We start from the raw sequence: 57,671 nt of genomic DNA, 5'->3' as shown, positions 1-57,671 counted from the left end.
CAGATAGGCGGCCTCAACCGGGTCACGCTCAATCTCACGACAGGCAGCGGCCACACCGGGGGAATAGGCCAGGCTGAGATCGCGCTGTGTCGCCAGCGGTTTGGTTGCGACAACCGCCAGTTTCCCGGCAGGTGACATACGATGATATGCCAACGCCTCCTGGTCGAAATTTTTCGCCATGAGTATCTATCCCCCTGAATTACGTGATTGAACCGTGCAACGCACAGTCCCAGACACCGGCCACCCCGCTATAAATGCGGTCATGCCAGCATCTTATCCAAAATTACAGCAGGGGAAAGGGGGCTGGTGGAAAATCTCTTTGAACAGAAATGTTCAGAAACCCCTAAATCAAGACATGGTGCGGTCGAGACGATTTGAAGATGCCAACCCTCCATGATGCTGTCTGTCAATGCATATCAATCACCTGACACCCTAGGCGTTTCCGCGAATACCAGATGGACTTTGTGCCCTTCCCGGATACACCTCTCCATAACTTGGTAGGCCGCCACGCGGTATGGGCCGAGATATGGTTTAGGCCATACACGAGCGACCGGAGAATGCCGTAGCTGATGAATAGTACGATAAATGTAAATGGTCGGTTCGCCAGCCACTACATCCTTATACATCGCTTCATGTATCATTGATGTGTATCGGTGTAACTCTTGAAGCTCACTCTGGACGCTCTCAGGGAATGGCTTACGGCCTGCCAGAAGATCGCGTGCGAACCTGTCTGAGAACTTGCCAATCTCAGCGAGATCGCGTGCGGATATTCCAAGGTATGAGCAAACGACTGCAAATTTGGCATCCATGATAATTCCCACTCCCGTTTTCTGTATCTAAGCGCGCCCTAAAAGATTTAGTTCCGTTATTGGAACTTAATAGTTCCATTTTCGGAACCTGTCAACGTCTTGATCTAGAGAAACTGAAATCTGAAGAGCAAAGCTGAAATTGATTATTCGTGCGAACAAAGGTGCTATATCGGCTACTAGGAGAAAAGGTAACCGTCCAATAGTTTGGGCCGTCTCTTGATTGAGATACTAACTGGCGGCGAATCAAGGGCTTTGCAACTAGGCCTAACCCATAGAACGATAGTGTATCACCGAAAGATAAAGGTGGAACAAGGGGTGGGCTAAAATGCGCCTCACACACCTAAGTTCCTGATATATCGACTAATCGAAAAGCAATGGTGCGGTCGAGAAGACTCGAACTTCCACCCGTGTTACCGGACAGCGACCTCAACGCTGCGCGTCTACCAATTCCGCCACGACCGCACACCATGCCATGCTCGGGGGCTTTTGCCCGCGAGTGCGCGATGGTATAGCCAATCACCGGCCCCCGATCAAGCGGGGCGATGGCTGTGTGCAAAGGAATTCGACCCGATATGGATTTAAGCGCCACCCCCGACAAATCCTGTTCCCCGGACCGCTGGTCCGAAACCGCACGACCGGATTGGCGCGTCAGTGCGGAACCCGTGGCCTATGACACCGCCGTGGCAGAGATGGAAGCCCGCGTTGCCGCCATTCATGCCGGTACCGCGCCAGAGCAGATCTGGTTGTTGGAGCATCCCCCGCTCTATACCGCTGGCACCAGCGCGAAGGTGCAAGACCTGCTGACGCCCGCGCGCTTTCCCGTGCATAAGACCGGGCGGGGCGGGCAATATACCTATCATGGGCCAGGCCAGCGCATCGCCTATGCTATGTTGAACCTGAAAGAGCGCGGCGCGGATGTGCGCTGTTACGTGCACGACCTGGAAGAATGGGTGATCCGCGCCCTGGCCCATTTCAATGTTGTGGGAGAGCGCCGTGAGGGCCGCGTCGGGATCTGGGTCGACCGAGGCAAGGGACGTGAGGACAAAATCGCCGCCATCGGTGTGCGGGTGCGCCATTGGGTCACCTTCCACGGGATATCGATCAATGTGGAGCCGGATCTCAGCCATTTCGACGGCATCGTGCCCTGCGGCATCGCAGACCAGAATCTGGGCGTCACGTCGCTGGTGGATTTAGGCCTGCCGGTAGGGTTGCCCGATTTGGATATCGCGCTGGAAACCGCCTTTGCGGAAGTCTTTGGACCGATTGGAACGCGGCTTTAAACGATCCAAACACAGTCAATCGGTCGGATGAGGCCCTTTACAGGGGTGATCCTGATTTTGCTTTGGTTCATCGCTCATTGTATCGACCTTCCCAATGATACCAGCCCCATTCGGGGTCATTTGGTTAATGGCCGTTCTGGGCGAAGACACTGCAATTGCGGATCGTCGCACAGGACTTACAGTAAAGCCTAAAGAAAAATCATGATAGAAATCGCCAATCTGCGACATATTTGCGACGCAAACCACCGAATTCTATATATCTCACATCGTGTATTGCGCTGCACACTAAAATTTACTGCACTGCCAAATAAATATTCCTGTTCATTCTGCCTATCCCAAAGCTCTTTTCTGGTGAATACTGTAAAATCGCGAATACAGGAAATTACCGCTATTCCATCATCACCCATCCCGACGGATCTGAAACCCATCCTGATCGGGTGCCTGGGCAGGATGCGGCGTGACCGATGTCACCTGCGCATTGGGGGGCCCGTCGTGACAGGCGGCCACCATTTGATCAACCGCCGCCGCGGGACCACTGAACAGCGCCTGAACACTGCCATCAGGGCAATTGCGCACCCAGCCCTTCAGCGCCAGAGCACGCGCCTGCTTTTCAGTCCAGGCGCGAAACCAGACACCTTGGACCTTGCCCTCAATCCGAACCTGAACTGATTTGGTCATAGAACACTATCCATCTTGCGCCAGAGACGACAATTCCCGGATCACGGTGACGAACCGATGCAGCGTGTCAGAGATCGCCCCACGCGGCAACATCACCTCAACCAGTTGAAATTGACTGTCATCAGCAAAAGCGGCTTCCAGCGCTGCAGCCAGTTCTGCGCGGGTACTAGCCCTATGGCCGCGCCCGCCCAACCCATCCGCCAGGGCCGCATAATGCCAATCGGGCAGATCGTGATAGGCCGGGCCGGGCTGAAACACGCGCAACATTTCCCAACTGGTATTGTTGAACAGCACAACAATCGGGTTCCAGCCATATTTGCGGCAATTCCCAATTTCCCAGCCGGTCATCTGAAATGCTCCGTCGCCTACCAGAATCAAAGGCCGACGTCCGGTTGCCGCCTGTACCCCCAAACCGCCCGGCACGCCAAATCCCATGCTGGCGTAATAGCCCGGTGCTGCCAGTTCCGTATTATCGATATCCATCGCGGTAAAAAGGCAGTCTCCCATATCGGACGTCATTGGCATCACCCCGTGACGGGCAAAAAGTTCATTGATGCCCCGGGCAATATCCATCGGGTGGATCGGCTCCCCATCGACCTGCAAGGGCCCAAGACTGGACGAATCCGCGCGATGTTCTGCCTGACCCAATGGTTTCGCCTCCGCAATCAACGCGTCCAGAAAATCTTCCAACAAGACGTCTGGATAGAAATGCAAGCCAACCCGGACCTGACCATCGAAGGCGTGGATGGCATTCCTCATATCGATCTTGCCACCCGACACACCGAAATTCGTATCGCTGACAATCACGCCCAGCATCAGCAAACAATCAGACCCTTCGACAAGATCACTGACTTCAGGTTTCCCGGCTGCGCCCAGATACGTGCCGACCAAAGGAACATCCTGTCCCGCCAACAATCCCCGGCTCATAAAACTGGTGGTGACAGGGATACGCAGCTTCTGCGCCAGCGTGGTAACCTGGGCTTCCAAGCCATAGCGTTTTGCCTCAACGCCCACCATCAGTACCGGATTGTCCGCCGCCGCCAATCGCATCAGCACTTCCCGGGCGGCTGATTGTGCGGCTTCCGGATTGCCCTGTGCCGGTGTGAAGACAGGAACCTCCCCAATCTCAGTCAGCACCATGTCACGAGGAATTTCCAAATAGACGGGACGAGAATCATGCAGGCAACGATCCAGGACACGGGCAATATCCTGTGCCGCTGTGGCGGGGTCATCCAATCGCGCCTGATCACAGGTCAGTTCCTTGAAAATCTGCCATTGGGAATCCAATCGCTTGACCTGATGATGCAGCAACAGGCCACGCTGCCCTTCAGCCTTACCGGGTGCGCCGGAAATGATTACCATCGGCGTCTTTTCTGCATAGGCCTGGGCAACCGGATTGATCATATTCAATGCCCCGGCCCCATAGGTCACACAAGCGACCGAAAGCCCGCTGGTGAACCGCGCGGCTCCATCGGCTGCAAAGCCAATCCCCGGCTCGTGGCTGAGTGTATAGAGCGGCAAAATATCACTGCTTTCAATGATCTTAAAAAAGGGCAACGCGAAATCGCCGGGTATACCGAAAACCTCCCCCGCCCCACGGTCCTTCAATGCCTGTAAAACGGATTCCGCCAAACCTGCCATGATGGTGTTCCCTGTTCTTTGAATGGTTGATTTCAACTATGGACAGGTGAAAATTTCTGCGCAATCCCGGCCCTGAAAAAAGAAACAATCGGTATGCATCGGCCGAATTTCGTGAAACCCTGATCGCGTATCGGCACCGCGCGCGTAACACAATTGCCGCGCTACAACACAAGGGAACAAGCATGAAAATTGGTTTTATCGGTCTGGGCAATGTCGGGGGTAAACTGGCCGGCAGCCTGTTGCGCAATGGCAAGGATGTGATGGTGCGCGATCTAAACGACGCGCTGGTCGCAACCTTTGTAGAAAAGGGGGCCAAGGCTGCCGCAAGCCCCAAGGCTATGGCAGAGGCGTGTGATATCACCATCACCTGCCTGCCCTCCCCTGCCGCCAGTGCGGCAGTGCTGGAGGCAGAAGACGGCGTCCTGGCAGGCCTGAGCGCAGGCAAGATCTGGGCGGAAATGAGCACGACAGACGAAGCCGAGGTCAAACGCCTGGGCGCGATGGTCAAGGCAAAGGGTGCAGAGCCGATTGATTGCCCAGTCAGCGGTGGATGCCATCGTGCCGCCACGGGCAATATCGCCATTCTGGCAGGCTGTGACCGCGCTGCCTTTGACCGCATGCTGCCGGTTCTGACCGTTCTGGGACGCCGTGTGCTGCATACCGGCCCTCTGGGCAGTGCATCCGTCCTGAAAGTCATCACCAATTATCTGGCCACCGCCAACCTGATCAGCCTGACAGAGGCCCTGACCACGGCGAAGGCAGCGGGCATGGATTTGGGCACCGCCTATGAGGCGATTAAGATTTCGTCGGGCAATTCCTTCGTCCATGAAACCGAAAGTCAGGTCATCCTGAATGGCAGCCGCGATATCAGCTTCACCATGGATCTGGTGCTGAAAGATATCGGCCTGTTCCAGACCATCGCGGATCGCGCCGGCGTGCCCCTGGAGTTGAACCCGAAGATGATTGAAATCTTTGAAGACGGCCAGCGCCGCTATGGCCCGCGGGAATGGTCACCCAATATCATCCGCCGGCTGGAAGATGCCTGTAACATCAAAGTCCTGGCACCCGGTTTCCCTGCGGAAATACTGGACGACGAGCCAGAGGAGCCAGGATATGAGGTGATCCCAAAGGGTCGGGTGACAAAGTAAGTGTGGCTTAGTGGCCCCCTCCCCCAATGCGGGGGAGGGGATCAAAACAGACTTAGGACTCGCGGCGGCGCTTGTCTTTCTTACGCTCGTTGGGATCCAGGATCGCTTTGCGCAGACGGATGGATTCCGGTGTGACTTCCACCCGTTCATCATCCTGGATATAAGCCAAAGCTTCTTCCAGCGTGCGACGGATCGGCGGGGTCAGTTTGACGGTATCTTCCTTGCCAGATGCGCGGAAGTTGGTCAGCTGCTTTGCCTTGATCGGGTTCACTTCAAGGTCATTGCCCTTGTTATGCTCCCCGATCAACATGCCGACATAGACAGGATCACCTGGATCAACGAACAAGGCACCACGGCCTTCCAGATTGGTCAGGGCATAGGGTGCTGCAGAGCCTTGTTCCGCAGAAATCAGCACCCCTTCGCGACGACCTGGGATCGGACCCTTATGGGGCGCAAAGCCCTTAAACAAGCGCGACAGAATGCCGGTGCCGCGCGTATCTGCCAGAAACTCGCCCTGATAGCCGATCAAACCGCGAGACGGGATGTCAAAGACGATCCGCGTCTTGCCGCCACCGGATGGGCGCATTTCGGTCATTTCACCTTTGCGCAGACCCATCTTTTCAACCACGACGCCGGAAAACTCTTCATCCACGTCGATCTGGGCTTCTTCCATCGGCTCCAGGCGCTTGCCGTTTTCGTCTTCACGATACAGCACGCGGGGCGGCCCGACGGTCATTTCAAAGCCTTCGCGGCGCAACTGCTCCAGCAGCACGCCTAACTGCAATTCACCGCGACCGGCAACTTCGAAGGCATCCTTCTCTGCGCTTTCCGTCAGTTTGATCGCGACATTGCCTTCAGCCTCACGGATCAGACGATCCCCGATCATGCGACCGGTCAGCTTGTCCCCTTCGCGACCTGCCAAGGGGCTGTCATTCACCGATACAGTCATCGCCATGGTTGGCGGTGAAATCGGGCGGGCGGGAATCGGTTCCTCCACAGCCGGATCGCAGATCGTATCGGCGACCGTGGTCTTACCCAAACCGGCGACGGCGACAATATCGCCCGCCATGGCGCTATCGACCGGTTCGCGCTTCAGGCCCCGGAAAGCCAGCAACTTGGTCAGACGCGCCTGTTCCACTGGCTTGCCGTTTCTGCCCAGCCCTTTAACCGTGCGGTTTACGGTAATGGTCCCAGACAGAATACGCCCGGTCAGAATACGCCCCAAATAGGGATCGCTTTCCAGGGTCGTCACCAGCATTTTGAAGGGACCATCCGGGTCTGCGACCGGTGGGGCAACATGGGCCAGCACACGGTTGAACAGCGGCGTCATATCTGTTCGGTCTTCTTCCAGTGTCTCAGCCGCCCAACCCTGCTTGGCAGAGGCGTAGAGAACCGGGAAATCCAATTGCTCGTCAGAGGCATCCAGGGCAACGAACAAGTCGAACACCTGATCGATCACCCAGTCCGGGCGGGCGTCAGGCTTGTCGACCTTGTTGATCAGCACGATCGGTTTCAGGCCCAGGTCCAACGCCTTGATCAGCACAAACTTGGTTTGCGGCATCGGCCCTTCGGCGGCATCAACCAATAGAACCACCCCGTCAACCATAGACAGGATACGCTCCACCTCGCCCCCGAAATCGGCGTGGCCGGGGGTGTCGACGATATTGATGCGCGTGCCCTGCCATTCGACAGAGGTACATTTCGCCAGGATCGTGATCCCGCGTTCCTTTTCCAATTCATTGGAATCCATGGCGCGATCTGTCAGCGCACTGTGCGTCTGTACCGCCCCGGATTGGGTCAACAACTTGTCCACCAGGGTGGTTTTCCCATGGTCAACGTGGGCGATAATCGCGATATTCCGCAGGTCCATTTTCAAATCTCAACTTTCAAGGGCTTGGGTCAAAAAGGCACCGATCCAGGTGGCAACGCGGTCGGCATCGGGTGCGAGGGAGGTCTTTGCAACAGTGGTTAATGCCGCATTGACTTTTTCCTCACCGATCCGCGCCCGGCGCACATCATAAAGGTCCCCAACATAGGCACTGGGCATTTCCGGATGGCTTTGCAGGGTCAAAATCTTGTCGCCAATCGCCAGCATGGCGTTGTTGCAGAAATCACTGCTGGCCAGAACTGTCGCGCCAGGTGGCACTGCCGTCACCTGATCCTGATGCGAGACATAGGTGTCAAAGTTATCATTCACAGAGGCATTCCCCATCCAGGACGGTGCCTGCCGGATGGTATAGCTGTGCGCGCCAACGCCCCAGCCTTTCTCTGACTTACCCGCCTGACCACCAAGGGCCTGGGCAATGATCTGGTGGCCAAAGCAAATGCCAACCATCGGCACACCGGCCTTATGGGCATCCTGAATGAAATCAATCAGCCGCCCAATAAAGGGGACATCATCATAAACGCCATAGGCGCTGCCGGTGATCAGCCAGGCATCACATTCGGTCACAGTTCGGGGAAAGCCGTCTTCTATGACCGGATAGCCAATGACTTCTGAGCCGTCCGGCAGATGCGAACGCAGCAAATCCTGAAACATGCCCGGATAGGTCCCATGTTTTTCATCAAGCGGCGCAGGCGGCCGCCCGGCTTCTAGAATGCCGAGTCGCATTGAAATCCTCTTTCAGGTATATACTTTGCGCGGCTTGTAGCCGAGCGCAGGCCATCCGTCCAGCAAGGTTTAGTGTGGTGCGCGGTTATTTGGGGTCAACCAGGACGTTGTTTGCTGCGCTCCGGTTAGGAGCGTTTCGCGAAGCGATGCGGGGCATCGCGAGAGGAAGGCGAGGCGGCCCGGAGCGCCGCAATAATCGCGCACCACACCAGTTGTCACCGCACTGCAGCATCCTATGTAAGGATTCAAGGCTGTTTTTCACCATAAGGAGCATCCCAATGACCAAGCCAAAAATCCTAGCCTTTGCCGGCAGTGCCAAAAAGGAATCCCTGAACAAGAAGATCCTTGCCGTTGCCGTACAAGGCGCCCAGGAGGCCGGGGCGGAGGTCACGGTGATAGATTTACGCGAATATCCGCTGCCGATCATGGACGAAGACCTGGAAGCGGCAGAAGGTATTCCGGCCAAGGCAAGGGGGCTTCGCGCCCTGTTTGCGGAGAATCATGGTCTGCTGCTGGCCTGTCCGGAATATAACAGTTCCATCACTCCCTTGCTGAAAAACACCATTGATTGGGTGTCACGCCCCGATCAGGACGGATCAGGATTGCGTTTCTTCAATGACAAGACAGCCTCCCTGATTTCCGCATCGGGCGGCGCTTTAGGGGGATTGCGTGGGCTGGTTCATGTGCGCGCCATTCTGGGCAATATCGGGGTCCATGTCCTGCCCAAGCAGTTGGCCGTATCGGGTGCTACGAAACTGTTTAATAACGACGGTTCGATCAACGATCCCGACCGCGAAAAGCAGTTGAAAGATATCGGGGCAAATCTGGCGCAAATGACCGATAAGATCATCGCGTAATAGACGCCAGAATGCCCCAATGTCCAGCGCCCTAACCCAGGATCGCCCGTGAAATTGCGTCCTGGTCCAGGCCTTTCAGGCCAATGATCACCAATTCTGACTGACGGGTTTCATCGGGTCGCCAGGCGCGATCAAAATAGCGGCGCAGGCGCGGTCCGACGGCCTGAACCACTTCGCGGCGGGCGACGCCGGGGCGATCCAGGAAGCCTTTTACGCGCAAGATATCATGATCGCCGACCGCTTTCAGGATGCGCGCTTCCAATGCGTCGGCATCCGCAACGCTGCTAAGGCGCAGGGTGAAGCTGTCAAAATCATCATGGTCGTGATCATCTTCGCCATCGCCATGATCATCATGATGGCTGGGACGATTGGCCAGATCATCCTCAGCCTTTGCATCCAGACCCAGCATCACGACAGGATCGACTGCGGCCTCTCTGGCATGAACAAACCGCACACCAGGGCGCATATGAGCCGCCAGTTCGACCTGAATGCGATCAGCGACCCCATCCTCAAGCAGATCAAGCTTGTTCAGAATAACCATATCGGCACACAGCAATTGATCTTCGAACACTTCCTCCAACGGATTATCGTGATCAAGCGATTCATCCGCCTCCCGCTGGGCCTGAACCGCAGCCTCATCATCGGCAAAACGACCTTCAGAAAACGCCTTACTGTCGACTACGGTGATAACGCCATCGACCGTGATCCGTGCCTTCACCTCAGGCCAGGAGAAAGCCTTTACCAGGGGTTTTGGCAGGGCCAGGCCTGACGTTTCAATAAGAATATGATCGGGCGGATTGGGCCGCGCCAGGATCGCCTCAATCGCGGGCAGGAAGTCATCGGCCACGGTACAGCAGATGCAGCCATTGGACAGTTCCACCACATCATCCTCGTCACAGCCTTCTATGCCACAGCCCAGCAGCAATTCGCGATCAATGCCCAAATCGCCAAATTCGTTTATCAGGAATGCTAGGCGCTTGCCGCGATTGTTTTCAATCATATGGCGGATCAGGCTGGTTTTGCCTGCACCCAGAAAGCCAGTGATAACCGTAGCGGGGATGCGTGTTGCCATGAGAAAGTTCTATCCTTTTAACGTCAGAGGAAGGCCAGCTGCGATAAATTCCACACGATCCGCGACCGCAGCGATGGATTGATTCAGTCGGCCCTGATCGTCGCGGAACCGACGGGCCAGCGCATTTTCTGGCACGATGCCCAGTCCCACTTCATTAGAGACGACAAGCACAGGTCCGGCTGCGTCCTGCAAGGCCTGAATCAGAATTTGCGTTTCCGCGCTTGTGTCCCGCTGTGCAAATGTCAGATTGCTGAGCCACAGGGTCAGACAATCGATCAACAGAATGGTCTTTGTGCTGGAACTGAAGGTGATCGCTGCGGCAAGGTCGATGGGGGCTTCTACCGTGCGCCAATGGGGGCCGCGCTCTGCCTTGTGCCGATCGATGCGATCCTGCATCTCGGCATCAAAGGCCTGACCTGTCGCGATATAGACCGGTGCTTTGCCGCTGGATTCCGCTAAAGAAAGCGCACGGCGCGTCTTGCCGGATCGGGCACCGCCCAGAATAAAACTGATTTTTGGGGGATCAGACTGTGTCATCGCAGTGGCTTTCCACCCGGCGGGCGCTCTCCCGGCAGCCGATTCACCAGGACGGTCCGCCAGCTTAACTGTCCCTTGCCCGGCTGTGGGTCTTCGGGTCCGGTTTCGATACGGTCAATGCGCGTCAGGGAACAATTATCAATGGTGAAAGACAGGGCGCGTTCTGGGTCCAGGCCCAAGGCAATGGCCAGGGCCGCACGGATCGTTCCCCCATGTGCAACCGCAACAACATCACGGCCTGGATTTTCATCAGAAATTGCCTCAATCGCACACGCCACCCGGGCGATCAGGTCAACAAAGCTCTCCCCACCCGGCGGGCGGCAATGGGCGGGGCATAACCAGAAATCATGCACGACACGGGGGTCGACCTTTTCCACATCGGCGTAATGCTGTCCCTGCCAGTCGCCAAAACTCTGCTCTGCCAGATCCGGATATTCCAATCGCTCTGGAAAGGTTAATCCCGCTGCCTTGATCGCATCTGCCGTCTGGTGCGTGCGCATCAGATTGCTGGTTACCAGCACCGCATCCTTGGGCAACAGCGCCGCAATCCCGGCATACAGATCTGGATCATCGGTTTCACAGGGCAGGTCCGCACCGCCATATATCCGTCCCTGATTGGCTGTCACCGGGGCGTGTCTGATCCACCACCATCGCGTTACTGTCGTCGCCATACCTATTGCCCCTTAGGTCCCTAAAATAATTGCCAGTACGATAAGGCACGTAATCTCGCTGATCTGTTCTGTCGCCCCCAAACTGTCCCCATTCACGCCCCCCAGCTTTGACCGTGCCAATCCCCCCATCAACATCGCGACACCACATAATATCGCCATCAGAACCGGCAGGATCCATAGCGGGATGAAGATCAGAACAAAACAGGCTAGAAACGTCGCCAGAATTAAGCCTGCAATGACTGTGGATCCATTCGGCGCGCCAACCTGTGCAGCCAGCCCGGTCTTTGCCGCCATGGGAAATTGCATCATTGCCAAAGGCAGGGCCGACCGCGCCATTGCGTGAACCGCAACCAACATAGACCAGACGGCATAAGGACCCCAACCAACAACAAGATCAGCAATCAGCATCGCCTTGATGCCTGTTGCCAGAATAAGGGTCAGCACGCCATAGGCACCGCTGCGGCTGTCGCGCATGATTTCCAGGCGCCGTTCTGGCGTGTGCCCACCCCAAAACCCATCGGCGCAATCAGCCAGGCCGTCTTCATGTAATGCACCGGTCACAAGGGCACTGGCTGCCAGGGCCGCAAAGGCCGCGACCAAAGGCGATAATCCAACCGCCAACATTCCCCACAGCACTGCCCCGGATAGAACACCAACCAACGCGCCGGCAAAAGGAAAGGCCCAGACAGTCCGCGCCACCGGGGCTGTCCGATACGGCACCGGCAGGCGCGTCATAAATCCAATCGCGACGCACAGCTGGTCCAGGCGCAACCGCACCTGATCCCCCAGCCCCACAGGCTTTCCATTTTCCGTCTTGCCGGTCATGGTGCGAAGGCTTAATGCCAAGGGCGAATACGCGCAAGCGCGGACTGATGCCAGCCAAGGAGATTTCTATGACCGATGACCCACAGCAACAGGCGGAACCCCAGACAGAACCAAGGGCAGACCTTAATGAAATCAGGTCGCTGATCGCTGCATTTCCCGGTCCGGATTTCGCCGCCAGGGACGCCGCCCGCGCCAGAGAAGCAACTCTGACCAAGCCTCCTGGATCTTTAGGCCGTCTGGAGACACTGGCAGAATGGGTCGCCGTCTGGCAGGCCCGCACCCCACCCCGGATCGACCGCCCCCGCGTGGCTGTTTTTGCCGGCAACCATGGGGTCACAGCAAAGGGCGTGTCTGCCTATCCGGCCGATGTCACAGCCCAGATGGTGGCAAATTTTCAAGGCGGCGGTGCGGCAGTCAATCAGTTATGCGCCGTCCATGATGCGGAATTGCGCGTCTATGAAATGGCGCTGGAGAACCCAACCCAGGATTTCACCCAGGGGCCCGCGATGACAGAGGAAGAATGCGCCACGGCCATGGCCTATGGCATGATGGCGGTGGATGAAGGCATTGACTGCCTGTGTCTGGGGGAAATGGGTATTGGCAATTCGACCGCAGCGGCCGCCGTCGCGCATGCGCTGTTTGGGGGCACCGCAACCGACTGGACCGGGCCCGGAACCGGCGTGACCGGCGATGCCATGGCACGCAAAATCGCCGCCGTGGATCAGGCCGTCACCCTGCATCTGCCCCAGACCACGGACCCGTTCGATGCGATGCGCCGCATGGGGGGATTTGAACTGGCCGCTATTACCGGCGCGATCATCGCCGCCCGCATTGGTCGTGTCCCGGTCATCCTGGATGGCTATGCCTGCACAGTCGCAGCGGCCGTCTTATTCCAAATGGATCATCACGCCCTGGATCATTGCATCGTCGGGCATCTATCCGCCGAACCCGCCCATACAAAGCTTTGCAAGGTTTTGGGAAAGCGTCCTGTGCTGGATTTCGGCATGCGACTGGGTGAAGGATCCGGGGCAGCCCTAGCGCTGGCCATCGTGAAATCTGCCGTTGCCTGCCACAGCGGCATGGCCAGCTTTGAAGAGGCCAGTGTCAGCAACAAAGAGGGTTGAGTAATGACCAGATCGGAAAAAACACAGGACCATATTATCGCCTTCCTGTCCGATCCGGCGACCCATGGCGGTGAAACACCCCAGCGGATAGAAACCCATGGGGCCATTGTATTTCTGCTGTCCGACCGCGCCTATAAGCTGAAGCGCGATGTCGAATATTTCTTCATGGATTTTTCCACAATAGAAAAGAGACGGGCGGCCTGTCGCAATGAAGTTCGGTTGAACCGGCGCACGGCCCCAGAGCTTTATCACGGCACCCGCGCCATCATTGATGGTCCGGATGGATTGGCCTTGTCTGATCTGGATACGAACCCGGCAGGTACCCTGGACACGGTCATAGAAATGGCCCGATTTGAAAATACCTTTGCCGACGTCCCGCCCAGCGATCCGGAATTGCGCCTGGTGGCGGAGACAATTGCAGATTTTCACGATGCCGAACCCGCCCTGAAAGGGGCTGGCGGCTCCATACCACTGGGCAAGACACTCTCTGGCAATCTGACCATGCTGGCGCAAGAACCGACCTGTGATCAAGACACTGTCCACCAGCTAAAATCGGCGGCTACAGACATGATAAAGCGGGTGTCCCCCCTGCTGGATCAACGGGCGGCAGACGGGTCCGTGCGCCATTGCCATGGTGATCTGCATCTGGCCAATATCTGTCGCTGGCAGGGTGCGCCTGCCTTGTTCGACTGTATCGAGTTCAACGACGCTTATGCCCATATTGATGTCCTGTATGATCTTGCCTTCCTGTTAATGGATCTGGGGGCGCATGATCGGCGGGACGGGGCAGCCATCGTGTTCAACCGATATCTGGAGCGGCGGCCCGCAGATATTGCGGGGCTGAGCCTGTTGCCGCTGTTCCTGTCCATGCGCGCGCAGGTTCGCGCCAAGGTTGGCTATGCCGCCGCAGCCTTTGACCCCGCTGAAAAGGCGGCAACACGTCGTGCCACGGCGCGTGATTACTTGAACCGGGCATTGGGCTATTTATCCACCAAACCGCCCGTTCTGATCGCTGTTGGCGGACCATCTGGCAGCGGGAAATCCACCATCGCCCGGTTGCTCAGTCCCCATATTGGGGCAGCCCCTGGTGCCCTGATCGCGCGCAGCGATGCGATCCGCAAGCGCCTATTCAATCTGAAAGACGAAACAGAACGATTGCCGCCTGGGGCGTATCGTGAACCCGCCAGCATCGCAACATATGCGGAGATGGAACGGCTTTGTGCGCTTGCCCTGTCCCAAGGACACAGCACAATCGCCGATGCCACCTTCACCCATCCAGACAGCCGCCTGCGGATTGAAGCCATTGCCCGAAAGGTGGGCGTGCCCTTTATTGGTATCTGGCTGGATCTGGATGAGGCCACCGCTACAGCCCGGGTCGCGGGCCGGACCGGCGATGTGTCCGATGCGACGATACAGGTCGTGGCCCAACAATTCCGAAATGGCTGGGGCGAAATGACCTGGCAAAAGATTGCGGCGACCGATCCCACAGAAGATCAGGTCGCCGCTATACTCAAAAGCCTTTAAGCTTAGATCTTAAAACAGGCCTTCGATCTGGCCTTCAGCATTCAACTTGATGACTTCTGATGACGGCTTGCGCGGCAGGCCCGGCATCGTCATCACTTCGCCACAGATAGCGACGATGAAGCCAGCACCCGCTGACAAGCGCACTTCCCGAACCGGCACGATATGGCCGGACGGCGCACCGCGTAGGGTCGCATCGGTGGAGAAGCTGTACTGCGTCTTGGCCATACAAACCGGCAGATTGCCATAGCCATCTTCTTCCCACTGTTTCAACTGATCCAGGACCTTCTTATCGGCAGTGGCTTCTGCAGCGCCATAGATTTCCTTGCAGATCGTGTTGATCTTATCGAACAGGGGCATTTCATCTGGATACAGCGGCGCAAAATTAGCCGTGCCACCATCGATCAGGCCAACCACATGCTTGGCCAGGTCTTCGGTGCCTTCTGAGCCTTTGCCCCAATGTTCGCACAGGATGGCTTCAACGCCGTTGGCTTTGGCAAATTCCTGAACCGCTGCGATTTCCGCCGGGGTGTCTTTGATGAATTTGTTGATCGCGACCACGGCAGGCACACCAAACTTTTTGATGTTGCTGATGTGGCGACCCAGATTGACCAAGCCCTTGTTTACAGCCGCGACATTCTCGTCGCCCAACCCATCTTTCGCCACACCGCCATGCATTTTCATCGCGCGGATGGTGCAAACAATGACAACAGCTTCGGGCTTCAAGCCCGCCTTGCGGCATTTGATGTCGAAGAATTTCTCAGCACCCAGATCGGCGCCAAACCCGGCTTCCGTCACCACATAATCGGCGACTTTCAGGGCGGACTTGGTCGCAGAGACGGAGTTACAGCCATGGGCGATATTGGCGAATGGGCCGCCATGGATGAAGGCCGCATTGTTTTCCAGGGTCTGTACCAGATTTGGCATCAGCGCGTCTTTCAACAGCACCGTCATCGGGCCTTCGGCCTTCAGATCACGGGCCAGGATCGGTGCGCGGTCGCGGGTATAGCCCACCACGATGCGGCCCAGGCGGTCTTCCAGATCTTTCAGACCATCGGCTAAGCAGAAAATTGCCATGACTTCGGACGCGACCGTGATGTCAAAACCGGTCTGGCGCGGGAACCCGTTGGCGACACCGCCCAGGGAGACGACGATATCCCGCAGGGCGCGGTCATTCATGTCCAGCACACGACGCCAGGCAACACGGCGCTCGTCAAAGCCCAGGGAGTTGCCCCAATAGATATGATTGTCGATCAAGGCCGACAACAGGTTATGGGCCGACGTGATAGCGTGGAAGTCACCGGTGAAATGCAGGTTGATGTCTTCCATCGGCACGACCTGGGCATAGCCACCACCAGCAGCACCGCCCTTAACCCCAAAGCATGGACCCAGCGAGGGTTCACGCAGGCAGATCATCGCCTTCTTGCCAATGCGGTTCAGGCCATCGCCCAGACCAACCGTGGTCGTCGTCTTACCTTCCCCAGCCGGGGTCGGGGAGATTGCGGTCACCAGGATCAACTTGCCATCGGGCTTACCTTTCAGGGAGTCCAGATAGTCAAAGCTCATCTTGGCCTTGTTCGGGCCATACTGCATCAATTGGTCGGCAGGAATGCCCAGTTTTGCGCCGATCTCTGTGATCGGTTTCATTTTGGCTTTCCGGGCGATTTCGATATCGGACATGCTCATTCCCACCTTTCAAAAGTTCTATTGCGCGTGAAGTCGCGCGAATTGCGGTGTCTCGCATTCCAGGATCGCCCATCGGCCCCCCTGTTACGGACAGACATAGTGCTACGGGGATTGAGGCGACAGCGAGCGCGCCCCCGCGACTTATTTTGCGGTTAAGACGACATCCGATGACGCAAAGGTCGCATCGAGACTAATTTATCCGGCAAACGCCTTTTCGATCACGAACTGGCCCGGCTTGGCGTTGGAGCCTTCTTCCAGCCCGGCGGCTTCCACCACGGCCTTGGTGTCGTTCAACATCGCCATGGAGCCACAGATCATCACCCGGTCATTGTCTGGATTGAAAGCAGGCAGGCCCAAATCGGTGAACAATTTACCGCTTTCAATCAGGTCGGTGATGCGACCGGTATGGGGATGATCTTCCCGGGTTGTGCTGGTGTAATGGATCAGGCGCCCATCCACCATTTCCCCGACCAGCGGATCGTTGATCGTATCGGCCACCAGTTTTTCGCCATAGGCCAATTCGGCCACGGTTCGGCAGGTATGGGTCAGGATCACACGCTCAAACCGCTCATAGGTGTCGGGGTCCCGTATCACACTTGCAAAGGGTGCAATGCCGGTCCCGGTCGACAGCAAATACAGCGTCTTGCCCGGCAACAGCGCATCCAGCACCAGCGTACCCGTCGGCTTCTTGCCCAACAGGATTTCGTCACCCACCTGGATTTTCTGTAAGCGGCTGGTCAGGGGGCCGTCCTGAACCTTGATCGAATAGAAGTCCAATTCATGGTCCCAGGCCGGGCTGGCCACCGAATAGGCGCGCAACAGCGGCTTGCCATTGACCATCAGGCCGATCATCACAAATTCACCGGAGCGGAAGCGAAAGCTGTCTGGCCGCGTCACCCGAAAGGAAAACAGCGTCTCGGTCCAATGATGGACATCCACCACGGTCACCAGATTGACCGATCCAGGAATTGTCTGCGGCTTCATTTCCATTCTACCCACTCCGTTCCAGCGCTCCGCCCAAGGACAGGATACAAGAATATCAATCCCCATCCACGAAGTCACCCATGCTGTCGATAGGCCCATATACAGACTGCATAGGAGAAATTGCAAGGGGCCGAGCCATTTTTCTCAAGAATTTGTGTTGTTAATTTTATTCTACAATAAAAAATAGTTAATATTTATATTTTCATGATTCTCTTTTCGCCCCGACGCACTCGGAAACCTGAACGAAAGCGCCAGAAGAGGTAATCAAAGAACTGTTTGATCAGGGGAAATTACAAGTTCAACCCTTTCGGGTCCGACCCCAGTAAACTGCTGAAAAGGCCAGCGAGAACCCGAGTCCAAAAAGAACAATAATATAAGGTGTTAAGTCCCAGAGCGTTTCAACAATTAGCTCCCTTGTCCGGGGGTACGAATATTCAATTAGGATTCCATCAATGCTGAGAGCCAACCCATATGTCAGTCCCGCCCCCAATATAAGACATAAACCAGAGAAGACGACACAGAGAGTTATCCCTAAACCGGTAAGTTTTCGGTTGGAATACAATGCTTTAATCATGAAACCAGGTTCCTCTCTCACACAATGATCATAGAACAACTGTAAAAGACACTCTTCAATAAGGCTTACTTTCATGATAAGAAAGTTAGAAATCAGAAAAAGATCAACCTTTAAGGGTGGCGTCGAAGGAAAGCCGCATGATTGCAATTGCCTCTTTACGAACCAATCGCTGGTTCATGTGCATATCACTAACTTTCGCTGTAGTCGCGCTGCTATGGCCAAGACCTGTTCATGGCCAAAGCGATGAAAACCCCTTCGCCGATATTCCGGAACTGCACATCAACTGGCGGTACGCTCATAATGTAGACTCATACATGAAATTTGAGTGGTATCCCCAATTCACGATCCGGCAATGCGTTTTTCAGATGAATTTGGCGCTTGCACCCGGCGTAACGAAAGAAAGTGGCATCAACGGCGACAATACGGATGAAATGATTTTCAATGGCATATTTTCCTTCTCGGAATATCGCGATCGTGAACTGGGGCTGTCTTATCTGGACGGGACCTTTGAAGAACGCCTCGTCGTCTTTGCCGGCAATTGTGAACGACGGGCGGAGATCGTCGCTGAACTGCAGACCTATCTCAACGACCTGCAGCCCCTTGTTGTGATCACTGCCTTTGTGCCGAACCAATCCGTTTTGGCCAACTACAGCGACACTGAATTAACCAACTATTTCTCTTACACAGAAAATATGATTGCAGCCAAAAAGGCCGCGGTTGAGGCCGAATGTGACCCGGCGCTGTGGCGGCGATTTGGAGCCATCATGGCAAAGGAGGGACCTGAGCCACGATTATCTGAAGCCATTTTGTCCCTTTACAATGCTTATGCAATGGCGATTGAAGGTCAGGATATCCAGCCCGCCATCTCGACGAAACTGCCAGAGGACGAACGGGATTACGTCATGAAGCTCGTCACCTATCAAATGGAACATGGTCCCTGCGGGGGGTAGGAATAGGCAACGATTTAACATCCATAATCAGGGTGAAAGAGTCTCGTGTGGAAAAATAGAATAAATCAGTCAAAAGTGTTCGAAACGATGACACAACACGGATTTCGCAAAACCATATTGGCCGTACTGGCGGTCATTATGCTGAATGGCGCTGGTGCAAAAGCTGAAACAGCGGACACGCCGTATTACCTCAGCATTCCAGAGTTTGCTGACGCGCGAAGAAACGACACCGCCTTGGGGGCGTTCCTCAGTTTTGAATGGTATCCCAAACATTCTGTAAAAGACTGCACCTTCATCGTTACGACAACTTTAAACCCTGGCACCAGAGCGGATCGAATGGAGGGTATGCTGCTGACGGGAATGATGTCGTTTATCGCCAATGAAGACCCCAAGGTCGGCCTTTTCTCCTCATCAGGTACGTTTTCCAGCAGCACATTTGTTATGACGGGAAGTTGCGACCGGCGGGAAGAGATCACACGCAATTTCATGAATTACATAAACTCGAAACAGGATTACGCAGTTTTCAAGGCCTTCGTGCCGGATGCAGCTTTTCTGGCCCAGTATGAGAATCAAGGCCTTGTTGCGGCAAGTGCCTATTCTAAGAGCAGGTTGGCCCTGGCCAAGGCGGCAATAGAAACGCAATGTGATCCAGAATTATGGCGCAAGGTTGGAGTATCCTATGCAAAAGAAGCGGCGACAGATGCTGTAGCAAAATCCTACCTAAAGGCTCTCTACAACGCCTACGCCAACGCAATCGAGGGCAAAGATATCGCGCGCAACATTCCAGCAGAAGTTTCAGATTTAGACCGCGCCTATATCCTAAAACTCGTCGCCTATCAGATGGAACACGGCCCCTGCGGGCGGTAGAGATGGGCACAGAGTCTTGGGAAAACCGAGCGGAAAGATCTCTCATGCGACCGAATAAAAGTGAAGTCCCAATATGCAGTCGTATCGCGTTCCGTGCTGTGGTGCGACACGTCCTGTTCGTCTGCTTTGTGATTGCCATCACAATATCTAATGCGCCAACCGTGCTGTCGGAAGATACCGAGCCATTTACGGGCATACCGGCCTTTAAAGAAGCGTGGACACGAACGGAGGGGCTGGAAGCCTTCATGCTCTTTGGCTGGTATCCAAAATACCCTATAAAAGACTGCGTATTGCAGGTCGATGCAGAACGCAGAACCGATGCAGAAGGCCCACACCCCACCGAGTTGCTGTTAGACGCATTTACAGCCTATATCGTGAATGTGGATTCCACTATCGGCGCAATCTCACTGGCTGGAACCGGTGAAACCCCACTGGTAATTCTGACGGGAAACTGTGATCGCCGCCAAGAGATCGCGGAATCCTTTAACGCTTACATAAATGCGGTCCAACACTACGGCCAGTTTCACGCATTTGTACCCAGGGCAGACGTTTTGGAGCCATTCGAAAGGCGAGGATTGTCTGGGGGAGAAGGTGTTTCAATTGCCGCCCTTAAGCCGAAAAAAGACGCTGTCGAAGCGCAATACGATGGCAGTCTATGGCGTCAATTGGGCCACTCAGAGGCGACAGAAGACAATGGCTCGCGCGGGCGCATTCTGCAGGCCCTCTATATTAGCTATGCCAACGCAATCGAGGGAACCGATCCCGCGCACAGTATTTCATCGGAAATCACACCAGAAGAACGCGCCTACATCCTAAAACTCATTGCCTATCAAATGGAGTATGGGCCCTGTGGGCGGTAGCAAAGATTACTCCGCTGTAAAGACCGGTTTGCGTTTTTCCAGCAGGGCGGTGACGGCCTCTGAATGGTCGGCGGTGCCGTGCAGCACTGCCTGATAGGAGGCGCAGAGCGACAGATGGTCTTCAAGCGTCTGATGCGGGGCCTTGCGCAGCAGACGTTTGGATAATTGCAGGGCCAGCGGCGCATTGGCGGCGATTTTTTCTGCCAGCGCGTGCGCCTCCCTCATCAGCGCGTCAGGATCAACCACGCGGGAGACGAGGCCCATTGCCTTGGCCGTATCGGCATCCACCGGGTCGCCCGTCAGGATCATTTCCGCCGCATGGGAGGGGCCGACGATCCGGCTTAGGAACCAGGCCGCGCCATCGCCCGGCGCGATGCCGATCTTAACAAAGGGCGCGCCGAATTTTGCTGCCGTGCTGGCAAGGCGGATGTCGCACATACAGACCAGATCCAGCGCCGCGCCATAGGCCGGACCATTGACGGCGGCGATCACGGGGATTTCCAGCCCCCACAGCTTTGGCGGCACCCGATGAATGCCCTGGGCATAGGCGCGTTCAATATCCGCCGCGCTGCCCGCAAACATATCGGTCTTGTCGCGCATATGTTTGACATTGCCACCGGCGGAAAAGGCACGCCCCGCGCCGGTCAGGATGACACAGCGCACATCCGGTTCCGCAGAAACCTGATCCAGGGCGGCCAGAAACGCCTCAATCATCGGGGCCTCTGAAAACGCGTTTAACTCATCCGGGCGATTGAGCGTCAGGGTGACAATGCCCTGTGACTTTTCAAATAGAACGCGGGGCTCTGTCATCTGTATTTATTCCTTACGCTTCTGGTGCGCGGTCGCGGCGGGGGGAGTGACCGAAAAATTCCCGGTAACATTTCGCAAAATGGCTGGCCGAGACGAAACCGCTGGCCAGTGCGACATCCAGGACAGACATGCTGGTCTGACGCAACAGGATGCGCGCACGCTGCATGCGCAATCCGAAGTAATATTTACGTGGTGTCGAATTCAGATATTTGCGGAACAACCGCTCCAACTGGCGGGTCGACAGGCCGACGACTTCTGCAATTTCCTCCCGTTCCAGCGGGGTTTCCAGATTCTCTTCCATGAACTGGATCGCACTCAATAGCTTGGGATGGCTGACCCCGACCCGGAAGCGCAAAGCCATGCGCTGATGTTCCGACTGTTCCCGGATCTGTTTGTGCAGGAACCATTCCGATACATGGGTCGCCAGATCATGCCCATGGGAATGGCTGATCAGATGCAACAGCAAATCGATCGACGCGGTTCCCCCAGAACAGGTGATAATCTGACCATCGATTTCAAACAGTTCTTCGGTAATATCCAAATGGGGAAAATCCTCCCGAAAGCTGTCCAGATACTCCCAATGGATGGTGCAGCGTCTGTTATCCAGCAGACCGGCATAGGCCAGCAGGTAGGGCGCAGTCGACACCGCCCCGATCACTGTTCCAACCCGTGTCAGCTTGCGCACAAAATTCAGAGCGCGCGGATCGCGGATTTTCTCTGCCCCTGTGCCGCCAACAACGAAGAGGTAATCAAAATGCTTCTCTGTCGCGACGGACGTATTGGGCATGATATCGATTGAATTGGACGCCGGCACGGCCTGGCCATCCATTGAAATCATCGTCCATTCATACAGCTTACGACCCGCAATCGTATTGGCCGCGCGCAGCGGTTCAACCGCTGAGGCAAACGCCATCATCGAGAAGCTGGGCAACAGCAAAAAGCCAAATTGTTCGGGATCACCCGTCGCGCGCATTTTCATGGCGTTAAAATACTGCCTTATACCAAAAGAAAAAGCGCGAGTTTCACAATAATATTCAATTAACGCCGCATGAGGCTAAAAAGCGACACCTGGCCCTATGGTTCGCCCGTACCAATGGATTCCTTGCGTTTGGCAATATAGGCATCGACCGATTCCAGACAGGCAGGATCAATCGTAGGCTCTTGATATTCCTCCAAAACCAATTGCCACATATCCGTAGCGCGATTGGTGGCTGTCTTCCCCCCTGCGATCTGCCAATTCTCGCTATTGGTCCAATCCGACAGGAAGGGTGCATAAAACGCAGTTTCATACCGCGCCATCGTGTGATCAGAGCCAAAGAAGTGACCCCCAGGAGCGACACCGCCAATCGCATCCACGCCCAATTCCTCAACGGAGGTATCAATGGGCGACAACATGCCCAGCATATGCTGAATAATCTCCACATCGACGATCAACTTCTCGAAGGAGGCGACCAGCCCCCCTTCCAGCCAACCGGCGGCGTGATAGATAAAGTTACCATGCCCCATGACGGCACCAAACATTGCCATCATGGTTTCATAGGTCGCCTGGGCATCCACCGCATTGGACGCGTTACAGGCGCTGGTACGATAGGGAACCTTGTACCGCCGGGCCAATTGTCCACCGGCCAGATTGGCCTTGGCATTTTCCGGTGTGCCAAAAGCAGGCGCGCCCGATTTCATGTCCACATTGGACGTGAACCCACCATAAACCACAGGTGATCCCGGCCGTACGATCTGGGTCAGGCACATGGCGAACAGGGCTTCCGCATTCTGTTGCACCAGGGCCGCGCCCATCGTGACCGGCGTCATCGCCCCCATCAGGGTGAAGGGCGTGACAATGGTCGCCTGGTTCAGCTTGGCCATCTGAATAAGGCCGGTTGCCATATGCTCATCCAGCTTACGGGGGCTGTTGACATTGATATTGCCGATACAGGCCGTCTGTTCTGCAATCTGATCCAGGGTCTTACCGCTGGCACGGGCAACAATTTCACAGGAATCCAATGCCCGTCCTGCCCCGATCAACAGATGATTAAACGCCTTGTCCGTATAGAAGATATTGGCGCGGGTTGAGTCCATGTGGCGGGTATTGGCAGGCAGATCAGTCGGCGCAACTGCCTGATTCCCCAAGAAGCGGATGCAATTAAAAAACTGCGCGAACTTTGCCAGTTTAATATAATCCGCATAATTCCCGGCGCGACGACCATTGATCGCGTCATGTACATTCGGCGGACCAGAGACCATGCCAAAGTTGATGTGATCCTGACCTACATAAATCCGGTGATCCGGATTGCGAGGAGTCAAAGTGAAAGTTTCTGGCGCAGTGCTCATCAACTGCATCACCAAATTGCGATCCATGCGCACCATTTCATTGGCGCGGTCCACCTCCGCCCCGGCCTTGGCATAGTAATCCAATGCTTCTGTGCCGTTTACTTCCAGACCATGCTGTTCAATGACATCCAGACTGGCCTCATGAATCGCTTCCAACTGATCGGCCGACAACGGGCACATCGGGGGATAAGGATTGATGACCGTTTTTGTCCAGGGAAGCTGCTTGATCCCGGCAGACTTGCCGCGCCGATCCCGCATTGCTTGACGGCTTGATATTCGGGTCATTGCACTTTATCTCCCCTAGCGGTTTACACTGCTCTTCTGGCGACAAGCATCCGCTATTGCGGGGAGATCAATGTGCTATCTACGACATAAATTGCTTATTTTTGCCATATAGTTTGGTTGGCTATGTGGGATTGCTGCGGGAAGTCGCAGGCAAAGGCTTGCTCAGTCGAGTCTCACGCAGCGCGATATAGGTTGCAGCCCCGAAGATCACCAAACCACCCAGTACCGTATAGAGGCCTGGCTGTTGCCCAAAGATGAAAAACCCTAGTAGGGCAGCCCACAACAATTTGAAGAAATCCATTGGCATGACGACGGCGGTCTCACCGCGGCGCAAGGCCTCTGTCAGGCCCAATTGTGCCAGGCCGCCTAAAATGCCAATCCCCACCAGCCAGACCCAATGATGCGGCTGTGGCCATATCCAGACCGCCAACGCGAAGGGCAAAGACAGGGGCGTCAACATGATCCCCATATAGAGAGTGATGGTCAGCGAACTGTCGGTTTTTGAAATCTGCTTGATCACCAGCATTGCGACCGCCCACAGCAAGGACGACACCAGGACCAGCCCGTGGCCCAAATCAATCTCGGAAAACCCTGGGCGGATAATGATCATCGCCCCCAGAAAGCCCACACCAATGGCTACGGTGCGCCGCCAACCGACCGTTTCCCCCAAGACCGGGATGGCCAGCGCCGTGGCAAAGATCGGTGCGGTAAAGCCCAAAGCCGCCACATCCGCCAATGGGGCCAAGGTTAATGCACTGAAAAAAGCCAGCATCGCCCCCAAATTCAAAACCGCCCGGATCGACAATAATCCGGGACGCGTCGCCTTCAACGGCGCAAATCCATAGCGCAGGAACAACGGGGACAAGGCCAAAAGGCCAAACAAATTGCGGAAAAACGCAATCTCGAATGGATGCAAATCCTGCCCCACATAGCGGATCGACGCATGCATACCAGAAAAGCATAACCCTGCCAGAAACATCCAACCCATCCCGATCAGATTGGATCGGCGCATATCTGTCGGGTTTAGCATAATCTATCCAATACTCAGTGTCGGGAAATATCAAGGATGGCGGGTCAATCTGCTTTTAGTCCATCTTGCACCAAATGTGAAACAGCACGCACGCCAGAAAAATAAGCCCCATGCGCCGTGGTCTGCTGATCGGGAGAACTCGCCTCCCCCGCCAGGACAAGACGCTCGTCAAACCGCTCTGACAGGCCCGCGCGAGATGCAGAACACCCTGGCAATGCCGCAGAATAGCCGCCGAGAATCAGCGGGTCGGTCGACCAACAACTGGACACACGATCCAGGATTTTTGACCGCAAAGCGCTGCCAAACATTTCAACAGCAGCGGTCTCTGTATAGTCGATCAGGGCCGCGCGCCCCCCGGCATCGGTCAGTTCCCGGGCCAGATCTCCTGCGATATAGCCTTCCACAATCGGCTTATCGAATTCATGCACTTTGACGATCAGCATCTTACCTGCCTTTGGAATAGTATGAGCGGAAATCCGCTCCCCCGGTGGCAGGATTAGGCCGTCAGTGAACAGGGCGATCCGCTCCGCCAGGCCCATCGGTACATCCACCAGCGCCTTGTCCACAGCGGCAGGCAAGGCGGGCGTGAAGTGGATCGATCCTGATTTCAGAACCGCCGGGGATACCGTCACGACGACTGTTTTTGTGCGCAGGGTGCCTTCCGCACAGTCGACGGTCACGGACGACCCCGTCCGATCAATCGCGTGAACCGGGCAATCAAAGGTAACGGGCAATCCCTCTGCAAAGCTGGCGATCAGGGCACCATAGCCATCCTTCACCGGCCAGTCTTCGGCGGTTGCCTTATAGCGCTGAATATCATGGGTGGAGACCCGCGTCGGCGGCACGCCATTCATCGCCTCGCACCAGCCCGTATAAACATCATAAAAGGGGGATGTGGTGTCGATTACCGAACTGCCCGCAACATCACCTTCCGTGACTTCATAGGCATTGTCGCTGACCTGATAATATTTGGAACAGGCCTGCCGGGTCACCTCATCCTGGCGCACACCGTTTCGATAATAGGCTTCCGGCAGCGCATCATGGGTCAGGTTGATGGAAACCTCCTGACCGCGCGACAGGGCTGTTGCGGCAAAAGGATTGCGCGACGCATGGTGCAGGTAATGGCACCCCAAGTCATAGGTCACACCGCCCCTGGATATCGTATGGGCCCGGCCACCAACGCGATCGGATGCCTCTAATATCCGAAACTTCAATCCCGCCGCACGGGCTACCAAACCAGCCCCGATACCCGCCGCACCGGCACCAACAATCACCAAATCCAAATCAGTTTCACCCGACACACTGAGCCCCTTTGTAAAAGTCCATCTTGTTTCAAAAGCCTGTCTTGATTAGCAGCGCCATCCTCGCGACACTGCCGGAAGAAACAAGTCATAAGCGAGGAACCCTATGTCCGTCACGATTTATCACAATCCCCGTTGCTCAAAATCACGCCAGACACTGGCCTTGTTGGAAGAAAACGGTGTCACGCCGGATGTGGTTCTGTATCTGGAAACCCCGCCCGACGCGGCAACGATTAAGGAGATCATCGCCAAGCTGGGCCTGGACAGCGCCCGCGACCTTATGCGCAAGGGAGAGAGCGCCTATAAGGAGCAAAACCTGAAAGATGTGATGGAAGAGGCGACCCTGATTCAGGCCATGGCCGATACCCCCATCCTGATCGAACGCCCCATCGTCATCAAAGGCCCCAAAGCCCGCATCGGTCGCCCACCGGAAAGTGTTTTAGAGATTTTGTAATTGGTAACAGGAGACGGACGCGCTACTCCTTTGCCAGTATCGCTTCCGTTCTATCGGGCCAAAACCCATGCTCAACTTTCCAGTATTTTTCCAAATCTCCGTACTGTTCTTCCTCGAACCGAATACGGTGATCGGTCTCTTCGCTAGATCGAGAGCCGATGCCTACAATTGTCTCGAGCCTATCTTTAAAAACAGTGATATCCGTCCGGGTGATATCATAAAGACCTGAGACCATGGGATAATAGCTTGTACCCAGAATGTTATTCTGCCAGTAGCGTCTTTCGTGTTCGTCTGCTTCTGCGAGAACTTTCTTTGTATGGCGAAGTATTTCGACAGAGGTTTCCGCATTTTCTTGCACTTGATGTGTATACCGTTCGAAAGACGCAACCATCGTCTCATCATATCTGATCACCGAATCGCACAATAAATCCTGTACCCGCTCGGTATATAGTGCGCAGGCACCAGCCAGGCGCGCGCTAATCACTTGATACAATTGAAATTCATTCGTGAATATAAGAATTTGAAATACATCGGATTTGTCTATTAGATTTTGCGGGTAATCGTCCTCCCATCCACCTCGCTGCATTATTTTTTGATTCATGCGAATTTGTATGATCGCGAATGTTAGTATTGAAAACCGCAAAACATCTTGCGCCGTCGGGGCTTCAGGCGCCCCATGCTTTTCCAGCGCGATGGCTTCCGCTTGAAGTGCATCGGCATAGGCTAGATATTGGTCGACCAAAGAAGCCTCTGCCTCACTTGAGGCCTTCTCACGAAGATCCATAAAGGCCTTGCGGTCGAATCGAGCCCACCATTGTGACGCAGTGGCAGAAATCGCATCGGTTTTTGCGATATCACGACAAGGTGCCTGTGGCGGATCCGTGCAGACCGGAAACCCGGAAAGGCGAAGCTTTGCAGGCTCGATTGCCTCAGGTGCGGCTAAATTATTGCGAAGCCAAACATCCATAAAAGAGTAATGCCAAGCTCGATCCATAATTGGCGTTTCCGCCGCCCCCGATATGGCAGCCCCCAAAATGAAGCCACAGAAAACCACCACAACAGAAGTCTGCCCCACTGCGGCACTTTTCAACATCGTTCAACCACTTCTTGCCTCTACACCGAAGCAGCATATCAAAGAATAAAACACGATCATAGAGTGCGTTTTTTCAACATTTCATAATTCACTTTGGAAATCCCAATCCGGTGCTTTCAAAGCCGGTTCGCATCGTGTATGCAACGCGCCTAGCCCCCAGGGTCGCACTATACCGTAACGCTTCGATGAACCGGAGGCGCGTCCGCCCATGCCAAAACGTACTGATATTGATACCGTCATGATCATTGGGGCTGGCCCCATTGTCATTGGTCAGGCCTGTGAGTTTGACTATTCCGGCACCCAGGCCTGTAAGGCCCTGAAGCAGGAAGGGTATCGTGTCGTTCTGGTCAATTCGAACCCAGCGACGATCATGACCGATCCGCAAACGGCGGATGCCACCTATATCGAGCCGATCACCGCCGATATGGTCGCCAAAATCCTGAAACGCGAACGCGCCGAGCGCCCCAATGAAAAGCTGGTTCTGCTGCCCACAATGGGGGGGCAGACGGCCCTGAATTGTGCGCTGGAGCTGGAGCGGCGCGGCGTTCTGGATCTGCTGGATGTGGAGATGATCGGGGCCAATGCCGATGTCATCGACAAGGCGGAAGACCGCCTTCGGTTCCGCGATGCAATGGACAAGATTGGCCTGGAAAGCCCGCGCAGTCAGCAGGTCGGCACCATGGAAGAAGCCATGGTCGCCCTGGACATGGTGAAACTGCCGGCCATCATCCGCCCGTCTTTTACCATGGGGGGCACCGGCGGCGGCATTGCCTATAATAAGGATGAATTCCAGAAACTGGTGAAAGGCGGCCTGGCCGCATCGCCCGTACATACGGTGCTGGTAGAAGAATCCGTGCTGGGCTGGAAAGAGTTTGAGATGGAAGTCGTCCGCGACAAGGACGACAATTGCATCATCATTTGCGCCATCGAAAATTTTGATCCGATGGGCATCCATACCGGTGATTCGATCACGGTTGCCCCGGCCCTGACGCTGACGGATAAAGAATATCAGATCATGCGCAATGCGTCGATCAACTGCCTGCGGGAAATCGGTGTCGATACCGGTGGATCCAATGTGCAGTTTGCGGTCAATCCGGTCGATGGCCGCCTGGTGGTGATTGAGATGAACCCCCGGGTTTCGCGCTCCTCTGCGCTGGCATCAAAAGCAACCGGCTTCCCGATTGCCAAGGTCGCGGCCAAGCTGGCGGTCGGCTATACGCTGGACGAATTGGACAATGACATCACCCAGGTGACGCCTGCCAGTTTCGAGCCCAGCATCGACTATGTCGTCACCAAAATGCCGCGCTTCACCTTTGAGAAATTCGCAGGTGCGGATCCGACACTGACCACATCGATGAAATCCGTTGGCGAGGCAATGTCGATTGGACGGACCTTCGCGGAGAGCCTGCAAAAGGCCCTGCGGTCCATGGAAACCGGCCTGACCGGCCTGAATGAGATTGATATCGGCGACGACAAGGATGCCTGGCGTGCAGCGATCTCCAAGCCCCTGCCTGACCGTATCCTGAAAATCGCCCAGGCCTTCCGCTTTGGCATGACCGTAGCCGAAATTCACGCCGCCAACAAGGTTGACCCCTGGTTCCTGGCCCAGATTGAAAGCATCGTGAAGGCCGAAAACTCAGTGCGCGAAAATGGTCTGCCGAAAGACCGGTTGGGCATGCTACGCCTTAAAAAACTTGGCTTTTCCGACATGCGTCTGGCGGAGCTGACGGGTCAGGAAGAAGCGGCTGTGACCGAGGCGCGCCATGCGTTGAATGTCCGTCCGGTCTATAAACGAATCGACACCTGTGCAGGCGAATTTCCCAGCGCAACCCCATACATGTATTCCTGCTATGAGGGCGATGGTCTGAATGAGCCGGAATGCGAAGCAGACGTTACCGACCGCAAGAAAGTCATCATCCTGGGTGGCGGGCCAAACCGCATCGGCCAGGGGATCGAATTCGACTATTGCTGTGTTCATGCCTGCTATGCCCTGTCGGATGCAGGATATGAAACGATCATGGTCAATTGTAACCCGGAAACCGTTTCCACCGATTATGACACATCCGACCGTCTGTATTTTGAGCCGCTAACCGGGGAAGACGTGATCGAACTGGTCCGCAAGGAACAGACCAAGGGTCAGGTTATGGGTGTCATCGTCCAATTTGGCGGCCAAACACCCTTAAAACTGGCCGGGCCGCTGGAACAGGCGGGCATTCCCATCCTGGGCACATCACCCGATGCGATTGACCTGGCGGAAGATCGGGAACGGTTCCAGCGCCTGTTGCAGGATCTGGACCTGCGCCAGCCGCCCAATGGGATCGCGACCTCTGCCGATCAGGCCATCGCCATTGCCGCCCGCATCGGTTATCCGGTCGTGATTCGCCCGTCCTATGTGCTGGGCGGCCGCGCGATGGAAATCGTCCATGACGAGGCGGAATTGCGCCGCTACATCACGTCTGCCGTGATTGTGTCTGGAAAGAGCCCCGTGCTGATCGATTACTATCTGCGTGACGCGATTGAAGTGGACGTGGATGCGCTATGCGACGGCGATGATGTGCATGTTGCGGGCGTCATGGAACATATTGAAGAGGCCGGCATTCATTCCGGCGACAGCGCCTGTTCGCTGCCGCCCTATTCCCTGCCCGATGCGGTGGTGGAAGACATGAAACAGCAGACCTATGCCCTGGCAAAGGCGCTGAAAGTGGTAGGTCTGATGAATGTGCAATATGCCGTTCAGGGCACAACCGTCTATATCCTGGAGGTGAACCCCCGCGCCAGCCGCACCGTGCCCTTCGTGGCAAAGGCGACCGGCGTGCCCATTGCTAAGATCGCTGCCCGGTTGATGGCAGGCGAGAAATTGAAGGATTTCGATCTGGTTTCCCATGCTCTGGGTAATCATATCGCGGTCAAGGAAGCCGTCTTCCCCTTCGCCCGTTTCCCTGGCGTCGATGTGATCCTGGGGCCGGAAATGAAATCAACCGGGGAAGTCATGGGGCTGGATGTCGATTTCGCCCATGCCTTTGCCAAGGCGCAATTCGCCTGTGGGGCGGATCTTCCGGTAACGGGGACGGTGTTTATTTCGGTCAAAGACAGTGATAAGCCGTCAATCCTGGTCCCGGCCCAGATGATGGTCGATTGCGGGTTATCCATCGTCGCGACCGGCGGCACGGCCCGCTATCTGGAAGAAAATGGCCTGCCGGTCCGCCAGATCAACAAAGTACTGGAAGGTCAGCCGCATATTGTTGATGCCATAATCAATGGCGATGTGCAGGTAATCTTTAACACGACAGAGGGGCGAAAAGCGCTGGAAGACAGCTTTTCCCTGCGCCAGGCAGCCCTGAACATGCAGGTTCCGTACTATACGACGGTGGCAGGTGTGAAGGCTGCGGCACTGGCAATTCAGACGTTGAAGCAAGGAACCCTTGAAGTCGCGCCGCTTCAATCGTACTTTCAAGGTTCGGCTTGATTGGAAATGATCGAATTAAGCGGCGGGGCATTCTGAAACGGCGTCCCTGATGGATACAGCAATGTCGACGGGCATTTCACCAATGCCTGAAGATTTTGGTGTGAGATAAAGGCCTCCAAGGGTGCTGAAACTCCCTGGGCCAAAGAGATGATGGATTGATACGATGCAAAAGGTCCCAATGACGTTGCAAGGCTATGACGCGATGACGTCAGAACTGAAGTTCCTGAAAGGAACCGAACGTCCGGCTATTATCCAGGCGATTGCGGAAGCGCGCGAACACGGCGATCTGTCGGAAAACGCAGAGTATCATGCCGCGCGCGAACGCCAGAGCTTCGTAGAAGGCCGAATTGCGGAATTGGAAGACCAATCCAGCCGCGCAGAAGTCATTGATCCGGCGAAACTGGATGGAGACAGCGTTAAATTTGGCGCGACCGTGGTGATTGCTGACTGCGAAACAGATGAAGAATCCACCTATCAGATTGTTGGTGAATTCGAAGCCGACCTGACAAAACGCATGATTTCCGTCACCAGCCCGATGGCCCGTGCCATGATCGGGAAAGCCGTTGGCGATGTGTTTGAAGTCAACAGCCCTGGTGGCACCCGTGACTATGAAGTTGTCAGCGTCACGTTCAAATGACCCTGTTTCAATAGGGGCCTATATAATGAAAGATGTTCATGAACGAATTCTTCGCCCCCGTCAGCGGCTGGCTGAATGACCTGTTCGGGTATAACCTGTCAATTCACGGTTATATCGCGATTGTCCTGGCCCTGGTCGGGGTTTTTGGCCTGTACATTGGGCTGATGATCCTGATCCGCAAATCGCACACATCAGGCCATGATGACGCTGTACAGGATTATCGGGATCCGCGGACCTAAGCTACAGGTGATTGGATGACATGGCACACCAAGCATGTGGTGTTTCCGTCGTCCAATCCTTGAGAAATCCCCCGTTTCCTTGACGTTTTCCCCAAAAAATGATGAACAATGACTGCCAAGAGTTTTGACCAATCATATTTTGATTTAAATTTGGTTCGCCGATTTTACAGCTTGATTTGAACTATAATGAAAAGCGACGGCCATGGATGATATTCATGCATTTGACCGAGGTGACCTGGAACGGACTACACGCCGGGTTCAGTCATTTTATGACTATTGGGTGCAAATTTGCGGGGACCGGAAAATGCCCACGCGCCGTGATTTTGATCCGATGGCAATACCTGGTCACCTTCCAGGAATTCTTCTCGTCGATGTTCTGGGCGAGACCGAAACGGGATTTGGGATATTCCGATATCGCTTGGCCGGGAATCTGGAAATCGAAGTACGCGGTTTTAATCCAGCGGGGATGCTGGTTCAGGATGCTTTTATCGCCAAAAACGCTCAGGACGCGCTGGATGTATATGAATATGTTCGGACCCGAAAATGTCCTCTGCTGACACCAGTAACCTACACCACCCGTTATGATGTCAGAATTGAAGAATTCTGTCTGTTTGTCCCGCTTTCCAACAATGGAACCGATGTGTCACAAATTCTCGTTTTTTCTGACGAAAGCCAAGTCGCTGATCATTAAATTTTATGCCGAGATTAACGCATCTATCCTGATACCGTGCGCCCTCCTGTTACGCACAACGCCGTTGGTAATATCCTTTACGCATTTTGTAGCCCGATGGATATGCCTGCCCCCTGTTAAGGTAATCGCGCTGATATCCCCCGTGTCAGAAGATGGCCCAACGGAGTCACAAATCCTGGCCTATTCCGAGCGGTGCGAACCCTGAAAAGCCCACAAGTTTAATGGCAGTTTCATTGCAATATCGCGACAAATCCCTTCTGGCCACCAGTTAAACATCACTGGCGCGTCACGGCGTCGCCATGCCGGAGTCACGGGAACAAGACACGATAGGCCTCATCCAATGAAACCTGTGGGAGCCTTCGGAATGAAAAAACTCTTCGCCACGCTTGCTTTGATGTTTGCCTTTGCCCTCTCGGGCACGGCAGCCAAAGCAGAGCCGATTAAACTGGCTGTGACCGATCTGGTCGGCCTGGAAGAATTGCAACGTGAATTCGGTGCTTTTGTAGACGTTTTGGAAAATGCGACCGGCAAGGAGTTTGAATTCCTGCCCGTCACCAACCGCACCGCCGCTGCTGAAGCCTTGCGCTTTGGCAAAGTGGATTTCGTGCTGACCGGCCCGGCTGAATATGTCGTCATGCGCAAGCGGACCAATGCCGAGGTCGTGGTTGGTTTTTCTCGTCCTGATTACTTCGCCGTTCTGGTGACGATGGCGGAAAATGGCTACACCATTCCGACCGATATCAAGGGGATGAAGGTCGCCATGGGGTCTGTCGGCTCCACGTCCAAGCATCTGGGGCCCATTCAGATTCTGGCTGACTATGGCCTGGACCCAATTAATGATGTTCAAATCATCAACACCAAAGTGCCCGTTGGCTGGGAAGCCATGAAACGGGGCGATGTTGCCGCGGTTGGCATGAACAACACGAACTTCATGAAGTACCGGGAAAAAGAAGCTGAAGACGGTACGTTCCCACCGGGGGCCTTCCGTGTCATCGGGCGTGGTCCGGACCTGCCCAATGATGTTCTGATGGCAGGAACTCATGTTGATAAAGCCATCGTCGATACCGTTCGCCAGGCATTCGTAGAGAAGTCTGATGACCTGATCGCGGCGATCCTGACTGGGGACGACAACAAGAAATATGCCGGCATGCGGTTCCTGACCAATATCAAAGATGCCGACTATAACTATGTTCGCAGCATGTATGCCGCAGCTGGATATCCTGAATATGCCGACTTCATCGGCAATTGATCGGATACGGGTGGTCGATGGGCCTGGTCCCATTGACCCAGAAAGAGAGGGCGCAGCAAACGCGCCCTCTCTATCCCGCTTTACGCCGGCCCCTGAGCCCAATTCCAAGACCGCGTTGGCGGTGTCGGGTCTGGGTAAGACCTATAAGGGTCAGACGGGTTCCAACACTGTTCTGCGGGATGTCAGTTTCGCGATAAATGCCGGTGATTCCGTTGCCATTGTCGGTGCGAACGGGTCTGGCAAAAGCACCGCCCTTCGCTGTGCCATGCGGTTGATCGAACCAACCACCGGCGAGATTCATGTTGATGGGCGCCCCTTAATGGGGTTGAGCGGACAAGCGCTGCGCCAAGCCCGCAGCAAGGTTGGTTTCGTATTCCAGAAGCATAATCTTTCCACTCGTCTATCGGTGCTCAGCAACGTTCTTCATGGCGGATTTGCCCGCGGTCGTGGAATGCGCAACTGGTCCCACAGCATCGCCCCTACGGAAGAGCGGGACCGCGCCATGGACTGTCTGGATCAGGTGGGCCTGGCCGACCTGGCCGGGCGTCGCGCGGATCGACTGTCAGGCGGGCAATCACAGCGTGTCGCCATCGCCCGGGCCCTGATGCAGGGACCCAGCATGATTTTCGCCGATGAGCCCGCCGCCAGTCTGGACCCAAAGGCGGGCGAAGACATGATGGCGCTGTTTTCTGATTTGTGTCGGCGGACGGGCCTGACCCTGGTGGTGGTTTCCCACAATCTGGAACATGCCCTGTCTTATGCGGATCGTCTGATCGGCCTGCAGGCCGGATGCGTGGTTCTGGATCGCGAAACCAGGGGTGTCAGCCGCGATGACCTGGCCTGGCTGTATGAGGAGACTGGCGCATGAGCCTGAACGAAACCCTATCGCGGGCCATGCCGGACCGCTGGCAGGCGCCAGGCCTGTTGCCCAGCATCCTGTTTTGCGTGTTCGTTGCCTTTTTCGCATGGTCCTTGAGCCGGGCGGGAATTTCAATCCCCGACCTGATTTCGGGCATACCGGCAATGGGCACTATTGCCTCAGAAATGGTGCCGCCAGCCACCGACCGCTTATTGCCAATGATGAATTCGGTGCTAACCACATTCCAAATGGCGCTGGTTGGTGCCGGAATCGGTATTGTCCTTAGCTTCCCAATCGCCATTCTGGCGACCCGCACGCTGTCTCCGCACCCGATTGTCTATACTGCAACCCGCGCCTTTGTCAGTTTTGTTCGGACTGTACCGGATTTGGCCTGGGCCCTGTTCTTTGTCGCCTCTGTCGGATTGGGGCCCTTCGCCGGGACGTTGGCGCTGATCATGGACACAATTGGTTTTTGCGGTCGTTTCTTTGCAGAAAGCATGGAAGAAGTTGATCCCGGCCCCAGTGAAGCCCTGGCCGCGATGGGTGCCAAACGGACCGACATCATCGCCTGTGCGGTGGTGCCAGCCGCAACGCCAGGACTGACCAATGCCAGCCTGTATTCGCTGGAAAAGGCGGTCCGGTCCTCCGTCGTTCTGGGTCTGGTCGGGGCCGGAGGAATCGGCGCAGAATTGGCCGTATCGATGGAGATGTTCCGCTATGATCAGGCGGCGACCATTGTTCTGATGATTTTCGTACTGGTGCTGGGTGTTGAGCGTTTTAGTGCCTTTGCCCGCAGCAAGTTCCTGGATGGGGCCCGGCCTAAACTGTAGATAAGCCGTACTGTGTAGAAGAGGAAATTTTATGCCAGATTCCGTTTCGACAGCAGAAATTACGGTTATTCAGAACGCCCGTGCCCTGTTGCCCGATGGATTTCAGGACGGAATTTCCGTCACCTTTCAGGGCGGCAAGATCATTGAAATCGCTGATCATGCCACCCCTGCGGACCGTGTCATTGACGGGTCGGAAATGACCCTGTTGCCGGGTATTGTCGATTTGCATGGCGATGCCTTCGAGCGGGAAATCGCCCCGCGCCCCGGTGTTTCCTTCCCCTTGGATCTGGCGATTGAGGCAAATGATACAGCCCTGATTTCCAATGGCGTGACGACATTTTTCTATTCCATAACCGATGGCTTCGAACCCGGCGTTCGCAGCCGTGAAACTGTCCGGGGCCTGATTGACATTATCGAGGCGAAACGCCCGACCCTGCGCAGCGACAGCCGCCTGCATATTCGCCACGAGACCGCCGCAACAGAGGGTCATAATGAGTTGCTGGATTGGATCGGGCGCCGTCGCATTGATCTGTTGTCCTTGAACGATCACCTGCCGCCCCTTGGCGATGAGGCGAAGACTGCACGTTACATCAAGGGTGCACTGAGGCGCGTCACGATGACAGTCCAGGAGATGGAAACCTTTATCCAGGAAAAACAGGCCCAGCGCGGTCTGGGGGAGTCACAGGTTCTGGAACTGGCCGATGCCGCCCACACAGTTGACCTGACGCTGGCCTCGCATGACGAGCGAACGGAAGATGACGCCGCGCAAGCGGAACGGTTGAAAGTTGGGATATGCGAATTCCCCCTGACAGAATATTGTGCGGAACGCGGTCTTGCCAGAGGGGCTGCGGTGGTGATGGGCGCGCCTAATCTGGTGCGCGGCGGCAGTCATGTCGGCGGCACCAGTGTGCGCGATGAGGTCGCTGCCGGGCGGGTAACTGTGCTGGTCAGCGACTATTACTATCCATCCCTCCTGCGCGCGCCCTTCCTGCTGGCGGAACTGAATATCAGATCATTGGCCGATGCCTGGCAGCTTGTTTCCGGTAACCCGGCAAAGGCAGCGGGCCTGTCGGGTATCAAGGGACAAATTACCCTGGGCGCGGATGCGGATCTGCTGGGCCTTAAATCACCATCCGGCGGAAAACTGCACGGCTATTCAGGTGAATTGGCGCTGGTTACCAGCCGCGGTAAGATCGCTGCCGCGCGCTAAGGCATTCCAGGCCATGGGTGCTTGACCTTAACACTGAGGCTTTTGTAGTAGTGGGGGTGCCGGGGACTGTAACGAAGGGCCTCTGGGTCAGCCTTTCACCAGCGTCGCGATACCGACGCGCCATCAATATTCAGAACAAGGAATTCAAACCATGGTTCAGCTATCCGGTAAGCGCGCTTTGGTTACAGGTGGCACCGGTGGTATCGGTATGGCCTGTGTCGAAGGTCTGGCGCAGTCTGGTGCCCATGTCACGATTGCAGACTTGCGCCAAGACGACTGCAACCGTGTTGCTGAGGCAATGACCGCCAAAGGTTACAGCGTTGACTGGCAGGCCTTTGATGTAAGGGATCGCGGTCAGGTCGATGCGGCATTCGATCATTTGGAGTCAAGCGGGGGCGTCGATATTCTGGTGACATCCGCTGCTATCGTGAAGGCGGCACCGATCCTGGATTTTGATGTCGATGACTGGAACAATATTCTGGCCGTTAACCTGACGGGAACCTTTCATTGTTGCCAACGCGCCGGTCGCCACATGGTCTCGCGCGGCTGGGGACGGATCATCACCTTGAGTTCCGTGAACGGACAAATCGCCAATACGGGACGGGGCGCCTATTCGTGCACGAAGGGGGCTGTCGATATGTTAACGAAGCTATTGGCCGCCGAACTTGGCAAGCATGGCGTGACCGCAAATGCGGTCGCCCCGCCGCCTGTTGATACCCCGATGATCCTAAACGTGCATGGACCACAGGATCGTCAACGCTGGTACGACCAAATGCCGATCAAACGATATGCACAACCGTCAGAAGTCGCCTCTGCCGTTTGCTTCCTGGCATCGGACGATGCTGCCTTTATCAACGGGCATATCCTGAACGTCGACGGCGGATTCATGGCATCAGGCATTCTGCTGGACTGATCCGTCCCGATAGGCTGAAACCCCCACCTGTATACATCGGATGTTTTTCAACAATATCCGATCCTTTTTGGCATGCTTCTTTCGTTTTGAAATTCCCTATTGACCGAATCTTCCACTTAAGAAACTATATGCAAATGGATATAGTTTGACACGATCCGCTAAAAACTCGGCTCGGGGCGCGGCTCTGGAAGCAGGGTACAACCATCATAGGGAGTGAACCATGAAGAAGACGATTGCACAGGCCGCCTCCGTTGCGGTCCTCCTGGCAGCAAGTTTTTCTGCCGGACCTGCTTTGGCTGAAGAAGTCACATTGCGCGGAACCACCGCCTTTGCGCTGGGAACCACCTTTTCGCGGCCTTACGAAGCCTTTGTTGATTGGATCAATGAAAATGGCAAAGGCGTGCTGCAAATCCAAACGGTTGGTGGCCCCGAAGCCATGCCCCCATTCGAAGTGGGCAATGCGGTGTCATCCGGTGTTGTCGACATCGCCAATGTGACCGCAGCATTCTATACCAATATCCTGCCGATGGGGGATGCGCTGAAGCTGGCTGAAAACACGATTCAGGACCAGCGTGCCAATGGCTGCTATGACAAGGTTGACGCCATGCACCAATCCCAGATGAATGTAAAATATCTGGGACGCACCGGCGACCATGTGAATTTCCACCTGTACCTGACCAAGCCGATTACCGGTGCAGACCTGTCTGGGCTGACCATTCGGACCACACCGGTTTATCAGGCAATGTTCCAGACCCTGGGCGCGAACCTGATCCGGACCCCTCCAGGTGATGTTTATACCGCCCTGGAACGCGGCACGATTGATGGATATGGCTGGCCGATACAGGGGATTCTGGATCTGGGTTGGGATGAGCAAACGAAATATCGCGTCGATCCGGGTTTCTATCAGGTTGATGTCGAAATTTTGGTCAACCTGGATAAATGGAAAGGCCTGAGTGACGAACAGCGTGCCCTGTTGGAAGAAGGCATTGCCTACACTGAAGCGTTGAACGCCAACAACGTCGCCATCAACGCCGAAGAAGCCAAAAAGCAGGAAGCCGCAGGGATCAAAGTCATTACCCTGGAAGGGGACGCGCGTCAGAAATGGCTGGATACCGCCCAGACTGCTGGTTGGGATAAAGTATCAGAGATTGATGCGGATGCCGCAGCCTCTCTGCGCAGCTGCATGCAGTAACGCAGGCTAGCAATGCCTGTTCTTGAAAAAGCCTATTGCGGGTTAGTCACCGCGCTTGCCATGTTGGCAGGCGCGGTGCTGGCCGCAATCACCACTGCCCTGGTGATTAATGTCGTGCTGGTATCTGCATTCACCACCAACATTTTCGGCATGGCCGATGGCATCGAGGTGGGGTTAATGGCTGCAACCTTTTTGGCCGCACCGTGGGTGTTGAAAAAAAATGCCCATGTCGCGGTTGATATCGTCACGGCCAGTTTGACACCCCGCATTCAGCGCCCGCTGCACATCGTCACGATGAGCTTGGGAGCTGTTATGTCCGGTGTGTTGGCCTGGTCATCGTTTCAAGCGCTGTTAATCGCATTTGGTCGCGGATCGATGATTCAGGGGATCCTTGTTTTCCCGGAATGGCTTGTAATGATTCCTGCCTCTCTATCCGGCGCATTGCTGGCCATTGAATTTATCCGACAGGCCATTCGCAGCCCCGCCCAAGACCGCCTTCAGACGGGACTTTAAGCATGGATTGGATGCTCACCTTAACACTGATGCTGGGCGGATTGGTTTTTCTGCTGGCAATCGGACTGCCGGTCGCTTTTGCCTTCATCACCGTCAATGTCATTGGCGCATACTTCATTCTGGGCGGCACCAACGGTCTGGTTCAGATGGCTCGCAACGCAACCAGTTCCGTTTCCAATTTCCAATTAGCCCCCATCCCGTTGTTCATCCTGATGGGGGAGATACTGTTTCAGTCACGGGTTGCCCATCGCGCGATAGACGCGATTGAACGCATTGTTATGAGAGTACCAGGACGTCTGGCCGTGGTGACGGTTTTTGGCGGAACGATCTTTTCCGCCCTGTCCGGGTCAACGATTGCCAATACGGCAATGCTGGGGTCCACCCTGATGCCCAGCATGTTGAAGAAAGGGTATCATCCAACCCTTGCCATGGGGCCAATCATGGCCTCCGGCGCGATTGCGATGTTGATTCCCCCTTCTGCGCTGGCAGTTCTGCTGGGTAGCCTGGCAGGCATTTCGATTTCAAAGCTACTGGTGGCGGGTATTCTGCCAGCCATCCTGCTATCGGTCCTGTTTGTGGTGCTGATCGTTACGATTTCGATCCTGCGACCGGACCTTGCCCCGTCTGATGACCCGCCCGCCATGACCCTTTGGGAGCGCTGGAAACCCTTCTGCATTTATGTTCTGCCCCTGTCAGGCATTTTCTTTGTGGTGATCGGCAGCCTGTTGATCGGCATTGCCTCCCCCACCGATGCGGCGGCCCTGGGATGTCTGGCGGCTGTATTGGCCAGCATGGCCTATCGGTCCCTAAGCCTGGCCAATCTGGGGGCCGCCTTGATGGAAACAGTAAAGCTGACGGTTATGATCATGTTCATCATCGCCGCCAGCCAGACCTTCAGTCAGATCCTGTCCTTCAGCGGGGCAACAAGCGGCCTGATCAATTTGATCAATGGCTGGGACTTAACGGCATTGCAGGTGCTGATTGGCATGATTCTGCTGCTGTTGTTCCTGGGCTGCTTTATCGATCAGGTTAGCATGCTGATGGTGACGATCCCTATTTTCGTCCCGCTGGCCCGCGCGATGGGCATTGATGAATTGGTGCTGGGGGTTGTCTATCTGCTGACCATGGAAATCGCATTGCTGACACCGCCTTTTGGTCTGCTGTTGTTTGTCATGCGGGGTGTCGCGCCCAGCACTGTCCGCATGAAACAGATCTATGCGGCTGTCGCCCCATTTCTGGTCATCAAGCTGTTCGTTCTCACACTGGTCGTCGCAATCCCCGCATTGGGAACATGGTTGCCAGCATTGATCAGTAAATAGACGTTTGTCGAAGGAGTTCACGCCATGGCCGAAAGATCATTCAAGAAAGAAGTCCAACAGCTGAAGATCGGTGCTGGCGAGGAATTTCGGGGGGAAGGCATTCTGGCAATCACCAAGGCGTTGCTGGAATCCGGTGTCGGCTATGTTGGTGGTTATCAGGGCGCGCCGATTTCGCACCTGATGGACGTTCTGGCCGACGCGCAGGAAATCCTGGGGGAACTGGGCGTCCGGTATGAAGCGAATGCGACTGAAGCCTCCGCTGCGGCAATGCTTGCGGCGTCTGTCCATTATCCCATTCGCGGCGCGGTTGCCTTCAAATCCACCGTTGGCACCAATGTCGCGTCTGACGCGCTGGCCAATCTGGCATCCGGTGGGGTGACAGGCGGTGCGCTGGTCATCGTTGGGGAAGACTATGGCGAAGGTTCCTCCATCATGCAGGAACGCAGCCACGCCTTTGCCATGAAATCCCAGATATGGCTGTTGGATCCGCGCCCAAATCTTCCCAGCCTGGTGAAGGCCGTGCAGGATGGCTTTGAATTGTCAGAGGCCAGCAACACCCCTGTCATGTTGGAAGTGCGCATTCGCGCCTGTCATGTGCATGGCGTCTTCACAGCAAAAGACAACAAGGCGCCACCACTGACCGTGCGCGATGCCTTGAAGAACCCGCAACGCAAGACGGATCGCATCGTATTGCCGCCCGCTGCCTTTACCCATGAACAGGAAAAGGTGAAAACCCGCTGGCCCGCCGCCGTAAACTTCATTCGCGACCATAAGCTAAATGAGATGTTTGGTCCCAAGACCGGCAAGACAGGGATCATCCTGCAGGGCGGGATGTATAACACCGTCATTCGCGCCTTACAGCGTCTGGGTCTGGCCAATGTGCATGGCGACAGTGCCATACCACTGTATGTGCTGAATGTTACCTACCCGCTGATCGATTCTGAATTCCTGGAATTCTGTGAAGGCAAGGAATCGGTTCTGCTGGTTGAAGAAGGTCAGCCGAATTATATCGAACAGGCCTTTGGCGCGATGCTGTATAAGGCACGCCACAAGGTCTCTCTGTCCGGCAAAGATTATCTGCCCCCTGCTGGCGAATATACCGGCGCAGTCATGGTGGATGGCATCACGAATTTCCTGCGCGATGCTGACCCCGCGATGCTGCCCGCGCGCCATCGTGCGCCGAACAAACCTGTGGAAGACAAGACCTTTGATGATCTGGTGAAAACGGTCCCGGCGCGCCCGCCTGGATTCTGTACCGGGTGCCCGGAACGCCCGATTTTTGCCGCGATGAAACTGGTCGAACAGGAAACTGGCCCGCACCAGATCGCCGCGGATATCGGGTGTCACTTGTTTTCCATCATGCCCCCGTTTGAAATTGGCGGCACAACAATGGGCTTTGGCCTGGGCCCAGCTTCGAACGGGGCCTTTGATGGCGGTGGCGATAAGCGCGCGATTTCGATCATCGGCGATGGCGGATTCTGGCACAATGGGCTGACGTCCAGCATTGGCAATGCGGTCTATAACAAATCTGACAACGTGATCATGATCGTTGATAACTATTATTCTGCCGCGACCGGTGGGCAGGACATTCTGTCGTCCCGCGCCGATAATCCTACCAAATCAACGCAACATCCCATTGCAGACGCGCTGAAAGGCGTTGGGGTGAAATGGGTGCGCCAGATCGACCGGACCTATGATGTCACGAAAGTCCGCGATACCCTGAAAGAGGCCCTGACAACGACGGAGACCGGACCCAAGGTTATCGTCGCATCGTCTGAATGCATGTTGAACAAACAGCGTCGCGAACGCCCCATCCAGGCGAAAGCCATAGGGGATGGCAAACGGGTTGTGAAGCCCCGTTTTGGGGTGGATGAGGATGTGTGCACCGGTGACCATGCCTGTATGCGCCTGTCGGGCTGTCCGTCCCTGGGCATGAAAAGCCTGGAGGATCCGTTGCGGGACGATCCCGTCGCCAGCATCGATGAATCCTGTGTGGGTTGCGGAAATTGCGGGGAAGTGGCCGATGCCGCCGTCCTGTGCCCATCCTTCTATCGCGCCGATATTGTTCATAATTCAGGGCGCTTTGAACGAGCCATGGCGCGGTTCAGCCAGCGGATCATTGGGGCATTGCAAAACCGGCGCGCCAAGAACCGACTGACCTTTGGAGAGGCCGCGTGATGAGCAGTTCTGAAAATACCTTTCAAGCCGTCGCCGGGCAGGATCAGACAAAGAATATCATCAAGCTGGCGATCCTGGCGGTTGGTGGTCAGGGCGGGGGCGTGCTGTCTGACTGGATTGTCGATGTGGCAGAGCGCAATGGTTATCATGCCCAGGCAACCTCTGTTCCCGGCGTGGCGCAACGCACCGGTGCGACGATTTATTATGTGGAAATGATGGCGGCATCGGACCGGGATCCTGTCTTTGCCCTGATGCCTGCACCCGGCGATGTCGATATCCTGATTGCCGCAGAAATCATGGAAGCTGGGCGCGCGATCAATCGGGGTCTGGTGACGGCAGACCGCACCACGCTGATTTCATCCAGCCACCGCATGTTTGCTGTTTCTGAGAAAATTGTGCCCGGCGATGGGCGCGCCGATAGTGCCGTCGTCCTGGCAGCGGGGCAGGAAGCCGCGAAGTCCTTTATCTGCTTTGCCATGGATAAGATCGCGACAGAGACGAAAAGCCATATTTCGTCCTGCTTGCTGGGTGCATTGGCGGGGTCCGGGGCCCTGCCCTTCCCAGCAGAGAGCTATCGCGAAACCATCCGCGCCTCTGGCCGTGGCGTTTCTGCCAGTCTGAAAGCCTTTGACCGTGCCCTGGATCAGGCCAAAACCCAGGAACCCGCCCAAAATACCGACCAGATCGCCCCGACAGACAGCATCACCGTGCCCACGGACCTTGCCGGTCCGAAGGTTCTTGTCGGTAAATACAATTCACTGGTAAAGCGTATTCAATCCCTGCCGCAACCGGCCCAGGAAATTGCCGCGCGGGGACTGAATAAGGTCATTGATTTTCAGGATCTGGCCTATGGCGGCGAATACCTGGACCAGTTGGAAAAAGCTGCAATCGCAGATCAACAGGCGGGGGGAGAGGCCCAGCACTTCCGCTATACAAAAGAACTGGCGAAATATCTGGCAAATGCAATGGCCTATGACGATGTTATCCGGGTTGCCGATTTAAAGACCCGTGGAACCCGGTTTCAGCGGGTCCGTCGGGAAATGGATGTCGATGCAGAAACAGTGATGCAAATCACTGAATTCATGCATCCCCGCGCGACGGAATTCTGTGGTCTGATGCCGCATCGCATCGGTCGCTTTGTCGAATCACGTCCCAAGCTGGTCAGGCTGTTGGACCGCATGGTCAATCGGGGACGGCGGGTGCGTACCGATGCGATTCTGCCGTTTCTGAGCCTGTATCTGGTATCAGGCCTGCGTCGTTGGCGGCGTGCGCTGCTGCGCCACCATATCGAACGCGCCCATTGGCTGGAATGGCAAGCCCGCGCGCAGAAGACCCTGACCACAGATTACGCCCTGGCGGTAGAAATCGTTCTATGCCGACGGCTGGTCAAAGGATACAGCGATACCCACATCCGTGGCCTGTCCAAATTTGACCGTGTCCTGGCAGGGGGCGACCTTGTCGCAGGGCGGTCAGATGCCGCAGATTGGCTGCGTCGCCTGCGGGAAGCGGCCCTATTGGATGAAAAGGGGGAGGCCCTGGACGGGGCCCTGGCAACAATCCATTCCTTCATCGATGATACGCCGAAAGCGGCGAGTGCCTAGAAAAGTATGATTGTCCATCCGCCTTGCAAATGAAAGCCAAAGGCGGTGTGATTGACACCACCGCATTCAGTCAGGATTGCTTGCCCTATGACCATTAAGACAGAGTCGGATATATCCCTGCCAGGTACCATACCGCAAAAGCCCGACATCGTTCTGGAGCGGATTCTCCCCTATTTGATGAATTGTCTGACATTCCGTCTCAATCAATTGCTGAATCAGGATTTGCGCAAGCTTGGCCTGACGATTTCCAACTGGCGCATCCTGGCGGTGCTGGATGTGAATGAGACCGCCTCAATCAATGAATTGGTTGAATATGCCATGATCGAACAATCCACTGTCAGCCGCCTGATCTCGCGGATGGAGGAAGATGGTCTGGTGCGACGTGATCGCATTGACGAAGACGGCCGCGTGCGTTCCATTTCCATGACGGAGGAAGGCCGGGAGAAATATGATATTGTGCAAAAAATCACTCTTTCCCATTCGGAACGCGCCTTGATCGGTCTGTCCGGCTCGGAAAAGGCCCTGCTGGAAAGCCTGATTGCCAAAATGCGCTATAATATAGAAACCTACCCTTTGCCCAAAAACACGGCCTAGATCCCTTTGGGTTCAGCCTGGGCAATCCCCCCTAAGCGCCGCGAATGAGGATGTCCTGCTCTATCAGGGTTTCAATCTCCTCTTCCGAAACACCCCAACTGCGCAAGGCGACAGGATCACTGATGCTGGCTGCTGCCGGGCTTATAGAAATCGCGCCTGGCGTTTGATCAAAGCGGGGGGCCGGTGAGGATTGGACAACACCATCTACTTCACAAAAAACCTTGCGGGCTGCGTTATGTGCCTGTGACGGGGCTTCATCCAGGGTCAGAACCGGTGTCACACAGCCATCGCTTCCATCAAACAGATCGATCCAATAGGCCCTGTTCTGACTGGCAAATCGGGCAGAGAGGATGGCGGTACAATACGCTTCGTCATCAGCGGTGCCGGACAAAAATCTGGGGTCTTGGGAAAGGTCCAGTCGCTCCAGCAGGATTTTACGGAAGGCCGGTTCGATAGCCCCCACCGCAAGGGGGGCACCATCGGCACAGATATAGGTCCGATAATAGTACCGACCGCCATCCAGCACATTCCCCCCCGACTGGATATCATGCAGTCCCATCGCCGCCAGGGCCGACAGCAACGTGAACAGATTGGCCGATCCATCGACAATATTGGCGTCCACGACCTGACCCTGCCCCGTGCTGCGGGCATGCAGAACCGCCGACAGACAGCCAATCACCGCAAACAGCGCCCCACCGGCCATATCCCCGATCAGGGGTGGAATGCCCTGTACCGGCGCGCCCTTGCGCGCGAACAGGGATAGCGCGCCAGACACGCCGATATAATTCATGTCATGCCCGGCCATTTGGGCCATTGGGCCCGACTGCCCCCAACCCGTTACACGGATATAGGCCAGCGCCGGATTCAACGCATGGCATGGTTCCGGGCCCAGCCCCAGACGCTCCATCGTTCCGGGGCGATATCCCTCTATCACCGCATCGGCTGAACCGATCAGGCGCATCACCAGATCCTTGCCGGCCTGACTTTTCAAATCCACCCGGATCATGGGCCGCGAGCGATAAAAAATCGATGCCCGATCCATGGCGGCAAAATCCAGGGAGGGGTCTGGGGCTGGATACCCGCCCGGTCGGTCTATACGGATAACCTCGGCCCCCAAATCCGCCATAATCATCGCGGCATAGGGGACCGGACCAATGCCTGTCAGTTCGACAATCTTAACGCCACTTAACGGGCCTGCGCGATCAGGCATTCAAGTGCATCCAATTCAAAGGGGTACGGTGAGGCAGCATCACATCTCCTGATCATATTGGGCGGCTTCCCGACCATTCTTCACGCGGATGGACCCTTATGCAACATGGCCGGTCCATAAGCGGCAGCCCGTCACCAGAAGCAGCACAAAATGGACAGCCTTGTCTATTTTAGGCATATATAATGTCCAATACGGGCGTAGCAGCAATCCGCATCCTGCAGGACGCTCAGCCTCGAATTAGAATCATAATGCCATCCATCCCCTCTATCCTTCAGCCATGGAGACGTTCCTTGGACGCCAATCAGGATCCGCTGCTGCAGCCCTTTCAGTTAAAGCAGCTTGTTTTTCGCAATCGCATCATGAGCACCAGCCACGCAATCGGGTATGGCAAGGACGGCATGCCCGCCGATGCTTATCAGGCCTATCACGAAGAAAAGGCCCGCGGCGGTATCGGGTTGACGATGTTTGGCGGATCTTCCAACGTATCGCCGGATTCTGGATCGGTTTTTAACCAGTTGAATCTGGGCACGGATGAGGTCATTCCATTCTTGGAGGGTATGGCCACGCGGGTCCACAGGCACGGCGCAGCAGTCATGTGTCAATTGACGCATCTGGGGGGGCGCAGCCACTGGCGCGCCGATCGCTGGCTGCCAACAATCGCCCCGTCCCGCTTTCGCGAACCGTCCCACCGGGGCTTCACCCGCGCGATGGACCATGCGGATATCCAGCGCGTGGTCCATGACTTTGGTCAGGCCGCCCGACGCTGTAAAGAGGGCGGGCTGGATGGTCTGGAGCTACATGTGCACAACCATCTGATCGGCCAATTCTGGTCGCCAGAAATCAACAAGCGGGAAGATGAGTTCGGCGGATCGCTGGAGAACCGATGCCGCTTTGGCATTATGGCCCTGGAAGAAGTACGCCGACAGGTTGGCGATGATTATCCCGTCGGCCTGCGCATGGCCGTCGGTGAAGGTCGGGAAGAGGGAATGACATCTGCCGATTACGCTGAAATTGCGCAATTATATGACCGCAGTGGATTGGTGGACTTCTTTAACCTGACCTTCGGGCGGATTGATACGCATTTGGGACTGGCAAACTATATGCCGGGCATGCATGTCGGACTGGCCCCGCAATTGCGCCATGTGGCCGCGATGAAGGGCATGCTGTCCAAGCCAATCTTCCATGCCGCGCGGATCAACGACATGGCAACCGCCCGCTATGCCATCACAGACGGGTTGCTGGATATGGTTGGCATGACCCGGGCCCATATCGCCGACCCCCAGATTGGCAAAAAACTGGCTGCAGGGCAGGAAGACCGCATTCGGCCCTGCGTCGGGGCAACCTATTGCTCCTGGCATCGGCGGTGCATCCACAATCCCTCTATTGGCAATGAAACCATCATGCCAATCGACCTGACGCCAACGGAAACGCCCCGTCGCGTGACCGTAATCGGCGCAGGCCCAGGCGGCCTGGAAGCCGCCCGCGTCGCAGCCGCACGGGGTCATAGGGTGACAGTGTTCGAAGCAGGCCCGAAGGCGGGGGGACAATTACTGTTGGCGACACGCGCACCGCGCCGTCGCGACCTGATCGGCATCATCGACTGGCGCGTTTCGGAATTGGAAAAGCTGGGCGTTGAAATTCACTACAACACCTTCGCAGAAGCCGAAGATATCCGCGCAACGGATCCTGATGTCGTGATTGTGGCCACAGGCGGCATACCAGATGCCATGGAAGATGCTGTCAAAGCGGGCGTACCGCCTGAAACCGTCTGGGACCTGTTGGAAGATACACGAGAGGGATCAGGCGATATCCTGTTATATGATGCCCTGGGCACCATTACCGGGGCCAGCGTCGCGGAAATGCTGGCTGAATCAGGACAACGGTTGACGGTCGTGACCCCCGACGAGCAATTGGGCAAAGAGATGAGCTATCTGGAACGCCCCCATATCATGAAAAGCCTGTATACCGCCGGTGTGAAAATCATTCCCGATCAGCGGCTGATCGCAACGGAAAAGCGCGGTAATCGCATTGCAGCGACTTTCCAGAATGAGCTGACAGAGGCTGAAAGTGTCATAGAATGTGATCGCCTTATCCTGGACCATGGCACCATCCCGGTTGATTCCGTATTCCAGGATTTGCGCGACGAATCCAGAAATTCCGGGGTGCATGACCCGGAAGACCTTGCCGCTGTCCGAATGCCAAATTCCCAAAACGACGCGGCGGGGTTTGATTTGTTTCGCATCGGGGACGCCGTATCATCGCGGGATATCTATGCCGCAATCCTGGAAGCGAACCGGATCAGCCGGGCTATCTGATGCCAACAGGCCAACCATTGAAGGTAAAAGAATGAAACTGACAAAAGCGCGTATCTGGCAATTCAACAGTGGTGGGCTGAGCCCGGTTCTATTGGAACTGACAACAGATTCCGGCATCACCGGATTGGGTGAGGCAGGCGTTGCCTATGGCCTAGGAAGCGCCACAGCGGCCCCAATGATCCAGGAAATGGTCCAGAAACACCTGTCAGGCGGCATTGACCCAATGCCGACAGAGCGCATCTGGACAGAAATTTACGATACCAGCTTCTGGGCAAAAGGCGGCGGTCCGTTCTTTTTCGCAGGTCTAAGCGCTGTGGAACAGGCGCTTATAGACATCAAGGCGCGGGCGCTGAATGTGCCAGTCTATGAGCTGTTGGGCGGGCGTGTTCGCGATATGCTGCGCTGTTATTCCAATGGCTGGTATTTTGGCGCGAAAAGTGATGATGACCTACCTGGAATGGCCGAAGCCACGGTTCGGGATGGGTACAACGCGATCAAATTCTATCCCTTTGTTACCATCTTGCCGACCGGTCGGCTAAAACATCCGGTTCGGCGCGGGACCGATGCCCCCGATATCGTGCCACGCGCCCTTAAGAATTTGGCCGCCGTGCGATCCGCCGTCGGCGATGATGTGGAAATCATGGTCGATCTGGCATCTGCCCTGGCACCGGATGACACGATCCGCTTCTGCCGGGAGGCAGATCGCTACGGCCTGTCATTCGTCGAAGAACCCTGCGAGCCAGGGGACATTCAGACCTTACGGAAGATTGCCGATGCCATTCCCCAGCGCCTGGCAGTTGGGGAAAGACTGTACACCCGCTACGGATTCCGAAATCTGCTGGAAAGCCGGTGTGTTGACATTCTGCAGCCCGATATCGGCAATACAGGCGGCATTCTGGAAGCCCGTAAAATCGCTGCCATGGGGGAAGCCTATAGCCTGAAGGTGCAACCCCATATCTGCGCAAGCCCGCTGTCCACTGCAATCGGCATGCATTTCAGCGCCTCCATTCCGAACTTTTACTTCCAGGAACACTTCCCCTATTGGGACCGCATTGACGGATACCGCCAAGTCCTTAAAAATCCTGTGGAAGCCACGGTCACAAATGGCACAATGCCCGTCAGCGACGCGCCGGGTTATGGCGTGGAACTGGACCATGCCGCCTTAAGCGACTGCCTGTTTCAGGAAATCAACCTTTAGGGAGACCGGCTTGTACAAAATCGCCTTTCTGCTGTTTCCAGAATTCCAGCTTTTGGGGTTCACAAATGCGATTGAGGCCTTGCGGGTTGCCAATTCCCTGTTCACCGAACCGAAATTCGACGTTCGTATCGTTCATGATGATCAGGAAACCGTGCTTTCTTCAGGGGGCATGCCGGTTGTGGCAACCCACGGTCATGTCGCAACACAGCACGACGCCGACAGCCTGGTGGTGTGCTGTAGCTTTCACCATGACCAGTATTTCCGCGACAGCACGCAACATCTGATCCGTCGTTTTGACCGACATGGTATGCGCCTGGGGTCAATCGAAAGTGGGGTTTATCATCTGGCCCGCGCCGGCGTTCTGAATGGCCATTCCGTCACGGCGCATTTCAACAATCTCCCGCTTTTTGCCCAGCTGTTTCCTGATGTCAGTTTCATCCGCCAGGTCTTCACCTTCAGTCCGACCCGCATGACCGCCGCCGGGGGAACCGCCTGTCTGGACATGATGCTGGCCCTTATTCGGGAACAATTAGGACCGGATGTTGAGGCCCGCGTCGCCAATATGCTGATCCACCCCTATCGCCGTGAAAGTGCGACATTCCTGGACGATATGTTTACGTCAAGCCATAGCGGCCTGCCTTTGGCGGTGCGGAATTGCTGCAAGATAATGGAACAGCATTTGGATCCCCCTCTGCAGGTGGAAGATATCGCAAAGAAGGTGAGCCTGTCCCGGCGGCAATTGGATCGGATTTTTCTGCAGTCGATGCACTGTACAGCGGCGGAACATTATCGCCTGATCCGCCTGGCCCGCGCCCGCAAGCTGATCAAGGCGACCAGAATTGATTTAGCTACAATTTCAACACGATGTGGCTTTGGATCTTATTCTCATTTTCTGCGCCGCTATCGTGAAACCTTTGGCTCCACACCCAGCCATGACCGGACCAAAGCAGATATCAAAGGGCTAAACACAACCTTCACGCCGCTGCAGGACCTTCATCCCCATCAGCAACAGATGGACCCAATTCGTCTGATTTGACAGCAAAAATTTCATTCAGGCATATCGTGCCATCAGCGCGCGGGCCGTGAATAGATCCAGATGCGATGCCCCGGCATTCTTAAACAGGGTAACGCCATCCAGGTTCGCCAGACATCCATATCCGGCGGTTGATGGCGCTAGTTTAACAATATCAAACAGGTCACCCAACAAATCATCTTGCGATATCAACCCGCTTTCCAGCGCCGTTTTGAATTCACCATTTTGCGCCGCCCGTGCACGGTGATCGATATACAAATCAGCACGGGTTAACAGCGCATCATCGCCTTCCCGCATAGCGGCTGTGAATGCGCCGATCAAATTGACATGCGCGCCATTCCGAACGGCGGCACCAGAGATTATCGGCGTTTCAGACATGGTTGCAGCGACAACAATATCTGCCCACCCAAAGCCAGTCTCTCGATCCTGCACCGCTGTGATTTTACATTGCGGGCTGTCCATGCGCTGCGCCAGGCGCTGTGCTTTTTCAGGGGAGCGATTCCAAATACGCACCTCTTCCAGCCCTGGCCGCACCGTGCGCATGGCCTGAATGACAAACGGGGCCAGGGCCCCTGCACCGACCATCATCATGTATTTTGCGTTAGGGGAAGCCAGATAATTCGCCGCCAGGGCGGACGTTGCGGCTGTTTTGCGGAAAATCATTGCCTCGCCATCCAGAATGGCGCGGGGTTGGCCCGTCTGTGGATCAAACACGGCATAGATGGAGTTAACTGTCGGCACACCATGCCGGACACTGTTTTCCGGAAAGGATGTGATCAGCTTACAGCCCAGGTCCTGACCGGGAATCCAGGCCGGGGCGGCGATCAACACGTCTGACTGACGATCAGGATGGGGGCTTTCCAATGCCAAACGACCGATCATTGGCGGGGCCTCCCGATGGGCCTGACGCATTGATTCGATCAGGTAAGGCCAATCCAGCAGATTGTGAATTGCGGCGGCATCGATAAAATCTAACTTCATAATCCAACGATCTTTTTAAAAACACCCAAGGCGCACCCCTATTCAGGCGCATCAGTCCCCCGATTGTCGGGGCTCAAAATTATCCAGGCATTGGGCACGATAAGCTTCGCATTCCTGCTTTTGCCGCGCAGGGCTCCAATTCAGTTCAGGGGCGGCAATGGCACAGATACGCTCTGCCTCATCAAGCCCCATATCAGGCTCCCACCCGGTAGGCAGCCGCCGCATGATCAAATCCGTCAAGGTCACGACATGTTCGGTGCGAACAGCATGCAGAATCTCGGCTTCCGACACCCCGGACTCGGTTCGAATCTCTGCGGGCATAAGCCGTGCAGTATAGCTCAACGCCTGAGGGGCACCTGTCGGGCGCAGCCGCTTCTTCACGCGTTTGGCGATTTCTCTACCCGCATGACGATGGACCATAATCGGGGTGCCTGTTACTGCCAGCATATTGGGCAAGCCATCCTCTGCCAGATCATGGACCGTCAAGGCCTTAGACCCGGAAAGATTGCCTGAATTGGTACGTGGGCGCACCCCGGACCAGCGATAGACAACGTCCTTTTCCGTCAGGTTAAGGCTGGGGAACAATCTGTTTGCTTCTCCCAGAAGATACGCCACCTCATCCGGTTTAACGCGCACGGTATCGGGATCATCCTCAAACACCGTATCCGTCGGACCAAAATAGTGATGATCACCCCATGGGAACATATAGAATGGATGCTTCAGGGAACTGATCGTCTCAAGACCATGCCCTTTGAAGACATCCGGCAGACGCACCAACAGGTTGACGCCCTTTAGGCCCGTCAGGCGTCGGCGCGCCTGATTGCTGACCCGCCCGATTATTCGATCAATCCATGGACCGGCAGCGTTGATCACCATCTGGCATTGGACCTGGGCCGTGCCGCTTTCCCCCGGTGCGGATTCCTCCAGATCCAGGGTCCAACCCGTATCCTTGTCATGCCGTAAATTCTTAACCGCACAATAGGTGCGCAGCGTCGCACCCAGGCGTTCCGCATCCAACGCGGTATCCGATAGAATGCGTTCCGGCCAGAAATAGGAATATTCTCGAAATACCGCCGTAGAGGTCAGGCGGGAGCGGTCCATATAATCGATCATCGGAAATTCTTCAGCCGCCTTTTCCGCCGATAAACGGCGATAGGCCAGCGGGGCGTCACGACTGCCAAACAGGCCAAGAGCGCGATATCCCAGATCAACCTTCCATCCCGGAAACGCCCCCCCGCGAAACACTGGAAAGAAGAATGTGGCATGCCGCAGTCTTTCCGGCATGGTTTTCACCAGTTCGGTGCGGCATCGCATCGCCAGCCGCGCGGTCTTAACCCGCTGAAACAGCTCGCGCGGGTGCAGGATATACTGCCACAATGGGAAATCCGGGGAAAAATAGGCAAGCCCGCAATACAGCAATCGGCTGGACCGGCTGGATGTGCCGCTGGCAATGTCGCTTTTGTCCAGCAACAGAACCTTGTAGCCAAGTGCCGCCAAATGCTGCGCCGAAGAACACCCGACCGCGCCAGCCCCTATGACGACGACATCATAGTTTTGACCATCCAGAACTTTCAGCGCGGGACGCATATTTGTCTCTCTCCCCAATATCGCATTTAAGATCGATGCACCCTTGGCAGTCGCCATCAAACGAGCGGGATGGCCCAAGCCGTTAGCCCCAAAATGGACACTTCAATAGTGGATATTGGACATGCCCGGAATGGACGTGTCAGATTGGATCATCAATCACGGGACCGGGCAGCGGCCAGCGGAAGGCTGATCAACAGCACAAAACTGGCCAACCACCAGGCCGACCAGATGGAGAAATTCGAAAGAGAGCTGGTCCAGAATGCTCCCATAAGGAATATACCGGCATAAGCGGCCGGGTGGGACCTATTGGCGACCGAACTGCCGCTGGCTGCGATCTGGAACAGCATTTTCAACAGAATGACCAAAACGGTGACCAGTGCCGACAAACCAACAATGCCACTTTCAGACGCGATTTCCAGGACGAAATTGTGCGGATGGGCCGGGATGTATTCCTGATTCAAGCCTGGCACAATCTCACTGGCACCGGGCACCATATTGACCGTATTGGGGCCAACGCCAAGGAGGGGGTTATTCAGAAAGATATCCAATGTGAACCCCCAAATGACCTGTCGATGCCAATCTGGCAAGGGCAGGCCGGGGGTTTGATGTTCCACCACCGGCGGCGACGGAACATGGGTTAGAATATAGGCCCCAACCGCCATCGCCAGAAGAACCACCCCCGCAATCAACGCACGGCGCTGTCCTGATTGTAACCGCAGACCGATAAGAACCAGCACCAGCAACAGACTGCCGCCCAGGACGCCCGATATCGCCGATTGGCTGGTCTCTTCGCCATTTCCATAGATTACCAGCGCAGTCAGCGGAAGCGCCGCCAGGCCAAGTCCCATCCAAACTGATCCCAGCCGTCGCCCGCCCCAAATCATTATTGGCAACAGACAGATCGTGGCGGATGCGAACATCTTATAGGCCCTGGGAGCATCAAAGGGGGTCGATAGACCCAGATATCCGCGCAAAGCATCACTGGCATTGGGTAGATACTGACTGAAGACGACAATCGACAAGGCGATAATACCGGTGGCAACAACAGTCTTGCAGGCAAGGGCCAAGGCTAAAGGCGACCGCAGAAACAGCTGGAAACACAAATATCCGGCCCCCAGTGTCAACGCAACCCGCACGGGTATCGCAAGCGCTTTTCCAGAATGTTCGGACAGAGCCGCACTCAACAAAAGGCATCCGATGAAAACATACGCCGCCCAGGCTAATGGTGTCGTTAAACCTGCCCATATCCGGGCGCGGTCCGCCCCCCGTTCTGAGGAACGGATCAGCCCGATTCCTGCGCACAGAACACCAAAGCCGAACAAAGGTGCCATTGCGGCCTTACCGAGGATCAAGGCAGGCACGGCCGCCCCCAGACACACCCCAGCAATACAGAACAACCAGGTTCGGTTCGTGACATCCAGGTCATTATCGCGGGGGTCTGAAATCAAGTGTCTCTTTCCAGCAAGGGTAAAGATTGCTTCCCAGAAAGAGGGCTTCAGAAGGAATGGCATAAAATGCATGAAGCGCAATGCTGGAAGCGGTGTCGTTCTTTGCGATACCCCAAACCGCCCCCGATGATCAAGCCAAGATGCCCGAAACGCCTGATCCGACACTACTTTGGGCCTGAAACATGGAGGCTTCAACCGCGAATGTTGTATCCGTTGTCAACATACACAACATTGCCGGTCATACCCGTCGCCTTATCAGACGCCAGAAAGGCCGCTAATGCGCCCACCTGATCAATGGTAACCAGCGCGTGGCGGGGCGCCCGCGCTGCTGCGGCTTCCATCAATTCATCGAACCGGTCGATCCCGGACGCAGCCCGTGTCGGCACCGGCCCCGGAGACAGCGCATAAACCCGAATGCCCTGTGGCCCCAATTCTGTCGCCATATAGCGCACACTGGCTTCCAGGGCTGCCTTCACTGGCCCCATCAGATTATAGCGATCGACGACTTTCTCTGCGCCATAATAGCTCATCGTCATCAGAACGCCGCCCTCCGCCATCAGGGGTTCAGCATGACGGGCCATGCGCAGAAAAGAATGACAGGACACATTCATCGCCATATCGAACCCTTCCTGAGAGCAATCAATGACGCGGCCATGCAGGTCATCGCGCGGGGCAAAAGCAACAGAATGCAGCAGGAAATCCAGCTTTCCCCAGTGCTTTCCGATACTGTCGAACAAGGCTTCTACCTGGCCGGATTCCCGAACGTCACAGGGCTCAAAAATCTCTGCCCCTAACCGCTCCCCTAACGGTGTGACATAGGGTTTCGCCTTTTCATTCACATAGGTCAGCGCCAATTCCGCCCCTTCAGCGCGAAACGCCTGGGCACAGCCATAGGCGATGGATTGATCATTCGCGATCCCGACCACCAGCCCCTTCTTTCCCTGTAAGATACCACCCATTGCACTGCCCCCAAACCTTAACGGATGGGTCAGTTTAAACGCACCCCTATTGTGCAGCGCAACATTAAATTGGGATGTCACAGAAAGATCATGAGCGAACACCCCTTTCAAACTTCCGAATGGATACATTTTAATCTTGCCTAACACGAAAAAACGCACTGAAAATACAATCAAGGATTTTAAATCTACTGTAGGAATTTTTCCATGCTGAAAGCCGTCATTGTATCCTTTGCCATCTTCACGCTCGTCGCCTGCCAATCAGATGATAGGGATGCCAGCGGCACCCCTATAAAATTAGCCCCCGTGCGAGAAAAAACTCTAGCAGAGGCAATCATTTGGCTGCCCGCCCCGATTATTCACAATACGACCCAATACACACAAACAATGAGAGACAATCAGCACCCGCAAGAGCGGCTGTTAATGTCAAGAAGCGGCAGTTTCTTTGGTCAGTATCTTGGTGGATACTACGTCTTCTTCTCAGAGCAATCAGCCTTAACCATTTACGACGAGGACGAATTCCTGCGATGGGCAATATCCAAAAATCTTAGCCACACCGAATTGGTGGACCGCCATAAATTCGGTTACATGGGTGCCCCAAATGGGGGATGGTATGCATTTTACAAGCTAGGTGCTTTGCCCTGCATTGTCGCGCGGGTAGGTGCAAATATGGGTCCAAGAGCCGCCGACCGGATGCCTTTTGACAGTATTATTGATGCCAAATTTTGTGGAACCCAGGACGAGGTCGATGAAGTTCTGGCGTTTTTGAAACGACCGCGCAGGGTGACGGATCGCGATGCCTTTAAGGCGTATGTTGAGGCGAACTCTTAATCTAAAGCAGTCTTCAACCCTTTAAATACTTGACCACTTCTTCGCCCGCCGCGCGGCCGTGGGCCATGCAGGTCGTTAGCAGATAACCGCCGGTTGGGGCTTCCCAGTCCAGCATTTCGCCTGTAACAAATACGCCGGGCAGCGCTGTGATCTGGCTTTGCCCGGTCAGTGCATCAAATGAAAGCCCCCCCGCTGTGCTGATCGCCTCTGCCAAGGGGCGCGGAGTTTGGATCGGTAGGGGTAAAGCCTTGATCCAACTGGCCAGCATAGCCGGATGCTTGAACATATCCGCGGGCACGCATTCCCGCAGCAGGCCGGCCTTCACACCGGTCAAACCTGTCGCCTTGCGCAGATGATTAGCAAAAGAACCACTGCCGGTGCTGCGCCCCAAATCAGCGGCCAAGCGTTGCACGCTGCGATCCGGTGTCAAATCCAGGGTCAGGACCGCGCCACCGGTTGCTGCGATTTCATCGCGCAGAGGGGCTGAGACTGCATAAATTCCGCTGCCTTCCACCCCGGTTTCGGTCACGACAAATTCGCCCGATCGCGTGATCTCCCCCGCAGATAAAATAACGGGTTTAACCGGCTCTCCTGCAAAACGGTTTCTGAAATGCTCGCTCCATCG

General features: G+C 55.6%; 51 protein-coding genes and 1 tRNA gene (2 of these 52 cut by a window edge). 28 read left to right on the top strand and 24 right to left on the bottom strand.

All coding sequences use genetic code 11. The features are described 5' to 3' along the window. On the bottom strand, positions 1-180 hold the 5' portion of the coding sequence (locus ACOSDM_RS17185; RefSeq protein ID WP_420725786.1) for an NADP-dependent malic enzyme. Its footprint begins 2,103 nt before the window's first position; the window shows 180 of its 2,283 coding nt (coding positions 1-180); the start codon lies at positions 178-180; the stop codon falls past the left edge of the window. 1,004 nt (positions 181-1,184) lie between these two features. Further along, positions 1,185-1,271: transfer RNA gene (locus ACOSDM_RS17180), tRNA-Leu, on the bottom strand. Between the two features lie 110 nt (positions 1,272-1,381). Here ACOSDM_RS17180 and lipB point away from each other — a divergent pair. After that, complete coding sequence (gene lipB, locus ACOSDM_RS17175) at positions 1,382-2,089, top strand: lipoyl(octanoyl) transferase LipB (RefSeq protein ID WP_420725785.1); 708 nt, start codon at positions 1,382-1,384, stop codon at positions 2,087-2,089. A gap of 399 nt (positions 2,090-2,488) precedes the next feature. Here lipB and ACOSDM_RS17170 read toward each other — a convergent pair whose 3' ends face one another. Beyond that, the gene (locus ACOSDM_RS17170) at positions 2,489-2,767 is read right to left on the bottom strand and encodes an acylphosphatase (protein WP_420725784.1); all 279 of its coding nucleotides are present in this window, start codon (positions 2,765-2,767) and stop codon (positions 2,489-2,491) included. A 6-nt stretch (positions 2,768-2,773) separates the two neighbouring features. Beyond that, positions 2,774-4,408, bottom strand: coding sequence for an indolepyruvate/phenylpyruvate decarboxylase (gene ipdC, locus ACOSDM_RS17165; RefSeq protein ID WP_420725783.1), 1,635 nt, complete (start codon positions 4,406-4,408; stop codon positions 2,774-2,776). Between the two features lie 182 nt (positions 4,409-4,590). Here ipdC and ACOSDM_RS17160 point away from each other — a divergent pair, with 182 nt between their 5' ends. Beyond that, positions 4,591-5,556: an NAD(P)-dependent oxidoreductase gene (locus ACOSDM_RS17160; RefSeq protein ID WP_420725782.1), complete on the top strand. Its 966-nt coding sequence runs from the start codon at positions 4,591-4,593 to the stop codon at positions 5,554-5,556. Positions 5,557-5,608: 52 nt separating this feature from the next. On the opposite strand, the gene typA is transcribed toward ACOSDM_RS17160, so the two are convergent. Beyond that, on the bottom strand, positions 5,609-7,426 hold the full coding sequence (gene typA / locus ACOSDM_RS17155) for a translational GTPase TypA (protein ID WP_420725781.1): 1,818 nt from the start codon (positions 7,424-7,426) through the stop codon (positions 5,609-5,611). A 9-nt stretch (positions 7,427-7,435) separates the two neighbouring features. Continuing rightward, a complete protein-coding gene (locus tag ACOSDM_RS17150) occupies positions 7,436-8,167 on the bottom strand; it encodes a type 1 glutamine amidotransferase (protein WP_420725780.1) in 732 nt (243 codons plus the stop codon). A 278-nt stretch (positions 8,168-8,445) separates the two neighbouring features. On the opposite strand from ACOSDM_RS17150, the gene ACOSDM_RS17145 reads away from it, so the two are divergent. Next, positions 8,446-9,024 carry an NADPH-dependent FMN reductase gene (locus tag ACOSDM_RS17145; RefSeq protein ID WP_420725779.1) on the top strand — a complete coding sequence of 193 codons (579 nt, stop codon included), beginning with the start codon at positions 8,446-8,448 and terminating at the stop codon, positions 9,022-9,024. Between the two features lie 31 nt (positions 9,025-9,055). On the opposite strand, the gene cobW is transcribed toward ACOSDM_RS17145, so the two are convergent. The 4 genes from cobW to cobS are packed head-to-tail and all read right to left on the bottom strand — an operon-like array spanning position 9,056 to position 12,129. Then, positions 9,056-10,096, bottom strand: a complete 1,041-nt coding sequence (gene cobW / locus ACOSDM_RS17140; RefSeq protein ID WP_420725778.1) for a cobalamin biosynthesis protein CobW — start codon at positions 10,094-10,096, stop codon at positions 9,056-9,058. A 9-nt stretch (positions 10,097-10,105) separates the two neighbouring features. Continuing rightward, the gene (gene cobU / locus ACOSDM_RS17135) at positions 10,106-10,633 is read right to left on the bottom strand and encodes a bifunctional adenosylcobinamide kinase/adenosylcobinamide-phosphate guanylyltransferase (protein WP_420725777.1); all 528 of its coding nucleotides are present in this window, start codon (positions 10,631-10,633) and stop codon (positions 10,106-10,108) included. Continuing rightward, positions 10,630-11,304, bottom strand: coding sequence for a histidine phosphatase family protein (locus ACOSDM_RS17130; protein ID WP_420725776.1), 675 nt, complete (start codon positions 11,302-11,304; stop codon positions 10,630-10,632). The genes cobU and ACOSDM_RS17130 overlap by 4 nt, the downstream gene beginning before the upstream one ends. Positions 11,305-11,316: 12 nt before the next feature. Continuing rightward, a complete protein-coding gene (gene cobS, locus ACOSDM_RS17125) occupies positions 11,317-12,129 on the bottom strand; it encodes an adenosylcobinamide-GDP ribazoletransferase (RefSeq protein WP_420725775.1) in 813 nt (270 codons plus the stop codon). Between the two features lie 68 nt (positions 12,130-12,197). Here cobS and cobT point away from each other — a divergent pair, with 68 nt between their 5' ends. Further along, positions 12,198-13,253 carry a nicotinate-nucleotide--dimethylbenzimidazole phosphoribosyltransferase gene (gene cobT / locus ACOSDM_RS17120; protein WP_420725774.1) on the top strand — a complete coding sequence of 352 codons (1,056 nt, stop codon included), beginning with the start codon at positions 12,198-12,200 and terminating at the stop codon, positions 13,251-13,253. 3 nt (positions 13,254-13,256) lie between these two features. After that, positions 13,257-14,777, top strand: a complete 1,521-nt coding sequence (locus tag ACOSDM_RS17115) for an AAA family ATPase (RefSeq protein WP_420725773.1) — start codon at positions 13,257-13,259, stop codon at positions 14,775-14,777. A 9-nt stretch (positions 14,778-14,786) separates the two neighbouring features. Here the strand turns inward: ACOSDM_RS17115 and ACOSDM_RS17110 are convergent, their stop codons facing one another. Next, positions 14,787-16,460 carry a formate--tetrahydrofolate ligase gene (locus tag ACOSDM_RS17110; RefSeq protein ID WP_420725772.1) on the bottom strand — a complete coding sequence of 558 codons (1,674 nt, stop codon included), beginning with the start codon at positions 16,458-16,460 and terminating at the stop codon, positions 14,787-14,789. A gap of 195 nt (positions 16,461-16,655) precedes the next feature. Further along, positions 16,656-17,444, bottom strand: coding sequence for a ferredoxin--NADP reductase (locus tag ACOSDM_RS17105; protein WP_420725810.1), 789 nt, complete (start codon positions 17,442-17,444; stop codon positions 16,656-16,658). Positions 17,445-18,155: 711 nt separating this feature from the next. On the opposite strand from ACOSDM_RS17105, the gene ACOSDM_RS17100 reads away from it, so the two are divergent. The 3 genes from ACOSDM_RS17100 to ACOSDM_RS17090 all read left to right on the top strand — a co-directional run bounded on the left by ACOSDM_RS17100 (position 18,156) and on the right by ACOSDM_RS17090 (position 20,695). After that, on the top strand, positions 18,156-18,968 hold the full coding sequence (locus ACOSDM_RS17100; RefSeq protein WP_420725771.1) for a hypothetical protein: 813 nt from the start codon (positions 18,156-18,158) through the stop codon (positions 18,966-18,968). Positions 18,969-19,106: 138 nt separating this feature from the next. After that, positions 19,107-19,835, top strand: a complete 729-nt coding sequence (locus ACOSDM_RS17095) for a hypothetical protein (RefSeq protein WP_420725770.1) — start codon at positions 19,107-19,109, stop codon at positions 19,833-19,835. Between the two features lie 44 nt (positions 19,836-19,879). Further along, positions 19,880-20,695, top strand: a complete 816-nt coding sequence (locus ACOSDM_RS17090) for a hypothetical protein (RefSeq protein ID WP_420725769.1) — start codon at positions 19,880-19,882, stop codon at positions 20,693-20,695. 6 nt (positions 20,696-20,701) lie between these two features. Here the strand turns inward: ACOSDM_RS17090 and ACOSDM_RS17085 are convergent, their stop codons facing one another. The 5 genes from ACOSDM_RS17085 to ACOSDM_RS17065 form a co-directional block, all read right to left on the bottom strand. After that, the gene (locus ACOSDM_RS17085) at positions 20,702-21,505 is read right to left on the bottom strand and encodes a crotonase/enoyl-CoA hydratase family protein (RefSeq protein WP_420725768.1); all 804 of its coding nucleotides are present in this window, start codon (positions 21,503-21,505) and stop codon (positions 20,702-20,704) included. A gap of 13 nt (positions 21,506-21,518) precedes the next feature. Next, positions 21,519-22,484, bottom strand: coding sequence for a GlxA family transcriptional regulator (locus tag ACOSDM_RS17080; RefSeq protein ID WP_420725767.1), 966 nt, complete (start codon positions 22,482-22,484; stop codon positions 21,519-21,521). Between the two features lie 95 nt (positions 22,485-22,579). Next, a complete protein-coding gene (locus ACOSDM_RS17075) occupies positions 22,580-24,118 on the bottom strand; it encodes a trimethylamine methyltransferase family protein (RefSeq protein WP_420725766.1) in 1,539 nt (512 codons plus the stop codon). A 121-nt stretch (positions 24,119-24,239) separates the two neighbouring features. Then, entirely contained in the window at positions 24,240-25,148 is a 909-nt protein-coding gene (locus tag ACOSDM_RS17070) for a DMT family transporter (RefSeq protein WP_420725765.1), read from the bottom strand. Between the two features lie 44 nt (positions 25,149-25,192). Then, complete coding sequence (locus ACOSDM_RS17065) at positions 25,193-26,449, bottom strand: flavin monoamine oxidase family protein (RefSeq protein ID WP_420725764.1); 1,257 nt, start codon at positions 26,447-26,449, stop codon at positions 25,193-25,195. A 106-nt stretch (positions 26,450-26,555) separates the two neighbouring features. Between ACOSDM_RS17065 and arsC the strand changes: the two genes are divergently transcribed. Beyond that, the gene (arsC, locus tag ACOSDM_RS17060; RefSeq protein WP_420725763.1) at positions 26,556-26,903 is read left to right on the top strand and encodes an arsenate reductase (glutaredoxin); all 348 of its coding nucleotides are present in this window, start codon (positions 26,556-26,558) and stop codon (positions 26,901-26,903) included. 22 nt (positions 26,904-26,925) lie between these two features. Here arsC and ACOSDM_RS17055 read toward each other — a convergent pair whose 3' ends face one another. Then, a complete protein-coding gene (locus tag ACOSDM_RS17055; RefSeq protein ID WP_420725762.1) occupies positions 26,926-27,996 on the bottom strand; it encodes a hypothetical protein in 1,071 nt (356 codons plus the stop codon). A 208-nt stretch (positions 27,997-28,204) separates the two neighbouring features. Between ACOSDM_RS17055 and carB the strand changes: the two genes are divergently transcribed. The 15 genes from carB to ACOSDM_RS16980 all read left to right on the top strand — a co-directional run bounded on the left by carB (position 28,205) and on the right by ACOSDM_RS16980 (position 45,487). Continuing rightward, the gene (gene carB, locus ACOSDM_RS17050; protein ID WP_420725761.1) at positions 28,205-31,462 is read left to right on the top strand and encodes a carbamoyl-phosphate synthase large subunit; all 3,258 of its coding nucleotides are present in this window, start codon (positions 28,205-28,207) and stop codon (positions 31,460-31,462) included. Between the two features lie 163 nt (positions 31,463-31,625). Then, positions 31,626-32,099 (top strand): transcription elongation factor GreA, encoded by a 474-nt coding sequence (gene greA, locus ACOSDM_RS17045; RefSeq protein WP_420725760.1) that lies wholly within the window; start codon positions 31,626-31,628, stop codon positions 32,097-32,099. 38 nt (positions 32,100-32,137) lie between these two features. Continuing rightward, complete coding sequence (locus ACOSDM_RS17040) at positions 32,138-32,338, top strand: hypothetical protein (RefSeq protein WP_420725759.1); 201 nt, start codon at positions 32,138-32,140, stop codon at positions 32,336-32,338. Positions 32,339-32,540: 202 nt separating this feature from the next. Next, on the top strand, positions 32,541-33,029 hold the full coding sequence (locus ACOSDM_RS17035) for a PAS domain-containing protein (RefSeq protein WP_420725758.1): 489 nt from the start codon (positions 32,541-32,543) through the stop codon (positions 33,027-33,029). Positions 33,030-33,393: 364 nt separating this feature from the next. Next, on the top strand, positions 33,394-34,278 hold the full coding sequence (locus ACOSDM_RS17030) for a phosphate/phosphite/phosphonate ABC transporter substrate-binding protein (RefSeq protein ID WP_420725757.1): 885 nt from the start codon (positions 33,394-33,396) through the stop codon (positions 34,276-34,278). After that, on the top strand, positions 34,256-35,146 hold the full coding sequence (locus ACOSDM_RS17025; protein WP_420725756.1) for a phosphonate ABC transporter ATP-binding protein: 891 nt from the start codon (positions 34,256-34,258) through the stop codon (positions 35,144-35,146). The genes ACOSDM_RS17030 and ACOSDM_RS17025 overlap by 23 nt, the downstream gene beginning before the upstream one ends. Continuing rightward, entirely contained in the window at positions 35,143-35,967 is an 825-nt protein-coding gene (gene phnE / locus ACOSDM_RS17020) for a phosphonate ABC transporter, permease protein PhnE (RefSeq protein WP_420725755.1), read from the top strand. Before ACOSDM_RS17025 ends, phnE begins: the two co-directional genes overlap by 4 nt. A 31-nt stretch (positions 35,968-35,998) precedes the next feature. Next, positions 35,999-37,177 carry an alpha-D-ribose 1-methylphosphonate 5-triphosphate diphosphatase gene (locus ACOSDM_RS17015; protein WP_420725754.1) on the top strand — a complete coding sequence of 393 codons (1,179 nt, stop codon included), beginning with the start codon at positions 35,999-36,001 and terminating at the stop codon, positions 37,175-37,177. Between the two features lie 151 nt (positions 37,178-37,328). Continuing rightward, positions 37,329-38,090, top strand: coding sequence for an SDR family NAD(P)-dependent oxidoreductase (locus ACOSDM_RS17010; RefSeq protein WP_420725753.1), 762 nt, complete (start codon positions 37,329-37,331; stop codon positions 38,088-38,090). 220 nt (positions 38,091-38,310) lie between these two features. Then, positions 38,311-39,282, top strand: coding sequence for a TRAP transporter substrate-binding protein DctP (gene dctP / locus ACOSDM_RS17005; protein ID WP_420725752.1), 972 nt, complete (start codon positions 38,311-38,313; stop codon positions 39,280-39,282). A gap of 12 nt (positions 39,283-39,294) precedes the next feature. Beyond that, on the top strand, positions 39,295-39,795 hold the full coding sequence (locus tag ACOSDM_RS17000) for a TRAP transporter small permease (protein WP_420725751.1): 501 nt from the start codon (positions 39,295-39,297) through the stop codon (positions 39,793-39,795). A gap of 2 nt (positions 39,796-39,797) precedes the next feature. After that, entirely contained in the window at positions 39,798-41,114 is a 1,317-nt protein-coding gene (locus ACOSDM_RS16995) for a TRAP transporter large permease (RefSeq protein ID WP_420725750.1), read from the top strand. Positions 41,115-41,138: 24 nt separating this feature from the next. Next, complete coding sequence (locus ACOSDM_RS16990; protein WP_420725749.1) at positions 41,139-43,292, top strand: thiamine pyrophosphate-dependent enzyme; 2,154 nt, start codon at positions 41,139-41,141, stop codon at positions 43,290-43,292. Beyond that, complete coding sequence (locus tag ACOSDM_RS16985) at positions 43,292-44,893, top strand: indolepyruvate oxidoreductase subunit beta family protein (protein WP_420725748.1); 1,602 nt, start codon at positions 43,292-43,294, stop codon at positions 44,891-44,893. Before ACOSDM_RS16990 ends, ACOSDM_RS16985 begins: the two co-directional genes overlap by 1 nt. An 87-nt stretch (positions 44,894-44,980) precedes the next feature. Continuing rightward, positions 44,981-45,487, top strand: a complete 507-nt coding sequence (locus tag ACOSDM_RS16980) for a MarR family winged helix-turn-helix transcriptional regulator (RefSeq protein WP_420725747.1) — start codon at positions 44,981-44,983, stop codon at positions 45,485-45,487. 31 nt (positions 45,488-45,518) lie between these two features. Here the strand turns inward: ACOSDM_RS16980 and ACOSDM_RS16975 are convergent, their stop codons facing one another. Then, the gene (locus tag ACOSDM_RS16975) at positions 45,519-46,697 is read right to left on the bottom strand and encodes a CaiB/BaiF CoA transferase family protein (protein WP_420725746.1); all 1,179 of its coding nucleotides are present in this window, start codon (positions 46,695-46,697) and stop codon (positions 45,519-45,521) included. A gap of 290 nt (positions 46,698-46,987) precedes the next feature. Here ACOSDM_RS16975 and ACOSDM_RS16970 point away from each other — a divergent pair, with 290 nt between their 5' ends. From ACOSDM_RS16970 to ACOSDM_RS16960, 3 genes are read left to right on the top strand one after another with little or no spacing between them, the layout of a single operon-like run. Then, the gene (locus ACOSDM_RS16970; protein ID WP_420725745.1) at positions 46,988-49,012 is read left to right on the top strand and encodes an FAD-dependent oxidoreductase; all 2,025 of its coding nucleotides are present in this window, start codon (positions 46,988-46,990) and stop codon (positions 49,010-49,012) included. Between the two features lie 31 nt (positions 49,013-49,043). Next, positions 49,044-50,210, top strand: a complete 1,167-nt coding sequence (locus ACOSDM_RS16965; protein WP_420725744.1) for a mandelate racemase/muconate lactonizing enzyme family protein — start codon at positions 49,044-49,046, stop codon at positions 50,208-50,210. Positions 50,211-50,220: 10 nt separating this feature from the next. After that, positions 50,221-51,246, top strand: coding sequence for a GlxA family transcriptional regulator (locus tag ACOSDM_RS16960; protein WP_420725743.1), 1,026 nt, complete (start codon positions 50,221-50,223; stop codon positions 51,244-51,246). Between the two features lie 15 nt (positions 51,247-51,261). Here the strand turns inward: ACOSDM_RS16960 and ACOSDM_RS16955 are convergent, their stop codons facing one another. The 4 genes from ACOSDM_RS16955 to fabI form a co-directional block, all read right to left on the bottom strand. After that, positions 51,262-52,224 carry an ornithine cyclodeaminase family protein gene (locus ACOSDM_RS16955; RefSeq protein ID WP_420725742.1) on the bottom strand — a complete coding sequence of 321 codons (963 nt, stop codon included), beginning with the start codon at positions 52,222-52,224 and terminating at the stop codon, positions 51,262-51,264. Between the two features lie 51 nt (positions 52,225-52,275). Continuing rightward, positions 52,276-53,811, bottom strand: a complete 1,536-nt coding sequence (locus ACOSDM_RS16950) for an FAD-dependent oxidoreductase (RefSeq protein ID WP_420725741.1) — start codon at positions 53,809-53,811, stop codon at positions 52,276-52,278. Between the two features lie 152 nt (positions 53,812-53,963). Then, positions 53,964-55,259: an O-antigen ligase family protein gene (locus ACOSDM_RS16945; protein WP_420725740.1), complete on the bottom strand. Its 1,296-nt coding sequence runs from the start codon at positions 55,257-55,259 to the stop codon at positions 53,964-53,966. A 191-nt stretch (positions 55,260-55,450) separates the two neighbouring features. Further along, on the bottom strand, positions 55,451-56,218 hold the full coding sequence (gene fabI / locus ACOSDM_RS16940; protein ID WP_420725739.1) for an enoyl-ACP reductase FabI: 768 nt from the start codon (positions 56,216-56,218) through the stop codon (positions 55,451-55,453). A 204-nt stretch (positions 56,219-56,422) separates the two neighbouring features. Between fabI and ACOSDM_RS16935 the strand changes: the two genes are divergently transcribed. After that, complete coding sequence (locus ACOSDM_RS16935) at positions 56,423-57,046, top strand: hypothetical protein (RefSeq protein WP_420725738.1); 624 nt, start codon at positions 56,423-56,425, stop codon at positions 57,044-57,046. 13 nt (positions 57,047-57,059) lie between these two features. Here ACOSDM_RS16935 and ACOSDM_RS16930 read toward each other — a convergent pair whose 3' ends face one another. Next, a protein-coding gene (locus ACOSDM_RS16930) for a TIGR03862 family flavoprotein (protein WP_420725737.1) crosses the window boundary here: on the bottom strand, positions 57,060-57,671 show its 3' portion. The gene runs 597 nt beyond the window's last position; the window shows 612 of its 1,209 coding nt (coding positions 598-1,209); its start codon lies beyond the right edge, outside the window; it ends in the stop codon at positions 57,060-57,062.

The sequence above is a fragment of the Hwanghaeella sp. LZ110 genome (assembly GCF_048892525.1).
GTDB lineage: Bacteria > Pseudomonadota > Alphaproteobacteria > UBA8366 > Aestuariispiraceae > Pacificispira.
The sequence above is the reverse complement of the archived record's forward strand: the minus strand, read 5'-3'. Positions and strand labels throughout refer to the sequence as shown.

Excerpts from the sequence above, each read along its gene's own strand:
- lipB (WP_420725785.1), top strand. The coding sequence starts at position 1,382 with ATGGATTTAAGCGCCACCCCCGACAAATCCTGTTCCCCGGACCGCTGG.
- ACOSDM_RS17170 (WP_420725784.1), bottom strand. The coding sequence starts at position 2,767 with ATGACCAAATCAGTTCAGGTTCGGATTGAGGGCAAGGTCCAAGGTGTC.
- ipdC (WP_420725783.1), bottom strand. The coding sequence starts at position 4,408 with ATGGCAGGTTTGGCGGAATCCGTTTTACAGGCATTGAAGGACCGTGGG.
- ACOSDM_RS17160 (WP_420725782.1), top strand. The coding sequence starts at position 4,591 with ATGAAAATTGGTTTTATCGGTCTGGGCAATGTCGGGGGTAAACTGGCC.
- typA (WP_420725781.1), bottom strand. The coding sequence starts at position 7,426 with ATGGACCTGCGGAATATCGCGATTATCGCCCACGTTGACCATGGGAAA.
- ACOSDM_RS17150 (WP_420725780.1), bottom strand. The coding sequence starts at position 8,167 with ATGCGACTCGGCATTCTAGAAGCCGGGCGGCCGCCTGCGCCGCTTGAT.
- ACOSDM_RS17145 (WP_420725779.1), top strand. The coding sequence starts at position 8,446 with ATGACCAAGCCAAAAATCCTAGCCTTTGCCGGCAGTGCCAAAAAGGAA.
- cobW (WP_420725778.1), bottom strand. The coding sequence starts at position 10,096 with ATGGCAACACGCATCCCCGCTACGGTTATCACTGGCTTTCTGGGTGCA.
- cobU (WP_420725777.1), bottom strand. The coding sequence starts at position 10,633 with ATGACACAGTCTGATCCCCCAAAAATCAGTTTTATTCTGGGCGGTGCC.
- ACOSDM_RS17130 (WP_420725776.1), bottom strand. The coding sequence starts at position 11,304 with ATGGCGACGACAGTAACGCGATGGTGGTGGATCAGACACGCCCCGGTG.
- cobS (WP_420725775.1), bottom strand. The coding sequence starts at position 12,129 with ATGACCGGCAAGACGGAAAATGGAAAGCCTGTGGGGCTGGGGGATCAG.
- cobT (WP_420725774.1), top strand. The coding sequence starts at position 12,198 with ATGACCGATGACCCACAGCAACAGGCGGAACCCCAGACAGAACCAAGG.
- ACOSDM_RS17115 (WP_420725773.1), top strand. The coding sequence starts at position 13,257 with ATGACCAGATCGGAAAAAACACAGGACCATATTATCGCCTTCCTGTCC.
- ACOSDM_RS17110 (WP_420725772.1), bottom strand. The coding sequence starts at position 16,460 with ATGAGCATGTCCGATATCGAAATCGCCCGGAAAGCCAAAATGAAACCG.
- ACOSDM_RS17105 (WP_420725810.1), bottom strand. The coding sequence starts at position 17,444 with ATGAAGCCGCAGACAATTCCTGGATCGGTCAATCTGGTGACCGTGGTG.
- ACOSDM_RS17100 (WP_420725771.1), top strand. The coding sequence starts at position 18,156 with ATGATTGCAATTGCCTCTTTACGAACCAATCGCTGGTTCATGTGCATA.
- ACOSDM_RS17095 (WP_420725770.1), top strand. The coding sequence starts at position 19,107 with ATGCTGAATGGCGCTGGTGCAAAAGCTGAAACAGCGGACACGCCGTAT.
- ACOSDM_RS17090 (WP_420725769.1), top strand. The coding sequence starts at position 19,880 with ATGCGACCGAATAAAAGTGAAGTCCCAATATGCAGTCGTATCGCGTTC.
- ACOSDM_RS17085 (WP_420725768.1), bottom strand. The coding sequence starts at position 21,505 with ATGACAGAGCCCCGCGTTCTATTTGAAAAGTCACAGGGCATTGTCACC.
- ACOSDM_RS17080 (WP_420725767.1), bottom strand. The coding sequence starts at position 22,484 with ATGAAAATGCGCGCGACGGGTGATCCCGAACAATTTGGCTTTTTGCTG.
- ACOSDM_RS17075 (WP_420725766.1), bottom strand. The coding sequence starts at position 24,118 with ATGACCCGAATATCAAGCCGTCAAGCAATGCGGGATCGGCGCGGCAAG.
- ACOSDM_RS17070 (WP_420725765.1), bottom strand. The coding sequence starts at position 25,148 with ATGCTAAACCCGACAGATATGCGCCGATCCAATCTGATCGGGATGGGT.
- arsC (WP_420725763.1), top strand. The coding sequence starts at position 26,556 with ATGTCCGTCACGATTTATCACAATCCCCGTTGCTCAAAATCACGCCAG.
- ACOSDM_RS17055 (WP_420725762.1), bottom strand. The coding sequence starts at position 27,996 with ATGTTGAAAAGTGCCGCAGTGGGGCAGACTTCTGTTGTGGTGGTTTTC.
- carB (WP_420725761.1), top strand. The coding sequence starts at position 28,205 with ATGCCAAAACGTACTGATATTGATACCGTCATGATCATTGGGGCTGGC.
- greA (WP_420725760.1), top strand. The coding sequence starts at position 31,626 with ATGCAAAAGGTCCCAATGACGTTGCAAGGCTATGACGCGATGACGTCA.
- ACOSDM_RS17040 (WP_420725759.1), top strand. The coding sequence starts at position 32,138 with ATGAACGAATTCTTCGCCCCCGTCAGCGGCTGGCTGAATGACCTGTTC.
- ACOSDM_RS17035 (WP_420725758.1), top strand. The coding sequence starts at position 32,541 with ATGGATGATATTCATGCATTTGACCGAGGTGACCTGGAACGGACTACA.
- ACOSDM_RS17030 (WP_420725757.1), top strand. The coding sequence starts at position 33,394 with ATGAAAAAACTCTTCGCCACGCTTGCTTTGATGTTTGCCTTTGCCCTC.
- ACOSDM_RS17025 (WP_420725756.1), top strand. The coding sequence starts at position 34,256 with ATGCCGACTTCATCGGCAATTGATCGGATACGGGTGGTCGATGGGCCT.
- phnE (WP_420725755.1), top strand. The coding sequence starts at position 35,143 with ATGAGCCTGAACGAAACCCTATCGCGGGCCATGCCGGACCGCTGGCAG.
- ACOSDM_RS17015 (WP_420725754.1), top strand. The coding sequence starts at position 35,999 with ATGCCAGATTCCGTTTCGACAGCAGAAATTACGGTTATTCAGAACGCC.
- ACOSDM_RS17010 (WP_420725753.1), top strand. The coding sequence starts at position 37,329 with ATGGTTCAGCTATCCGGTAAGCGCGCTTTGGTTACAGGTGGCACCGGT.
- dctP (WP_420725752.1), top strand. The coding sequence starts at position 38,311 with ATGAAGAAGACGATTGCACAGGCCGCCTCCGTTGCGGTCCTCCTGGCA.
- ACOSDM_RS17000 (WP_420725751.1), top strand. The coding sequence starts at position 39,295 with ATGCCTGTTCTTGAAAAAGCCTATTGCGGGTTAGTCACCGCGCTTGCC.
- ACOSDM_RS16995 (WP_420725750.1), top strand. The coding sequence starts at position 39,798 with ATGGATTGGATGCTCACCTTAACACTGATGCTGGGCGGATTGGTTTTT.
- ACOSDM_RS16990 (WP_420725749.1), top strand. The coding sequence starts at position 41,139 with ATGGCCGAAAGATCATTCAAGAAAGAAGTCCAACAGCTGAAGATCGGT.
- ACOSDM_RS16985 (WP_420725748.1), top strand. The coding sequence starts at position 43,292 with ATGAGCAGTTCTGAAAATACCTTTCAAGCCGTCGCCGGGCAGGATCAG.
- ACOSDM_RS16980 (WP_420725747.1), top strand. The coding sequence starts at position 44,981 with ATGACCATTAAGACAGAGTCGGATATATCCCTGCCAGGTACCATACCG.
- ACOSDM_RS16975 (WP_420725746.1), bottom strand. The coding sequence starts at position 46,697 with ATGCCTGATCGCGCAGGCCCGTTAAGTGGCGTTAAGATTGTCGAACTG.
- ACOSDM_RS16965 (WP_420725744.1), top strand. The coding sequence starts at position 49,044 with ATGAAACTGACAAAAGCGCGTATCTGGCAATTCAACAGTGGTGGGCTG.
- ACOSDM_RS16955 (WP_420725742.1), bottom strand. The coding sequence starts at position 52,224 with ATGAAGTTAGATTTTATCGATGCCGCCGCAATTCACAATCTGCTGGAT.
- ACOSDM_RS16950 (WP_420725741.1), bottom strand. The coding sequence starts at position 53,811 with ATGCGTCCCGCGCTGAAAGTTCTGGATGGTCAAAACTATGATGTCGTC.
- fabI (WP_420725739.1), bottom strand. The coding sequence starts at position 56,218 with ATGGGTGGTATCTTACAGGGAAAGAAGGGGCTGGTGGTCGGGATCGCG.
- ACOSDM_RS16935 (WP_420725738.1), top strand. The coding sequence starts at position 56,423 with ATGCTGAAAGCCGTCATTGTATCCTTTGCCATCTTCACGCTCGTCGCC.